At 55.7% G+C, this 56,774-nt stretch carries 53 protein-coding genes (2 of these 53 cut by a window edge); 39 read left to right on the top strand and 14 right to left on the bottom strand.

Annotation, left to right across the window (positions count from 1 at the left end):
• The 15 genes from rpsA to CLU80_RS04655 form a co-directional block, all read left to right on the top strand.
• Positions 1–1,677, top strand: the 3' portion of a protein-coding gene (gene rpsA, locus CLU80_RS04725; protein ID WP_093435292.1) for a 30S ribosomal protein S1. Its footprint begins 9 nt before the window's first position; the window shows 1,677 of its 1,686 coding nt (coding positions 10–1,686); the start codon falls outside the window, past its left edge; the stop codon is at positions 1,675–1,677.
• Positions 1,678–1,880: 203 nt separating this feature from the next.
• Complete coding sequence (locus CLU80_RS04720; RefSeq protein WP_007908433.1) at positions 1,881–2,159, top strand: hypothetical protein; 279 nt, start codon at positions 1,881–1,883, stop codon at positions 2,157–2,159.
• 152 nt (positions 2,160–2,311) lie between these two features.
• Positions 2,312–2,608 (top strand): integration host factor subunit beta, encoded by a 297-nt coding sequence (gene ihfB, locus CLU80_RS04715; RefSeq protein WP_003189779.1) that lies wholly within the window; start codon positions 2,312–2,314, stop codon positions 2,606–2,608.
• A 27-nt stretch (positions 2,609–2,635) separates the two neighbouring features.
• Positions 2,636–2,875 (top strand): LapA family protein, encoded by a 240-nt coding sequence (locus CLU80_RS04710; RefSeq protein ID WP_099756879.1) that lies wholly within the window; start codon positions 2,636–2,638, stop codon positions 2,873–2,875.
• Positions 2,876–3,102: 227 nt separating this feature from the next.
• Positions 3,103–4,179: a dTDP-glucose 4,6-dehydratase gene (gene rfbB / locus CLU80_RS04705; protein WP_286079700.1), complete on the top strand. Its 1,077-nt coding sequence runs from the start codon at positions 3,103–3,105 to the stop codon at positions 4,177–4,179.
• Positions 4,176–5,072, top strand: a complete 897-nt coding sequence (rfbD, locus tag CLU80_RS04700; RefSeq protein ID WP_099756877.1) for a dTDP-4-dehydrorhamnose reductase — start codon at positions 4,176–4,178, stop codon at positions 5,070–5,072. The genes rfbB and rfbD overlap by 4 nt, the downstream gene beginning before the upstream one ends.
• Entirely contained in the window at positions 5,069–5,959 is an 891-nt protein-coding gene (rfbA, locus tag CLU80_RS04695; RefSeq protein ID WP_099756876.1) for a glucose-1-phosphate thymidylyltransferase RfbA, read from the top strand. Before rfbD ends, rfbA begins: the two co-directional genes overlap by 4 nt.
• A 54-nt stretch (positions 5,960–6,013) precedes the next feature.
• Complete coding sequence (locus tag CLU80_RS04690; RefSeq protein WP_099756875.1) at positions 6,014–6,937, top strand: glycosyltransferase; 924 nt, start codon at positions 6,014–6,016, stop codon at positions 6,935–6,937.
• On the top strand, positions 6,934–7,896 hold the full coding sequence (locus CLU80_RS04685) for an NAD-dependent epimerase/dehydratase family protein (RefSeq protein ID WP_099756874.1): 963 nt from the start codon (positions 6,934–6,936) through the stop codon (positions 7,894–7,896). Before CLU80_RS04690 ends, CLU80_RS04685 begins: the two co-directional genes overlap by 4 nt.
• Positions 7,893–8,912, top strand: a complete 1,020-nt coding sequence (locus tag CLU80_RS04680) for an MraY family glycosyltransferase (protein WP_099756873.1) — start codon at positions 7,893–7,895, stop codon at positions 8,910–8,912. The genes CLU80_RS04685 and CLU80_RS04680 overlap by 4 nt, the downstream gene beginning before the upstream one ends.
• Before the next feature lie 920 nt (positions 8,913–9,832).
• Entirely contained in the window at positions 9,833–10,660 is an 828-nt protein-coding gene (locus CLU80_RS04675; RefSeq protein ID WP_286079699.1) for an ABC transporter permease, read from the top strand.
• Positions 10,650–12,023: an ABC transporter ATP-binding protein gene (locus CLU80_RS04670; protein WP_099756872.1), complete on the top strand. Its 1,374-nt coding sequence runs from the start codon at positions 10,650–10,652 to the stop codon at positions 12,021–12,023. The genes CLU80_RS04675 and CLU80_RS04670 overlap by 11 nt, the downstream gene beginning before the upstream one ends.
• Complete coding sequence (locus CLU80_RS04665; RefSeq protein ID WP_099756871.1) at positions 12,017–15,499, top strand: methyltransferase domain-containing protein; 3,483 nt, start codon at positions 12,017–12,019, stop codon at positions 15,497–15,499. The genes CLU80_RS04670 and CLU80_RS04665 overlap by 7 nt, the downstream gene beginning before the upstream one ends.
• 40 nt (positions 15,500–15,539) lie before the next feature.
• On the top strand, positions 15,540–16,763 hold the full coding sequence (locus CLU80_RS04660) for a glycosyltransferase (RefSeq protein ID WP_099756870.1): 1,224 nt from the start codon (positions 15,540–15,542) through the stop codon (positions 16,761–16,763).
• The gene (locus CLU80_RS04655; protein ID WP_099756869.1) at positions 16,760–18,793 is read left to right on the top strand and encodes an HAD family hydrolase; all 2,034 of its coding nucleotides are present in this window, start codon (positions 16,760–16,762) and stop codon (positions 18,791–18,793) included. The genes CLU80_RS04660 and CLU80_RS04655 overlap by 4 nt, the downstream gene beginning before the upstream one ends.
• Positions 18,794–18,897: 104 nt before the next feature.
• Here CLU80_RS04655 and CLU80_RS04650 read toward each other — a convergent pair whose 3' ends face one another.
• Positions 18,898–19,836: an NAD-dependent epimerase/dehydratase family protein gene (locus CLU80_RS04650; protein ID WP_099756868.1), complete on the bottom strand. Its 939-nt coding sequence runs from the start codon at positions 19,834–19,836 to the stop codon at positions 18,898–18,900.
• Between the two features lie 357 nt (positions 19,837–20,193).
• Here CLU80_RS04650 and CLU80_RS04645 point away from each other — a divergent pair, with 357 nt between their 5' ends.
• The 4 genes from CLU80_RS04645 (at position 20,194) to fabF (ending at position 24,950) form a co-directional block, all read left to right on the top strand.
• Positions 20,194–22,188, top strand: a complete 1,995-nt coding sequence (locus CLU80_RS04645; RefSeq protein WP_099756867.1) for a polysaccharide biosynthesis protein — start codon at positions 20,194–20,196, stop codon at positions 22,186–22,188.
• A gap of 110 nt (positions 22,189–22,298) precedes the next feature.
• A complete protein-coding gene (locus CLU80_RS04640) occupies positions 22,299–22,634 on the top strand; it encodes a ComEA family DNA-binding protein (RefSeq protein WP_093435238.1) in 336 nt (111 codons plus the stop codon).
• A gap of 215 nt (positions 22,635–22,849) precedes the next feature.
• A complete protein-coding gene (locus tag CLU80_RS04635) occupies positions 22,850–23,653 on the top strand; it encodes an SDR family NAD(P)-dependent oxidoreductase (protein ID WP_099756866.1) in 804 nt (267 codons plus the stop codon).
• 22 nt (positions 23,654–23,675) lie between these two features.
• A complete protein-coding gene (fabF, locus tag CLU80_RS04630) occupies positions 23,676–24,950 on the top strand; it encodes a beta-ketoacyl-ACP synthase II (RefSeq protein WP_099756865.1) in 1,275 nt (424 codons plus the stop codon).
• On the opposite strand, the gene CLU80_RS04625 is transcribed toward fabF, so the two are convergent.
• From CLU80_RS04625 to eat, 3 genes are all read right to left on the bottom strand, one after another.
• Entirely contained in the window at positions 24,947–25,501 is a 555-nt protein-coding gene (locus CLU80_RS04625; protein ID WP_093435230.1) for a TetR/AcrR family transcriptional regulator, read from the bottom strand. The two genes, fabF and CLU80_RS04625, sit on opposite strands and share 4 nt — an antisense overlap.
• Positions 25,502–25,638: 137 nt before the next feature.
• Positions 25,639–25,806 carry a DUF2897 family protein gene (locus CLU80_RS04620; RefSeq protein WP_007908505.1) on the bottom strand — a complete coding sequence of 56 codons (168 nt, stop codon included), beginning with the start codon at positions 25,804–25,806 and terminating at the stop codon, positions 25,639–25,641.
• A gap of 129 nt (positions 25,807–25,935) precedes the next feature.
• The gene (gene eat / locus CLU80_RS04615; protein ID WP_099756864.1) at positions 25,936–27,300 is read right to left on the bottom strand and encodes an ethanolamine permease; all 1,365 of its coding nucleotides are present in this window, start codon (positions 27,298–27,300) and stop codon (positions 25,936–25,938) included.
• A 399-nt stretch (positions 27,301–27,699) separates the two neighbouring features.
• Here eat and kdpF point away from each other — a divergent pair, with 399 nt between their 5' ends.
• The 6 genes from kdpF to CLU80_RS04585 all read left to right on the top strand — a co-directional run bounded on the left by kdpF (position 27,700) and on the right by CLU80_RS04585 (position 35,984).
• Positions 27,700–27,789, top strand: coding sequence for a K(+)-transporting ATPase subunit F (gene kdpF, locus CLU80_RS04610; protein WP_007899818.1), 90 nt, complete (start codon positions 27,700–27,702; stop codon positions 27,787–27,789).
• 8 nt (positions 27,790–27,797) lie between these two features.
• Entirely contained in the window at positions 27,798–29,492 is a 1,695-nt protein-coding gene (kdpA, locus tag CLU80_RS04605) for a potassium-transporting ATPase subunit KdpA (RefSeq protein WP_099756863.1), read from the top strand.
• A 10-nt stretch (positions 29,493–29,502) separates the two neighbouring features.
• On the top strand, positions 29,503–31,566 hold the full coding sequence (gene kdpB / locus CLU80_RS04600; RefSeq protein WP_038364325.1) for a potassium-transporting ATPase subunit KdpB: 2,064 nt from the start codon (positions 29,503–29,505) through the stop codon (positions 31,564–31,566).
• A gap of 343 nt (positions 31,567–31,909) precedes the next feature.
• The gene (gene kdpC, locus CLU80_RS04595; RefSeq protein WP_093435218.1) at positions 31,910–32,455 is read left to right on the top strand and encodes a potassium-transporting ATPase subunit KdpC; all 546 of its coding nucleotides are present in this window, start codon (positions 31,910–31,912) and stop codon (positions 32,453–32,455) included.
• Positions 32,456–32,585: 130 nt separating this feature from the next.
• Positions 32,586–35,237 carry a DUF4118 domain-containing protein gene (locus CLU80_RS04590; RefSeq protein ID WP_099756862.1) on the top strand — a complete coding sequence of 884 codons (2,652 nt, stop codon included), beginning with the start codon at positions 32,586–32,588 and terminating at the stop codon, positions 35,235–35,237.
• 48 nt (positions 35,238–35,285) lie between these two features.
• Positions 35,286–35,984 carry a response regulator gene (locus CLU80_RS04585; protein WP_093435212.1) on the top strand — a complete coding sequence of 233 codons (699 nt, stop codon included), beginning with the start codon at positions 35,286–35,288 and terminating at the stop codon, positions 35,982–35,984.
• Positions 35,985–36,107: 123 nt separating this feature from the next.
• On the opposite strand, the gene CLU80_RS04580 is transcribed toward CLU80_RS04585, so the two are convergent.
• On the bottom strand, positions 36,108–37,148 hold the full coding sequence (locus CLU80_RS04580; RefSeq protein ID WP_093435209.1) for a patatin-like phospholipase family protein: 1,041 nt from the start codon (positions 37,146–37,148) through the stop codon (positions 36,108–36,110).
• Positions 37,149–37,363: 215 nt separating this feature from the next.
• Between CLU80_RS04580 and CLU80_RS04575 the strand changes: the two genes are divergently transcribed.
• The 3 genes from CLU80_RS04575 to CLU80_RS04565 all read left to right on the top strand — a co-directional run bounded on the left by CLU80_RS04575 (position 37,364) and on the right by CLU80_RS04565 (position 39,519).
• Positions 37,364–37,642: a hypothetical protein gene (locus CLU80_RS04575; RefSeq protein ID WP_064120270.1), complete on the top strand. Its 279-nt coding sequence runs from the start codon at positions 37,364–37,366 to the stop codon at positions 37,640–37,642.
• 79 nt (positions 37,643–37,721) lie between these two features.
• Positions 37,722–38,486 (top strand): CHAD domain-containing protein, encoded by a 765-nt coding sequence (locus CLU80_RS04570; RefSeq protein ID WP_099756861.1) that lies wholly within the window; start codon positions 37,722–37,724, stop codon positions 38,484–38,486.
• 238 nt (positions 38,487–38,724) lie between these two features.
• Positions 38,725–39,519: an acyl-CoA thioesterase gene (locus CLU80_RS04565; protein WP_099756860.1), complete on the top strand. Its 795-nt coding sequence runs from the start codon at positions 38,725–38,727 to the stop codon at positions 39,517–39,519.
• Position 39,520: 1 nt separating this feature from the next.
• On the opposite strand, the gene CLU80_RS04560 is transcribed toward CLU80_RS04565, so the two are convergent.
• The 3 genes from CLU80_RS04560 to CLU80_RS04550 form a co-directional block, all read right to left on the bottom strand.
• Positions 39,521–39,886 carry a DUF962 domain-containing protein gene (locus CLU80_RS04560; RefSeq protein ID WP_093435199.1) on the bottom strand — a complete coding sequence of 122 codons (366 nt, stop codon included), beginning with the start codon at positions 39,884–39,886 and terminating at the stop codon, positions 39,521–39,523.
• Positions 39,887–40,099: 213 nt separating this feature from the next.
• Positions 40,100–41,581, bottom strand: a complete 1,482-nt coding sequence (locus tag CLU80_RS04555; protein WP_093435197.1) for a methyl-accepting chemotaxis protein — start codon at positions 41,579–41,581, stop codon at positions 40,100–40,102.
• A 214-nt stretch (positions 41,582–41,795) separates the two neighbouring features.
• Positions 41,796–42,602, bottom strand: coding sequence for a TatD family hydrolase (locus CLU80_RS04550; protein ID WP_099756859.1), 807 nt, complete (start codon positions 42,600–42,602; stop codon positions 41,796–41,798).
• A 236-nt stretch (positions 42,603–42,838) separates the two neighbouring features.
• Here CLU80_RS04550 and CLU80_RS04545 point away from each other — a divergent pair, with 236 nt between their 5' ends.
• The 3 genes from CLU80_RS04545 (at position 42,839) to CLU80_RS04535 (ending at position 45,364) form a co-directional block, all read left to right on the top strand.
• Complete coding sequence (locus tag CLU80_RS04545) at positions 42,839–44,260, top strand: MltF family protein (protein ID WP_099756858.1); 1,422 nt, start codon at positions 42,839–42,841, stop codon at positions 44,258–44,260.
• Between the two features lie 112 nt (positions 44,261–44,372).
• On the top strand, positions 44,373–44,807 hold the full coding sequence (locus tag CLU80_RS04540; RefSeq protein WP_007908568.1) for a DoxX family protein: 435 nt from the start codon (positions 44,373–44,375) through the stop codon (positions 44,805–44,807).
• A gap of 248 nt (positions 44,808–45,055) precedes the next feature.
• Positions 45,056–45,364 (top strand): hypothetical protein, encoded by a 309-nt coding sequence (locus CLU80_RS04535; protein ID WP_099756857.1) that lies wholly within the window; start codon positions 45,056–45,058, stop codon positions 45,362–45,364.
• Between the two features lie 6 nt (positions 45,365–45,370).
• On the opposite strand, the gene greB is transcribed toward CLU80_RS04535, so the two are convergent.
• The 3 genes from greB to CLU80_RS04520 are packed head-to-tail and all read right to left on the bottom strand — an operon-like array spanning position 45,371 to position 49,090.
• On the bottom strand, positions 45,371–45,868 hold the full coding sequence (greB, locus tag CLU80_RS04530) for a transcription elongation factor GreB (protein ID WP_003226818.1): 498 nt from the start codon (positions 45,866–45,868) through the stop codon (positions 45,371–45,373).
• 34 nt (positions 45,869–45,902) lie between these two features.
• Positions 45,903–48,407, bottom strand: coding sequence for an ABC transporter permease (locus tag CLU80_RS04525; protein WP_099756856.1), 2,505 nt, complete (start codon positions 48,405–48,407; stop codon positions 45,903–45,905).
• Complete coding sequence (locus tag CLU80_RS04520) at positions 48,407–49,090, bottom strand: ABC transporter ATP-binding protein (RefSeq protein WP_007908572.1); 684 nt, start codon at positions 49,088–49,090, stop codon at positions 48,407–48,409. The genes CLU80_RS04525 and CLU80_RS04520 overlap by 1 nt, the downstream gene beginning before the upstream one ends.
• Positions 49,091–49,100: 10 nt before the next feature.
• On the opposite strand from CLU80_RS04520, the gene CLU80_RS04515 reads away from it, so the two are divergent.
• The 3 genes from CLU80_RS04515 (at position 49,101) to CLU80_RS04500 (ending at position 51,227) form a co-directional block, all read left to right on the top strand.
• Positions 49,101–49,706, top strand: coding sequence for an arylesterase (locus tag CLU80_RS04515; RefSeq protein ID WP_286079698.1), 606 nt, complete (start codon positions 49,101–49,103; stop codon positions 49,704–49,706).
• A 57-nt stretch (positions 49,707–49,763) separates the two neighbouring features.
• A complete protein-coding gene (locus CLU80_RS04510; protein ID WP_007908575.1) occupies positions 49,764–50,057 on the top strand; it encodes a hypothetical protein in 294 nt (97 codons plus the stop codon).
• A gap of 198 nt (positions 50,058–50,255) precedes the next feature.
• Positions 50,256–51,227, top strand: a complete 972-nt coding sequence (locus CLU80_RS04500) for a L,D-transpeptidase family protein (protein WP_093435185.1) — start codon at positions 50,256–50,258, stop codon at positions 51,225–51,227.
• Positions 51,228–51,353: 126 nt separating this feature from the next.
• Here CLU80_RS04500 and oprI read toward each other — a convergent pair whose 3' ends face one another.
• Positions 51,354–51,605 (bottom strand): outer membrane lipoprotei OprI, encoded by a 252-nt coding sequence (gene oprI, locus CLU80_RS04495; protein WP_003199355.1) that lies wholly within the window; start codon positions 51,603–51,605, stop codon positions 51,354–51,356.
• Between the two features lie 639 nt (positions 51,606–52,244).
• Here oprI and CLU80_RS04490 point away from each other — a divergent pair.
• Positions 52,245–52,526, top strand: coding sequence for a GNAT family N-acetyltransferase (locus CLU80_RS04490; RefSeq protein WP_003226804.1), 282 nt, complete (start codon positions 52,245–52,247; stop codon positions 52,524–52,526).
• Between the two features lie 60 nt (positions 52,527–52,586).
• Here the strand turns inward: CLU80_RS04490 and CLU80_RS04485 are convergent, their stop codons facing one another.
• The gene (locus CLU80_RS04485) at positions 52,587–53,663 is read right to left on the bottom strand and encodes a 3-deoxy-7-phosphoheptulonate synthase (protein WP_007908583.1); all 1,077 of its coding nucleotides are present in this window, start codon (positions 53,661–53,663) and stop codon (positions 52,587–52,589) included.
• Between the two features lie 143 nt (positions 53,664–53,806).
• Positions 53,807–54,250 (bottom strand): PilZ domain-containing protein, encoded by a 444-nt coding sequence (locus CLU80_RS04480; RefSeq protein ID WP_099756854.1) that lies wholly within the window; start codon positions 54,248–54,250, stop codon positions 53,807–53,809.
• Between CLU80_RS04480 and CLU80_RS04475 the strand changes: the two genes are divergently transcribed.
• The 4 genes from CLU80_RS04475 to CLU80_RS04460 all read left to right on the top strand — a co-directional run.
• A complete protein-coding gene (locus CLU80_RS04475) occupies positions 54,249–54,635 on the top strand; it encodes a thioredoxin family protein (RefSeq protein WP_099756853.1) in 387 nt (128 codons plus the stop codon). The two genes, CLU80_RS04480 and CLU80_RS04475, sit on opposite strands and share 2 nt — an antisense overlap.
• Complete coding sequence (locus tag CLU80_RS04470; RefSeq protein ID WP_099756852.1) at positions 54,632–55,588, top strand: putative 2-dehydropantoate 2-reductase; 957 nt, start codon at positions 54,632–54,634, stop codon at positions 55,586–55,588. The genes CLU80_RS04475 and CLU80_RS04470 overlap by 4 nt, the downstream gene beginning before the upstream one ends.
• Before the next feature lie 31 nt (positions 55,589–55,619).
• On the top strand, positions 55,620–56,525 hold the full coding sequence (locus tag CLU80_RS04465; protein WP_093435175.1) for a 5'-nucleotidase: 906 nt from the start codon (positions 55,620–55,622) through the stop codon (positions 56,523–56,525).
• Positions 56,526–56,622: 97 nt separating this feature from the next.
• Positions 56,623–56,774, top strand: partial view of a universal stress protein gene (locus CLU80_RS04460; protein WP_099756851.1) — the start only. Its footprint extends 352 nt past the window's final position; the window shows 152 of its 504 coding nt (coding positions 1–152); it begins with the start codon at positions 56,623–56,625; the stop codon falls past the right edge of the window.

The raw sequence follows: 56,774 nt of genomic DNA, 5'->3' as shown, positions 1-56,774 counted from the left end.
AGCTTTGCGGAACTCTTTGAAGAAAGCCTAAAAACCCTGAACCTTCAGGCAGGCTCCATCATCACCGGTGTTATCGTTGATATCGATTACCAAGCTCGCTGGGTAACCGTTCACGCTGGCCTGAAGTCTGAAGCACTCATCCCGCTTGAGCAGTTCTACAACGACGCTGGCGATCTGACTATCAATGTCGGTGACGAAGTTCACGTTGCGCTGGACTCGGTTGAAGACGGTTTCGGTGAAACCAAGCTGTCCCGTGAAAAAGCCAAGCGCGCTGAATGCTGGATCGTTCTGGAAGCAGCCTTCGCAGCCGAGGAAGTGGTCAAGGGCGTTATCAACGGTAAGGTTAAAGGCGGCTTCACTGTCGACGTTAACGGCATCCGTGCGTTCCTGCCAGGTTCCCTGGTTGACGTCCGTCCAGTGCGCGACACCACGCACCTGGAAGGCAAAGAGCTGGAATTCAAGGTCATCAAGCTGGACCAGAAGCGCAACAACGTTGTCGTTTCCCGTCGCAGCGTCCTGGAAGCCGAGAACTCCGCCGAGCGTGAAGCTCTGCTGGAATCCCTGCAGGAAGGCCAGCAAGTCAAAGGTATCGTCAAAAACCTCACCGATTACGGCGCATTCGTCGATCTGGGTGGCGTGGACGGCCTGCTGCACATCACCGACATGGCCTGGAAGCGCATCAAGCATCCTTCCGAGATCGTCAACGTTGGTGACGAAATCGACGTTAAGGTTCTGAAATACGATCGCGAACGCAACCGTGTTTCCCTGGGCCTGAAGCAACTGGGCGAAGATCCATGGGTTGCTATCAAAGCCCGTTACCCAGAAAGCACTCGCGTTACCGCTCGTGTAACCAACCTGACCGACTACGGCTGCTTCGCTGAGCTGGAAGAAGGCGTTGAAGGTCTGGTACACGTTTCGGAAATGGACTGGACCAACAAGAACATCCACCCTTCGAAAGTCGTACAAGTCGGCGACGAAGTGGAAGTTATGGTTCTGGACATCGACGAAGAGCGTCGTCGTATCTCCCTGGGCATCAAGCAGTGCAAATCTAACCCATGGGAAGATTTCTCTGGCCAGTTCAACAAGGGCGATAAAATCTCCGGCACCATCAAGTCGATCACCGATTTCGGTATCTTCATTGGTCTGGACGGCGGCATCGACGGTCTGGTTCACCTGTCCGACATCTCCTGGAACGAAGTGGGCGAAGAAGCCGTACGTCGTTTCAAGAAGGGCGACGAGCTGGACACCGTTATCCTGTCGGTTGACCCAGAGCGCGAGCGTATCTCCCTGGGTATCAAGCAACTGGAAAGCGATCCGTTCTCCGAGTACGTCTCGGTTAACGACAAAGGCGCAATCGTTACTGGCACCGTGAAAGAAGTTGACGCCAAAGGCGCCATCATCGTTCTGGCCGACGATATCGAAGCGACTCTGAAAGCCTCCGAAATCAGCCGTGACCGCGTTGAAGACGCGCGCAACGTTCTGAAAGAAGGCCAGGAAGTAGAAGCCAAGATCATCAGCGTTGATCGTAAGAGCCGTGTAATTCAGCTGTCGATCAAATCGAAAGACGATGCTGAAGAGAAAGAAGCAATCCAGAGCCTGAAAGAAGGTGAGGCTGCTGCTCCTGCCGATACCACTATGGCTGCACTGCTGCGTCAAGCAATGGCCAAACAGAACTAAGTTCTGCTTGATCATGAAAAGGGCGACTTCGGTCGCCCTTTTTTGTGCCTGCGATTTAGTGTTCGCGGCTTGCATGAGGGTTTTGGTGAAACCAATCTGGCTTCCAGGCGGTCTGTTTCTTTAATCGGATCAATCGCCTATTCACGACTAAGCTTGGTCTTAAGTGTGTAGTCGTCGGGCAGTTGCCTGGCATAAGGAAGTGGATGAACAAGTTTATTGTCCTCATGGCTGTGCTGGTTCTGGCTGGCTGTACGACCAGTGCCAAAACCCATGCGGTGCGTGGCGTCAGTGGTATAGAGGTCGACTGCTCTGGGTTGGGCTCTGGCTGGGAGAAATGCCAGAAGCGCGCGGCTAAGGAGTGTAAGGGCGCGGGCTACAAAGTGATCACGCGATCGGATGATGCCAAGGATGAAGATGAGTTTCCTTTTGGCTTCAATCCGGCGGGCTACGTGACGCGAACCATGCTGGTGATCTGTCGATAGGCATGCATTGCTCAGTTTGTTGCTTTGATGCCCTGAAAATGGGCGTTTTGACGCGGAGGAAGATATGTCAATCCCTGGGCTGTTCAAAATCTTCCGGGCGTGCTAAAACCTTTCAAGCGCTGATCTAGCTGCTTGAAAAAGAAGGGAAAAATATGACGAAGTCGGAGTTGATCGAACGAATTGTCACCCATCAAGGGCTGCTCTCATCCAAGGATGTGGAGCTGGCCATCAAGACCATGCTTGAACAAATGTCCCAGTGTCTGGCCACCGGGGATCGTATCGAGATCCGTGGGTTTGGCAGCTTCTCTCTGCACTACCGTGCGCCGCGCGTTGGTCGTAATCCCAAGACCGGCCAGTCGGTCAGTCTGGACGGTAAGTTCGTACCGCATTTCAAACCGGGTAAAGAGCTGCGCGATCGCGTGAATGAGGAAGAGGAGGAGGGGGTTTGACAGTCGCTATCTTTCAAGGGGTTACTCATGCGTAACCTTAAGCGCATATTAATCGGCGTTTTTATACTTTTATTGGTTTTGGTGATTCTGGCGTTTGTTCTCGAGAATCAGCAGTCAGTATCTTTATTGTTTCTCGGTTTGTCCGGGCCTCAATTGCCGGTCTCGCTGTTAATGGTTTTGGCATTGCTCATCGGCATGTTGATTGGGCCGATACTCGGCTGGTTTCTGGGGCGCTCGTGCAGAGCAGGGCGCAAACGTCCTGTCTGAAAACGACAGCTGCAGGGCATCTGTCGAAATTGCGTCTTTGCCTGTCTTTATCCATTAGTAAAACGCTCGTTAAGCTGTAAAATATGGCCCTTGTTCGACAGTGCCTTGATTGCGCGTTCGATTCAGACTGACTCTGACGGAAGCCATCGGATTTGATGGCTTCTGCATTCATGGATTAGACGGTGTTCGTTGAGGGCGCCGTCCGCAGCTCAAGGGTATGGTTTCGCGTGAAAATCCTAGTTACCGGCGGCGCCGGGTTTATCGGCTCGGCAGTCATCCGTCACATCATCTCCAATACCACCGAATCTGTCGTCAACGTCGATAAGCTGACTTATGCCGGTAATCTGGAATCGTTGGCGCAAGTCAGTCAGGATTCGCGTTATGTGTTTGAGCGCGTTGACATTTGCGATCGTGATCAGGTCGATCGTGTTCTGCGTGAACACCAACCGGATGCGATCATGCATCTGGCCGCAGAGTCCCACGTTGATCGATCGATCTCGGGTCCGTCCGAGTTCATCCAAACCAATATCATCGGAACGTACACATTGTTGGAAGCCGCGCGCCACTATTGGTCGGCGCTGGATGATGCGCGTAAAGCAAACTTCCGTTTCCATCATATTTCGACCGACGAAGTTTATGGTGATCTGGAAGGTCCTGAAGATCTGTTCACCGAAAACACGCCTTATCAGCCAAGCTCGCCATACTCGGCTAGCAAGGCCAGCTCCGATCACCTGGTTCGTGCCTGGGCCCGCACTTATGGCCTCCCGACACTGGTTACTAACTGCTCGAATAACTATGGGCCTTGCCATTTTCCTGAGAAATTGATCCCGCTGATCATTCTCAATGCGCTGGAAGGCAAGGCATTGCCGGTCTACGGCAAGGGCAATCAGGTTCGCGATTGGCTCTATGTTGAAGATCATGCCCGCGCATTGTACAAAGTTGTGACCGACGGCGTGATTGGCGAGACTTACAACATTGGTGGACATAACGAAAAACAAAACATCGAAGTCATCCACACCCTGTGTGCACTGCTTGATGAATTGCGACCGGACTCCGGTCACTGCCCTCACGCAAGTTTGATCACCTATGTGCAGGATCGTCCGGGGCACGATCAGCGCTACGCCATTGATGCGAGCAAGATTCAACGTGAATTGGGCTGGATACCGGAAGAGACATTTGAAACCGGCATCCGCAAGACGGTCGAATGGTATCTCGCCAATACTGAATGGGTGGCTCATGTGAAGAGCGGCAGTTATCAGCAGTGGATTGACCAGAATTATAGCGGTCGTTCGGATAACACATGAAGATTCTCCTGCTGGGAAAAAATGGCCAGGTCGGCTGGGAGCTGCAGCGCTCCCTCGCACCGCTTGGAGAGTTGGTCGCGCTTGACCGGCATTCGGTCGATGGTTTGAGTGGTGATCTATCCGACCTTGATGCATTGCGCGCGACGATCCGCCGGGTATGTCCCGACGTCATCGTCAACGCCGCAGCCTATACTGCTGTCGATAAAGCGGAGTCAGATAAAGAGCTGGCCGACCGTGTGAACGGTGAGGCCAGTCGGGTCATGGCAGAGGAAGCGGCATCTCTGGATGCCTGGCTGATCCACTATTCGACAGACTACGTGTTCAGTGGCGAAGGCTCGACACCTTGGATAGAAACCGACGCAGTTGCTCCCGTGAACTACTACGGAGCCAGCAAACTGGCTGGAGAGCAGGCAATTGCTGCGTCGGGTTGCAAGCATCTGATCTTCCGAACCAGTTGGGTCTACGGTGCTCGCGGCAACAACTTTGCCAAGACCATGTTGCGGCTGGCGAAGGATCGCGAATCGCTAGGGGTGATTGCCGACCAGATCGGCGTCCCGACCGGTGCGGACCTGATTGCGGACGTGACCGCTCAGGCGATCCAGCAGGCAATGCATCGCCCCTCCACGCTGTCGGGGCTCTATCATCTGGCGGCTGCCGGTGAAGTGTCCTGGTATGGCTACGCCAGTTTGGTGATCGGTTTTGCCAAAGCCCACGGTGAAGAGCTCGCTGTCACCGCCATCAATCCGATTGATACCAAAGCCTATCCAACACCGGCGCGCCGCCCATTGAACTCACGTTTGAATACGCAGAAGCTACGCGATAATTTTTCTCTACACTTGCCGGATTGGCAAAGTGGTGTAACTCGAATGCTTATGGAAGTTCTCAATAAATGACCACGACAAACCGTAAAGGCATCATCCTCGCTGGTGGTTCGGGCACTCGGTTACATCCTTTGACGCTTGGTGTTTCCAAGCAGATGCTGCCGATCTACGACAAGCCGATGATCTTTTATCCGCTGTCGGTGCTTATGTTGGCGGGTATGCGTGAAATTCTGATTATTTCTACTCCTGAAGATTTGCCCTGCTTTCGCAAGCTTCTGGGTGATGGAAGTCAGTATGGCATCAATCTGACCTATGCCGAACAGCCTAGCCCTGATGGATTGGCACAGGCATTCATTATTGGCGAAGATTTTATTGGTCGAGATCCTTGCTGCCTGATTCTGGGTGACAACATCTTTTATGGACAGCACTTTTCCGACAACTTGCGGACAGCCAGCAATCAAGAAAAGGGCGCAACTGTTTTTGGTTATCACGTTTCCGATCCCGAGCGCTTTGGTGTTGTTGAATTTGACGGTAGTGGCCGTGCATTGAGCATCGAGGAAAAACCTGCAAAGCCAAAATCTAACTTCGTGGTGACAGGTCTGTATTTTTACGACAATGATGTTGTTGAAATTGCTAAAAGTATCAAACCATCGGCACGCGGTGAGTTGGAAATAACAGATGTAAATTGTGTCTATCTCGACAAGGGGGCGCTCAAAGTTGAAACGCTTGGGCGGGGTTTTGCTTGGCTAGATACAGGAACTCATGACTCCTTGCTGGAAGCCAGCCATTTCGTACACACCATTGAAAAACGGCAAGGCTTGAAAGTAGCTTGTCTGGAAGAGATTGCGTTCAACAATAGCTGGATAAACGCGGAGAAGCTAGCGGTTCAGGCGGCAAGCCTCAAGAAGACAGGCTATGGTCAATACCTGCAAAGGCTCTTGGACTTGAGTCGCTGCTAAAGCACTTTTGTAGGGCCTTTATTTTTTTGTGTTAGAGCCTGCAAGCAGGATGGCATGCTATTAAAGTTACCTAAAATTGCAGTATTAATGGCCGCCTACAACGGTATGCGTTGGATCGAAGAGCAATTATCTTCTATTCTCGCGCAGACGGGGGTTGAACTTACTATTTTTATTAGTATTGACCCCTCAAGTGATGGGACTGAGTCTTGGTGTGCAGCATATGCAGCCAATCATCCGGAGGTGATTATTCTGCCTTTTGCTGGCACCTACGGTGGGGCTTCCCGTAATTTCTTTCGATTGATCAGGGATGTTGAGTTGAATGACTTCGACTTTGTTGCGTTTGCTGATCAAGATGATATTTGGGATTGCGACAAGCTGGAGCGGGCGGTAACCCAGCTCACTCGTCGCGATATTGATGCGTATTCCAGTAATGTCATTGCTTTCTGGCCGGACAATCGAGCAGTACTATTGGACAAAGCACAGCCACAGGTGGAGTGGGATTACCTGTTTGAAGCAGCAGGTCCCGGCTGCACATATGTATTGAGTAAGTCTCTAGCGCTGGTGTTAAAGATGAAATTGCTCTCCAGCTGGCTGTCTTTGCAAGAGGTTACTCTTCATGACTGGTTCTGCTACGCATTTGCTCGAAGTCGAGGCTACCGCTGGTATATTGATCCGGTCCCATCAATGAGATATCGGCAACATGAAGCTAATCAAGTTGGTGCTAACTCCGGGCTAGCGCCACTAATTTCACGCTATAAAACAATACACGATGGCTGGTGGTTCGATCAGGTGCAGCTGATTGCTCGGCTAGTGGGGCAAGAAGCTAATCCTTTTGTGAAGCCGTGGTTGACAATGGGCCCTGTTCAGTTGATGCGGCTGTCTTTATCTTCTAGGCACTGTCGGCGTCGGTTACGCGATAAGGTCTTTTTCTTTTTCATTTGCTGGGCGACTGCATTAGTCGGAAAGCGAGAGCGATGAACAAAAAAAAGGTTTTAATTACTGGGGCAAGCGGATTTGTTGGGGAAGCGCTTGTTTTCAGGCTGTTGCGAGACAGGACATTTATTCCGGTTGCAGCCCTGCGTAGATCCTCTCGATTGCACGGTTTGTGTCCGGTAGTCAATTTTGATTTGAACCAGAAAAGTGAGTTGCCCGCACTAAGCGACGTATATGCAGTTTTGCATGCAGCTGCACGTGTACACATCATGAACGAAACGGCAGGCAATTCTCTGCAAGAGTTTCGAAAGCTAAATGTGCAGGGTACGCTGAAGCTTGCGCGGCACGCGGCAGCTTCGGGGGTTAAGCGCTTTATATTTATCAGTTCCATCAAGGTAAACGGTGAGAGCACTCCGCCTGGTAAGCCCTTTTCAGCTGAAGATATACCAGTACCTGTCGATCCATACGCTATATCGAAGTTTGAAGCTGAGGAAGAGTTAAAGTTGTTGGGGCGCCAGACGGGGATGGAAATCGTTATAGTTCGGCCGCCGCTTGTTTATGGTCCGGGCGTGAAAGCCAATTTTCTCAGTATGCTTCAATTTCTACATCGCGGCCTGCCTTTACCTCTTGGTGCTATCGATAATCGGCGAAGCCTGGTGTCGATTGGCAATCTTGTAGATCTGCTTGTTACGTGTATTGATCATCCTGCAGCACCGGGTAATGTTTTTCTTGTGAGTGATGGGGAGGATCTATCCGTCACCCAGCTACTGAAAAGGCTTGCTAGCACGCTTGATAAAAGAGCGAAATTATTGCCGATACCCTTTTGGATTTTGCATTTGATGGCGACTGCAATAGGTATGCGGGAAGTGTCTCGGCGCCTTGGCGAGTCTCTACAGGTTGATATAATAAAAAATCAGAGGGTATTGGGGTGGACTCCGAAAGTTTCTGTCGAAGTCTCTATGAGGCAGACTGTCCAGTCTTACAAGGAAAATAACACAAAATGATTGTTGCGTTCATATTGATGGCTGTATTGGCGGGGTCTTGGCTGTTAACTATGCTGGTGCGGCAATATGCATTGTCTAAAAAGCTTTTTGATATTCCTAATGCGCGTAGTTCACATGTTGTGCCTACCCCTCGTGGGGGGGGGGTGGCGATTGTAATTAGTTTTAGCTGCGTTCTTTTAGCGGTTTTCTTTACGGGAATGGTGAGCACGGTTCAGTTGTGCGCATTATTAGGCTCAGGGCTTTTGGTCGCCGTTATTGGTTTTGTCGACGATCACAGCCATCTCGACGCGCGTTGGCGCTTGGCTGCTCATTTTATAGCCGGCGCTTGGGCGCTATTTTGGTTGGGGGGGCTTGCTCCGTTTTCGTTTTTCGGGGTTGTGCTAAATTTAGGCTGGGTGGGAAATTTTTTTGCAATTATCTATATAGTATGGATGCTCAATCTTTACAATTTTATGGATGGTATTGATGGGCTGGCAAGTGCAGAGGCGATTTGCGCATGTATTGGTTCCGCGTTAATTTTTTGGTTGGCGGGCAATGACTCTTTGGTTTTTGCACCGCTACTGCTCGCAAGTGCTGTGTCGGGTTTCATTTATTGGAATTTTCCGCCCGCAAAAATATTTATGGGCGACGCGGGTAGTGGTTTTTTGGGGGTCACACTTGCAGTTCTGTCTATTTGTGCAGCTTGGGTATCTTCCGAGCTGATGTTCGTATGGCTGATAATGTTAGGGGTGTTTATCGTCGACTCTACTTGGACTCTTATTAGGCGATTGCTTCGTGGTGAAGCAATTTATCAAGCCCACAGAAGTCATGCTTACCAGTATGCTTCGCGTCGATTCAAAAGTCATAAAAAAATTACTGTTTCTATTGTTTTTATTAATGTGGTGTGGTTGTGGCCTCTCGGTCTGCTGGTGGGGTTGCATTGTATTGAGCCTGTACTTGGCCTATTGATTGCTTATCTTCCACTGATTGGAGGTGCTTGCTATTTCAACGCTGGTAGCTCGGAGGTCGGGGCTTGAGCGAATGCAGAGTGATCACTCAAATACTACGAGCTGACTCAATATTTATTGATTTAAATGATCTTGGTGAGAGAGAAGTGGCGTTGGACTAAGGGCGATCTGGAGAGCTATATTAAAATATTGGCTAAGTGCTGATCGAAATTTCGTATTTTATTTGAGTTTCTTCATTGTTCATTCTCCCTTTCTGTTGAAGATGCTTGATAAGTTTTAGAGTGTGGCTGCTAAGTTAGGCAACGAGGGTTGCTTGGTTCTCTAGCATTTTTTTGTGAATCTTGCAAGTCTTTCGTGATTTTTTCTTGGGGCAACCTTGCGCTGGGTGTTCCTCGATGGGGTGCTGCAAGTGTGTCGCATGTCCGAAGGCATCTACGTCTTCGATGTGTTTCTGTGGGTTTCTAATTTCAATGTCTCGTGCGTGCGAGTGGCGTTAGCATCTGAATCATAGTGATCCGATTATCTATTAAGGGTTATACGCCTTTATGGGACAGTGGTAGAATTGCACCACATTTTTGTTTGGGGGCGCTTGGCATCTCCAACGGGATTTTACGCCGTACAGGAGGGGGCTTTGAGTGTCGGAGTGTGTGAATAATTCAGTCTACCGGCGCTGTCGCTATGTTCAAGATGGGTGCGGATCTAGCTCGGCGGGTGAGGATTGTTTTCGAGGTCAATGCGACTTATCGGTGAAGTTCATTGAATCAGTTTCATTCGATGCTCGACCGAGGTTGATACATAGTTTTTTTCGTTCAAAAGATCGCTGTGCGAACGAAAAATTCAACCTCCTGTGCTGATAAAGCTCTAAATCGCAAATCCGCTTGACGTGAAAAGTTGAGTCGTCGCATTCGTTGATTTCGGATTTGGTCTAAGGGGCTGAAGCGAGGTTTGAAGAATGGGCGATACCAAGCTTATAAATTGAAGGTATAGGAATGAATCCACACGCAACCCCCCCCGTCTCGCTTGCATTTCTCATGCGGAGTCTCTGGAACAACCAGGCACTCGTTGCTCAGATGATTCGCCGTGAGGTGGCTGGGCGGTATAAAGGCTCGATGATGGGGCTGGCTTGGTCGTTCCTGAATCCTGTTCTGATGTTAGTGGTTTATACATTTGTGTTTAGCGTGGTTTTTAAAGCTCGCTGGGCCGGTGGTTCTGAGTCTAAAACCGAATTTGCATTGGTTTTGTTTTCGGGTTTGATATTGTTTAATCTTTTTTCCGAGTGTGTGAATAGAGCACCCGCCCTGATTCTCGGAAATGTCAATTACGTGAAGAAAGTAATATTTCCATTGGAGATATTGCCGGTTATAAGTTTGGGTGCTGCTCTGTTTCACTGGGTTATCAGTCTTTTGGTCTGGTTAGTGTTTTATGGGATTTTTTATGGTGTCCCACATGTCACGGTTCTCCTCTTACCACTGATTATGCTGCCGTTGATGTTGCTGTCTCTCGGGATGGGTTGGCTACTTGCCTCGTTAGGGGTCTATCTAAGGGATGTCGCCCAGATCGTTGGCGTACTGATGTCCGTGTTGATGTTCCTGTCTCCTATTTTTTACCCGGTGAGCTCTCTTCCTGCAGATTATCAAGTGATCATGCTTGTTAATCCTCTGACATTGGTGATCGAGCAGACTCGAGACGTAATGATGTGGGGTAAAGCACCGGATTGGATTGTATGGGGAAAATATCTATTATGTTCTGGGGCGTTTTCCTGGATTTGTTTCGTTTGGTTTCAAAAAACACGTAAGGGGTTCGCAGATGTCCTCTGAATTTGCCATAAAGGCCACTAACCTGAGTAAGTGTTATGAGATCTACGAAAATCCACGTGATCGTTTGAAACAATTCGTACTGCCAAGACTCCCTGGTGCCGCGGATCGCAAGTTTTACAAGGAATTCTGGGCGTTGCGCGACCTTTCTTTCGAAGTAAAGAGGGGGGAAAGTGTAGGTATCCTCGGACGTAATGGGTCGGGTAAATCCACGCTCTTGCAAATGATCACGGGAACACTAAGTCCTTCTTCGGGGAGCGTAGAGACCCATGGAAGGATTGCCGCGTTGCTCGAGTTAGGGTCGGGATTCAATCCTGAGTTTTCTGGTCGCGATAATGTCTACATGAATGGTGCCCTATTAGGCTTGAGTCGCGATCAGATAGACAATCGATTTGACTCTATTGCGGCGTTTGCGGACATTGGAGACTTTATCGATCATCCGGTAAAAACATATTCAAGTGGTATGCTTGTTCGTTTGGCGTTTGCCGTCCAAGTCCAGGTTGAGCCAGATATTCTTATTGTAGACGAAGCTCTGGCAGTAGGTGATGCTCTTTTTCAAAAGCGTTGTTTTCAGCGTATCGAGACACTGCTTAATGATGGCGTGACCTTGCTGTTTGTTTCTCATGATATCGAAAGTGTAAGGACTCTTACGCATAATGCTATTTTTTTGAAGAATGGTGTTGTTGTAAAGCAAGGTTCGAGCCCGGAAGTTATTCGAGAGTACCGGCGCCACCTTCATGATGAAGAGGTTGATTACTTCTCGACTCTTATTAAAAAGGTTTCAGATGGTTCTGTGAGTTCTCCCGCTCAAGTCTCGACGTTAAATGATGCAGATAATCAGGAAGCTGATTTGCCACAGGTAACTGAGCGCTCAGAATCGTTGTCATTTGGGGATGCGGAAGTCAAGGTTTTGTCGGTTAAAACGTTTGATGGAGAAGGTAATCAAAAGTCTATCTTCATTCCCGGCGAGAAAGTTTTTGTTAGGGTGAATTGCCAAAGTGGAATTGCCATTAATCATTTGAATGTCGCATTAAGGATTCGCAACAAGGAGGGTGTGAAAATATATTCATGGGGAACCCTGAATCAAGACATGAGAGGAATCGCAGCGGAAGAAAGAACCGGGCTTTTTTGGAATAGAGAGTTCTCTGCGGGTGAACAGTTTTCTGTTGATTTTGACTTCGATTGTGCTCTTGGTACAAATTTGTATGAGGTACAAGCTGCCGTTTCTTATGAAGAGACCCCCGACTATCATGGGCAGAGAATTCTCCATTGGGTCGATGAAGCAGCTTTTTTTCAGTGTGTAGTTAATAGAGATATTAATTTTTTTGGTGGCGTTGTTAACCTGGATATGAGGGCGAAATGGTGAGTAATAGCACTGGATCTGGATACGACTATGCCGGGCAATACAATGATTTTTGGTCTCGTTCCGATCGTATGGGAACAGATTCCTACCTGGATCGTGACGACCTTGTAGATAGCATCATCGAGAGTGTTGGTTACGGCAAAGTATTGGATTTAGGTTGTGGTGAGGGGCGTCTTGTAAGAGCTCTTGCCGAGAAAGGGCTCGACGCTTATGGCCTTGATATTTCTCAGGTCGCCATTGATCGCGCGAACTCATATATGCCCGGAAGATTTTTCTGTGGTTCTGCTCTTGAGTTACCCTTTGCAGATCAAGAATTTGATACGGTCGTCTCCACTGATTGTCTTGAACATATTCATCCGGATGACGTCCCACGCGCTATCGCTGAAATTAGACGTGTCTGCAGGAAACACGCATACCTCCAAATTGCCACTACTCAGGATCGTGATGGGCACTGGCATCTAACGGTTGAAGGAAGAGATTGGTGGGAGTCAAGTTTTTTTAAAAATGGATTTCTTAGAAATCCTACATACTACAAAATTAACAGTCTGGCTGACTTGTCTAGTTCCCATTGGCAGATAACGATCCTTATGGATGTCAATCCGGCATGGCCGAAGGGGAACTTGGTAGCCGGTGCATTTACCTCGGTAACTACGGAGTCTCACGCTTATTTATCCGTCTATAAAGAACTGACGGAATTTGTCAGACCAGGTGATGTTGTATTTAACTGGTCCGAGGCGGCGGGTGAGGGTGGATCTGTAATAAGGGCGCTTTCAAACGCAGGTTCGGTATCGTTGTTTGTTGCCGAAGAAAAAGATTGTCAGGTTAGGGAATCCAGCCCAGACATAGGTTCAAGCCTTAAGTGGTTCAGCCATGCAGATTTTCAGGCTGAATGTTTGAATGCTGAAGGACGGGTGAATCTAGTCATAATTGATTGTAACAATCCGTCAATATTTCAATGTGAAGACATTTATCGAGTTTTAGTTCCTGGTGGTCGACTAATACTCCTCTCCGCGGTGTCCGATCTTCCTAGTGGTTTTGAGTTTGCGCCGCTACCATCCGATTATGCCTTTGAGAAAAGTGGTGAGTTGTCGCTGCTTGGAGTTTCTTATACATATTCGGTTTATATTACTTCGATTGATCAACCACATAAGTCTTTTGTTTCCAGCGTTCATGGTTACAACGCGCCCCCCCTCAATCTGATAAATTTTGAGCGGGATTACGTAAACCCTTGGCTTCCTCTGGGCGTGGTAGTCAATGGCGTTCGCACAAGTAATTTTAAGCTTGTCGGCTCTATATGCTCGAATGTCCTGGCTGACGAATCGAAGGCAAATTCCGCCGATTTTGGTGCGTCGCTTTGTGTCATGGGTTATCGCTTGCTTGAGAAGCAAGAAGTTTCTCACGAAGAGCTGAAACGCTATGTATCTATTATCGACGTGTTTTCCGCTGCTCAGGTTGATACTCGTAATGCTCATCTATTCCGCTGGTTAGTATCTTTAAGCTATTTAAAAGCCAAGCTACTTTTGAAAGCCGGTGCACTGGATGAGGCTGCAGCTGAGTTATTGCGTTTAGTTAAGTATGATGTGACAAGATTTAGCCCGACACTCGGAACAAAAATAGTGTCTGCCTATATTGATCTGGGCAATATTCGTTGTGCTTTACACGATTACGAGTCAGCGGCAGATTCCTGGACCCAAGGTATGCATGCGGGAATCAAGCTCTTTCAAGCTGACGAGGTCGAGTGGATAGGTGATCCTGAACTCCCTATCAAAGGCGCGCTCTACGAAGCGACACAGATTGCCGATCTCGTAAATACTTGCACTCTATCGCTGAGAGCGCTAAAGCTCTATCTCGCTGGAGTACTTCCTTTTAATAGAATTTGGGAAGACGCTTCGGACTCTGTATTCAAGATAAATAAAAAGCGTTTTGCCCTATTAGAGAAACAGGGGGCTCGGCTTACGGCAGTTGAAGATGCATACTTCGCACAGGCAGACCTGCTGGAAAAGCGCTGGGACGTAATGCAGTCTATGGAAGGCATGATTCAACAGCGTGATGAGGCTATTGCTCATCAAGGTAAAATGTTGGAAGAACGTTGGGCTATTATGCAGTCGATGGAGGCCATGATTCAGGAGCGTGATGAGATTATTACGCAACACCAGGCTATGGATTCCGTTTCCTGCGAGAGCGTTGTTGTTGATAGTAGCAATCAACGCTTTCTTGATGAGGTGCTCGCCTCTGTAGTTAATCCAGTACCATTCGGTGATCTGGCATTAACGCATTACTTGTTTACTGCGAAGCTTTATTCGGCGGTGCAAGAGGCGGGTGTTCGTGATTTGTTTTTCTTTGCTCGAGAAGGTAAACCACTGAAGCAAATGTTTGATTTTTATCAAGCATCGAAAAAGCATAGAAAGCCGATAAGAACCCATTATCTCCAAGTTTCTCGCCGCTCGACACTCCTGCTTTCTCTCGGGAAGTTGGAGGAAGAGTCTTTCGAGATTCTTTTCAGGCAGTATCGGCAGCTTTCCATCTCTGACTTTCTGAAAAGTTTGGTTTTAGAGTCGCACGCACAGCGTCTTGAAATTGCGCTAGGGGTCGCTCCTGGAGCTTTTGATACTGTTGAGCATGATCTTCCCAGTGCTTCAATGTTTTCTGAGTTGCTGCAGTTGCAGGAGTTCAAAGATCTTTATGAGGCAGAACGTGCAAGCCGGAGTGATGCGTTCTTGGCTTATATCGATAGTATGGTTGTTGGTGGGCTCCCTAGTGAGCTACATGTAGTCGATGTCGGCTGGAAAGGATCCATTCAGGATAATATTTTCAATTGGCTGAAGCATTTGCGCGGTGATGCGGCGGTCGTGAAGGGCTATTACTTGGGTCTTGTCGCCCATGGCATTCTCAATTCAAATAATCATAAAAACGGGCTAGTGTTCTCGAATATTAATAATCTAAGTGACGGCTTCCATGTATTTAATGAAAACCGTTCTTTGTTCGAGGTTGCGTTACATGCAGATCATGGGTCTGCTCAGAAATATGTTAAAACATCCGATAAAGAAGTTATGGTTGTTCAAGATGAGTTTTTGGAAAAACAGATGATTGAGGATAAGGTCCTGCCTGTGTCCAGAGAAATAATGCGTCTGTTCGAGAAAGTGGTCAATGTCTTGGCTGTGACGCCGATTTCTGACGATCAGTTTTTGCGTTTAGCGATCAAACGACATGCCAGGATGGTGTTTGAACCGACTGAATCTGAAATCCAATGGCTACTTGGATTGTCTCATCGAGAAAATTTTGGCGTTTTTGCAGAGTCTAGGTTCGTTGTTTCTACAAATAAACTGACTTTGAAAGATCAAGTTAAGTTTACTGTTAATTTGTTCTTGTCTCGTAGGCCTTCAGAGCTTGGTTTCTGGCCTTGGCTCACGATTAGAACTAAGGGTGTTAGAGGTTTAAGTGCTGTATATAAGCTATTTCGCCTTTGGAAAAGTCGTTAATTAGTTAATGCTGAAATGATCAGGATTGAGGTGGGATAAGATGGAAGTGTGTTTTGTTGTAGGATCAATGGCAATAAGTGGAGGCACCTATGTCATTATTCAGCATGCGAGTTATTTGCGCGAGCGCGGGCATAGTGTAACACTTGCTGTTCAAGAGCCTTTTACGAAAGATACACTTGCTTGGCATGATGAAGCGCTAAAATTGCGTTGCCTTCCGATTGAGGAGGCAAAAAAAGAGCGATTTGACCTCGTGATTGCTACATGGTGGAAGACTGCATTTGAGCTTTGTAATTTCGATGCTCGACGCTATGGCTACTTTGTCCAGTCCATCGAATCTCGCTTCTATCCTGAATCAGAGCGCCCTTTACGTTCACTCGTTGATGCGACATACAACTTTCCGATTGAATATGTCACTGAGGCAAGCTGGATTCAGGAACATCTTAATCATTGCTTTCACCAGCGCGCGGATCTTGTACGTAACGGCGTTCGCAAAGATGTTTACTCACCTAGCGGACCAACGATAGAAGCTCGTCCAATTGGTAAGCAACCTAGAGTATTGGTCGAGGGGCATTTCGGAGTTTCGTTCAAAAACACCGCCCTTGGGGTCAAGTTGGCCCGTGAGGCTGGTGCGAAAGATATCTGGCTGTTAACAGGGTCTCCAATTAATTGGATTCCTGGAGTTTCACGCGTTTTTTCTCGTGTGCCGATGGTCAAAACTGCTGAGATCTATCGCTCTTGCGATATCTTAATAAAGTTGAGTACGGTCGAGGGAATGTTTGGGCCACCTCTCGAGCTATTCCACTGCGGTGGCACATCGATTGTCTTTGATGTATCGGGGCACGATGAGTACATCATCGATGGAAAAAATGCTGTGGTAGCAAAAACAGGCGATGTTGATGCTGTTGTGAAAGCGCTCAAGCGCCTCCTGACTGATAGGACTGAGCTTCTTCACTTACAGGGTGAAGCGCTTAAAACTGCCGAGAAGTGGCCATCTTGGCCTGAGGCCTCGGAGCGTTTTGAGCGTTGGATCGAAAAGTGCCTGGAGGGGCCTGCGGTTGATAGAGATCGATTGCTCGAGCTTACAAATAAAGCTTTTGAAGAATATTCGATTTCCGAAAAGAATCGCTTGAATACTAATCCATCGATAATCCGTAGGCATAAATTAAGTGCTTTGGCGCAAAAGCTTCCTGCCTCATTAAAATTAAGGGTCAAGCAGCTTGAAGCTATCGGTGAAGTTGTCTTTGGCGGACGAGTGGTTAAATGATTTATAAGCTTAAAACCGTCGATGTTTGGGATACTCTGCTCAGGAGGGATTGCCATCCAGAGTGCATTAAGCTTTCGACAGCGGCTCACGTGAGTTTGTTGCTGGACGGAAAGTTTAAACCTGGGTATCAAACAGCCTGGGAAATCTATCTGGCTCGGGTTGATGCAGAAATGCGGCTTGCGCATAGTGCTCGTGATCTTGGAAAGGATGAAGAATACGAGATCGTTGATGTTCTTGGGCACTGGCTATCCACTATTCTCTCTGAACGGTATGACTCTGCTTTGCCTAAGCTTCTTTCAGAGTATGAATTGGCCGTCGAGATTGCCCGAACCTCTGCTGATCCGGATATTGAGGCTTTTCTTGCAGATTATCCCTCAGAAAAAACGATTTTTCTTTCCGATTTCTACATGTCAGCCTCCATGCTTGAACGGTTGCTTGAGAGTAATCGACTCAAGCATCTGATATCGAGCGGTATTAGTTCGTGTGATGTCGGGCTGAATAAAAGATCTGGTGCGTTGTTTAAGCATTTACATCAGACATTGAACATTCAACCTCATGAACATGTACATATTGGGGATAATGCCTGGTCCGATGTTGAGTCTCCGGCTCGTCACGGCGTACTCGGAATTTCATTCGTTCCAGAGCATTCGCATAATGCCCGCCTGCAAAGCGAGAGTCTTTTTTCTTCTCGCTCAGTTTTGTTTCAATATCTGAGAGTTCTTCAAGATGAGGCTCTGCAATCCCGACTTGGTGCTATAACAGATAAGAGTACTACTGCCTTTCGGATGGGGGTCGAAGCAGCTCCATTATTTATGGGGCAGGGTTTGTGGATTGCAGAGCAGGCAATTGCAAAAAAGCTCGAAAAGCTTTATTTCTTCACTCGTGAGGGTGAGTTTTTTCGACAAGTATACGAACATCTCTTTCCTAAACTGGAAATCCATGGGCATGTTTTGCCTCCTCACTGCGACTTAGAGGTGAGCAGGCTGTCTACTTTTGTTGCATCAATGAATGATGTGGCTCCTCAAGAGTTTGAGCGAATCTGGCGTCTTAATCGTTCCCAGAAAGTGTCGGGTCTTTTTTCAACACTCGGACTTCAGCATAGCGATTTTTCTGATATTTTGGAGACGGTTGGCTTACTTTCTGACGAAGTAATCGAGAACCCAGAGACGGATGAGAGACTTGCATTACTTATAGGCTCTCCTGCGTTCCGCGCAGCCGTCATGGAAAAAATTCAAAGTCAGAAAGAGTTGCTTAAAGAGTACTTGGCCCAAAAGGGTATTGCCGGCAATGAAAAGATCGGAGTCGTCGATATAGGCTGGAGAGGCACTATTCAGGATAACTTGGCGCGGATAATTCCTGAGTCTCATATTCATGGAATGTATCTTGGGTTGCGTAGATTTATCAATTCGCAACCCGATAATGTAACAAAAAGCGCTTATGCGGCTGACGAGCTTTTGGATATTGATACGGGTCACTTGTTTGAAGTGTTCGGTGTGTTGGAGATGCTTTGTAATTCTGATAAAGGCAGCGTAGAGTGCTATGTTAAAGACACTGTCGGTGTGGTTGCAAGGCGGAGTGTTTCTGTCGAAGAAAATACGTCCTACGAGCAATTTTCTAAGCATTTTCAGGACGGTGTAATATTCGCAACTCAAATATGGGGTCCCTATCTGGAGCGCTATGTTGTGTCTGCGGGAGAAATGCGAGAGTTGGCGCGGACCATTTGGGGAAAGTTAAGTACCGACCCTGATGCGGATCTGGCAAAAATTTTTATCGAAACTCCTCAGCACGATTTTTTTGGTTTTGGCGAGATTTTTGAAAAAAACCGAGTGCCTTCGTTACCAGTTATATTCTTGTCGCCCTTTGTTAAAGGTGCGCGTCGAGAAGTAATTGACTATATCCGAAGGGTCCAATGGACTTCAGCGGTAAAACAATTAAAGGGTATCGGCTTTATTCATCGTGCTGTACTTGTTTTCCTGTTCACGGCGGCGAATGCTTACCGGAGATACCGGATGAAGTCTCGAAATCGCTAATTTCAGTACAGTAGTGCCGGCCCAGTTGGGCTGGCACTTTAATATGTTTCCACGGAGCTCCGCCACGTCAGCATCATTCATGCGTAAATAGTGAAATGCTTTCGTTACTTGGAGAGGTTTTTCAGTAAGCGCTCCAAGCCTTCTTTCATTGTTGTCTGCTTGGGTAGTGTAAATCGTTTCACTAGCCGTTGGTTGTTGGCTCGCGAGTGGCGAATGTCTCCAGATCTTGCTTGGCTGTAGCTAACGGTGGGTAACCCTCCAACGACTTCGCTCAGTGCCTCCAGCATTTGATTAAGGGTAGTAGTCTGATTCATACCAACGTTGATTGCGCCCTCTTCAACGTGCGGGAGTTCTATTGCCTGGACCAACACCTTCACAAGGTCTTCAACGTAAACGAAGTCCCGCGTTTGTTCTCCGTCGCCGAAAACCGTGATAGGCAGGCCTTTTTGTGCTTGTTCGCTAAAGATGCTGATAACACCTGAATAAGGTGAGGATGGGTCTTGGCGAGGACCAAAGATGTTGAAAAATCGAAACACTACTGGTTCCTGGGCATGCTGACGACGGTAGAAGTCGAGATAGTATTCGCTCGCCAGTTTGTCTGATGCGTATGGCGTCAACGGCGCCTTGGGCGTTTCCTCCCCAATCGGTTGTCCTTCCCCATTGTTGCCATAAACAGCGGCGCTTGAGGCGAAAACGATGCGTTTGACGTTTGCTACACGCATAGCTTCGCAGACGTTCAAAGTTCCGATGAAGTTGCTCTGGTGTGTGCGAACGGGATCGTCCACGGAGGCTTGCACTGAGGCGACCGCTGCTAGATGCACAACGGCCTGGCACCCAGTTACTGCCTGAGTGACCACGTCTGCATTTGCGACATCACCTTCTATAAACTGGACGTTGGGATTTGCGTTTGGCAGGTTGCTAAGCTTACCTGTCGACAGATCATCGAGAATTCTGACTGCATAACCTTTTGCAAGAAGGGAGTCGGTCAAATGGGAGCCGATAAACCCGGCTCCTCCGGTGATCAGAATAGGGGAGGATGGCATGGTGTTAACCTTTCATGTGATTTCTGGGCATCTTGCGCATGCTTACCCTGATGCCAGCGCTTTTCTGCGAGAACTAATAGACTTTTCGCTGCTCAAACGGCAGGGCCTGTGCTCGTGCATGCTCCGATGCTCGGGCGTTGAGTGTCCCATAATGCGGCTTCGCAATCGAGTTGTAGATGTCGGTGAGCAATCATCTCAGAGATAGGCGGGCGTCGAGTTCCGCTAGACTGGCTGTATTATTAGGCTCGATAAATGACAAAACTCTGGGGCGGACCCAAAAATCCAGGTTCGGTCTTCGCTTCATAAGTACAATGGAATCGGGTTAGTAGAAGGATGAGACCATTGCGGTTGAGGTTTATGGATAAAACACGTGTCTTCCTGCTGAGTCTGCCTCGCAGGCAAAAACGGCTGATTCAGGTGCTTACCGATATAATGTTGGTATGGTTTGCGCTTTGGCTGGCATTTATTGTGCGTCTGGGGGTCGACGAGATGGTCAATCCCTTGAAGGTGCACCTTTGGCTGTTTGTTTGCGCACCTCTCGTGGCCATCCCCCTTTTCATCCGATTTGGCATGTATCGGGCGGTGATGCGCTACTTCGGTAATGATGCGCTGGTCGTAATTATCAAAGCTGTCAGCCTTTCTTCACTGATCCTCGCTCTGGTCGTTTATTGGTACAGCAATCACGAAGCGGTTGTGCCTCGCTCGATCATTTTCAATTACTGGTGGTTGAGCCTGGTCATCATCGGGGGGTTGCGGCTATGTATGCGGCAATACTTCATGGGCGACTGGTTTACAGCCGCGCAGCATGTTCCTTTCGCCAACCGCGATGATGGTCTGACCAAAGTGGCGATATACGGCGCTGGTGTTGCAGGTAATCAACTCGTCGCCGCACTGCGCATGGGGCGCGTCATGCGCCCTGTTGCCTTTATCGATGATGACCCGGGTATTTCCGATCGCTCGATCTCAGGTCTGCAGGTTTACAAACCCAAGCATATTCAGCAGATGATCGACGTCACAGGAGCGCAGGAAATCCTTCTCGCGTTGCCATCGTCGACTCGTGCTCGGCGCCGGGAAATTCTTAACTTGCTGGAAGGCTTTCCACTGCATGTTCGCAGTGTGCCGAATTTTTCCGATCTGGCGAGTGGCCGGGTCAAGGTCGAAGATATTCAGGAAGTCGATATTGCGGACCTGCTGGGGCGCGATGCCGTTCCAGCTCAGCCTGATCTTCTGGAGCGTTGTATCAAAGGCAAGACTGTCATGGTCACAGGTGCCGGCGGTTCGATCGGTTCGGAGTTGTGTCGGCAGATTTTTGCGTTGGAGCCAACCGCGCTTCTGTTGTTCGAACACAGTGAATTCAATCTCTACAACATTCTTTCAGAGCTGGAGCAACGCAGCTCTCGAGAGTCGGCGCCGGTTCGATTGCTTCCCATACTCGGGTCCATACGCCACCAGGACAAATTGCTCGATGTGATGAAAACCTGGAAGGTTGACACGGTTTATCATGCGGCCGCCTACAAGCATGTGCCCATGGTCGAACACAACATCGCCGAAGGTGTGTTGAACAATGCAATCGGGACGCTCAATACTGCTCAGGCTGCCTTGCAATCCGGCGTAGCAAATTTTGTGCTGATCTCGACCGATAAGGCGGTGCGGCCCACTAATGTCATGGGCAGTACCAAGCGCTTGGCGGAGTTGACGCTTCAGGCGCTCAGTCGTGAAGTCGCGCCGGTATTGTTCGGAGACAATGCAAAAGTTTCCCGGGTTAACAAAACCCGTTTCACGATGGTTCGCTTCGGCAATGTGCTGGGCTCCTCCGGGTCCGTGATTCCGCTGTTCCACAGCCAGATCAAATCCGGCGGGCCGCTGACCGTCACTCATCCGAAGATTACCCGTTATTTCATGACCATCCCCGAAGCCGCGCAACTGGTTATTCAGGCCGGTTCAATGGGGCAGGGTGGCGATGTGTTTGTGCTGGACATGGGTGAGCCGGTGAAAATCGTCGAACTGGCAGAGAAGATGATCCACTTGTCCGGTTTGAGTATTCGTTCCGATCGCAATCCGCAGGGCGACATCTCCATCGAGTTCACGGGGTTGCGTCCAGGTGAAAAGCTCTATGAAGAGCTGTTGATCGGCGACAACGTCGCTGCAACACCGCATCCGATGATCATGACGGCCAATGAGGATCATCTACCTTGGGAAGTGTTAAAGGTTAGATTGGCCAGTTTGTTGGCGGCGGTTGATGAGGATGATTACTCGCGCGTTCGCCAGTTATTGCGCGAAACCGTCAGCGGCTATACCCCCGATGGCGAGATCGTCGACTGGATCTACCAGCAGCGTCGTCTCGAACCCTGATTGTTTCACATCCTGTAACGTACGCATTTTTGACATCCCTCCACCATGACCTAAGTTTGGAGAGCAGCTTCGGAAAAGCTGCTTTCTCAAACGATGATGGAGCGTCACTAATGCGTACCGGTTACTTCTATTCTCTGATCTTTGCTTTCCTCACCAGCGCCTCGATCGCCGCTATTGCCGCGCCTGTTGCGCCAGCGGAGTCACCCAAGGCGCCGTTGGTGATGGAGACAACTGCACCTTCCCAAAGCGCAAAAGTCGACCTCAACGATGCCGATGCGGCAACGCTGCAAAAGGAACTGGCGGGAGTCGGAGAGGCCAAGGCCAAAGCGATTGTTGCATATCGTGAAACAAACGGGCCGTTTGCGTCGGTGGATGAGTTGCTGGAAGTGAAGGGTATCGGTAAGGCGATTCTGGATCGCAATCGCGACAAGCTGGAAGTCAACTAAGCTGAGTGTTCAAAGCCAAGAGGCCGGTCATTGACCGGCCTTTTTTACTTGCGCAGCGCATGGCTGCGGGTAGTGGAAGAGAGGGCAGTCGTCCGACGATTTAAAATTACGGCTATCATATTGCGTTTGGATTATGCCTATAATAATTCGCCGATGCGTCGAGCCAGCAGGTTTCATCGGCAACTCCCGTCATCAAGCATTCCAGGAGCATTCTCATGAATTCCGCACAATCTCAAGGTACTGCTCTGGTTACCGGCGCATCGTCCGGTATCGGTGCGATTTACGCTCAGCGCCTGGCGGCGCGTGGTTTTGATCTGCTGCTGGTTGCCCGTGACAAGGATCGTCTGGAAAGTGCTGCGAGCCAGTTGCGTGATGCCCATGGCGTCCAGGTTGAAGTGCTCAAGGCCGATCTGACGCAGAAGGATGACGTGCTCAAACTCGAACAACGTCTGCGCAGCGATTCCCGCATCAGTCTGCTGGTCAATAACGCCGGTGTGGCGGCGGACGGTTTGCTGGCCAACGCTGATATGGACCAGTTGGAGAGACTGATCCAGTTGAACATCACCGCTGTCACGCGTCTGGCCTCGGCGGCAGCCGCCAGTTTCGCCAAGGCCGGTCGTGGCACGATCATCAATATCGCCTCGGTGGTGGCATTGTTTCCGGAACGCTTCAACGCCACCTACAGCGCCAGCAAAGCTTATGTACTGAGCCTGACCCAGTCGCTGAACACTGAACTCGAAGGCACCGGCGTACAGATCCAGGCCGTGCTGCCGGGTGTGACCCGCACCGAAATCTGGGAGCGTTCCGGTATCGATGCCAGTGGCATTCCGGCAGAAATGGTCATGGAGGCGGGCGAGATGGTGGATGCGGCGCTGGCCGGTCTGGATCAGGGCGAGTTGATCACCATTCCTTCGCTGCCTGACGCAGGCGAATGGCACGCCTTTGTTGCGGCTCGCCATGTCATGGCGCCGAACCTTTCCCGCAGTGCTGCAGCGCAACGCTATAAGTCCGGCAATTGAATTGATCAGAGGTCACCACAGTATGGATTCGCGTCGAATAGTCGTCACGGGCATGGGCCTAGTTTCACCCTTGGGCAGCGATCTCGAAGTCGTATGGCAGCGTTTGCTGGCCGGTCGCTCTGGTTTGCGTAACTTGCCTGAGGCAACGGTCGCTGATTTACCCACGCGAGTCGGCGGTGCGGTGCCGACGCTGGAAGAGGACGCTGAAGCAGGTTTCGATCCGGATCGCGCCACGCCGCCCAAAGAGCAGAAGAAGATGGATCGCTTCATTCTGTTCGCCATGGAGGCTGCCCGACAGGCGCTGGAGCAGGCCGACTGGCATCCTTCAGAAAACAAAAGCCAGGAGCGTAGCGCAACGATCATCGGTTCCGGTGTCGGCGGTTTTGGCGCGATTGCCGACGCCGTGCGCACCACCGACAGTCGCGGTCCTCGGCGTTTGTCACCGTTTACCATTCCGTCGTTTCTGGTCAATCTCGCGGCAGGTCACGTATCCATTCAACACGGCCTCAAGGGGCCTTTGGGTGCGCCGGTGACGGCGTGCGCCGCGGGTGTTCAAGCGATTGGCGATGCGGCGCGGTTGATCCGCGCCGGCGAAGCGGATATTGCCGTGTGTGGCGGCGCGGAAGCCTGCATCGACCGCGTCAGTCTGGCCGGTTTCGCGGCAGCGCGGGCACTGTCGAGCGGTTACAACGACACCCCGCAGCGCGCGTCTCGGCCGTTCGACAGCGGGCGCGACGGTTTCGTCATGGGCGAGGGCGCCGGGCTTTTGGTGATCGAATCCCTCGAGCATGCGTTGGCGCGTGGTGCGACGCCGCTGGCGGAGCTGGTCGGCTATGGCACCAGCGCCGACGCCTACCACCTCACGGCCGGGCCTGAAGACGGTAGTGGTGCGCGGCGGGCGATGACGCTGGCACTGGCGCAGGCGGGTATCGAGCCGGATCAGGTGCAGCATCTCAATGCCCACGCCACGTCGACCCCGGTCGGAGATCTGGGTGAATTGGCGGCGATCAAAAGTGTTTTCGGCGAAGAGAATAAAATCGCGGTGACGTCGACAAAATCGGCCACAGGTCATCTGCTCGGCGCTGCCGGTGGGCTTGAAGCGATTTTCACACTGTTGGCGATTCGTGATCAGGTGGTGCCGCCGACGCTTAATTTCGACAACCCCGATCCGGCGAGCGCAGGCGTGGACATTGTTCATGGCCAGGCGCGGCCAATGTCTATCGAGTATGCACTGTCCAATGGTTTCGGGTTTGGCGGGGTCAATGCCAGCGTATTGTTCAAGCGCTGGCAGGCTTAGTCCCGGTTCTTGAGGTGATCGCGGGTGATATCGAGGATGCGTTGCGCAAACCCGGCATCCGCGACACTGCGCGACAGCAGCAGTGCACCGACCAGGGTCGACATGATGACGATGGCGCGGTCAGCGCTGTTCTCGCCTTCGAGGCTGTTCTCGATCTGCTCCAGCCGTGCGTTGAGGACCACGTCACTGGTAGGACTCGGCTGGCCGCGTAGGCCCAGCTCCGAAGAAATGGTCAGCAGCGGGCAGCCTTCATCTGGCGATGTCTGGTGCCATTCGGACAGATACGTCTCGATGAACACATCAAGCGCGTTGTCCTGGGCAAAAATCTCGGCACATAACCCATCGACCTGGTTGCCGGCCTCTTGCAAGGCCTTCTCGACCAACTCGTCCTTGGACTTGAAATGTGAGTAGAAACCGCCATGGGTCAGACCCAGCGCTTTCATCAGGGGTTGCAGGCCGGTAGCGCCGATTCCGTCCTTGCGAAAACGTGCCGAAGCCTCCTTGATGATGCGCTGATGGGTCTGGGCTTTATGATCCTGCGAGTAACGCATCTGGAACTCTCCGCAACAATGTCCGCATCTTAACCAAGGAAAATTAGATGGTGACTGTACTTCTACTTCCTAAAAGCGTGCGGATAGCTCCAATGGCTACAAAAAGCACAAACCCCGCCGATCAGGCGGGGTTGTGTTCAACGGTCTTGGGCGTCTTTGGCGTCCGCTTCGGCATTGCGTTGGGCAACGCGTCGGCGTTCTTCATCGGTCAGATCGACCTTGTTGGCGGTGTCGCGCAACATCATTAATCCACCCACGATCGAGCCGATTGCAACGACCAGAATCAACCAGGCATACCAAGGCATAACGGCTCTCCTTAAGGGCAGGTCGACGGACGAGGATTTCGCCGTGCAACGCTGCATACCACTTTTGAGCGAAGTGAACTCGCAGTGGTTCCATTCTAGGCCGCTTGCACCCGGTACACCCGAAATCCCTCAATGACCTGTCAGCATCGCATCGGCTGGTGCGTCGGCACGCAGTTGTCCGGTCAGCAGGAAGTAGCAGAAACCGACCGCCATGAAGCCAAGGAAGATCAAGCCGATCAACGTGTTAAACCACGCCATCGCCACCAGACACACCACCGCCAGCACCAATGCAATCAGCGGAATCAGCGGATAGCACGGCGCGCGAAAGGTGCGTTCCAGATTCGGCTCCGATTTACGCAGTTTGAAGAGGCTGAGCATGCTCATGATGTACATCACGATGGCGCCGAATACGGCCATGGTGATCATCGCGGCGGTGAGGGTCATGCCACCGAGGTTGATCAGGCCGTCGCTGTAAATCGCCGCGATGCCGATGATGCCGCCGACAAGGATTGCCCGGTGCGGCGTCTGGAAGCGCGAGAGTTTCGCCAGCGAGGCCGGTAGATAGCCGGCGCGGGCGAGGGCGAAGAACTGGCGTGAATAGCCGAGGATGATCCCGTGGAAACTCGCCACCAACCCGAACAGGCCAATCCATACCAGCATATGCAGCCAGCCGGAGTTATCGCCGACCACGGTTTTCATCGCCTGCGGTAACGGGTCGTTGATGTTTGCCAAGGTGCGCCAGTCACCCACGCCGCCAGCAAAGAACATCACACCCATGGCCAAAAACACCAGCGTCAGGATGCCGCTGATGTAGGCCTTTGGAATCGTGCGTTTCGGATCCTTGGCTTCTTCGGCAGCCATCGCTGCGCCTTCAATCGCCAGGAAAAACCAGATCGCAAACGGAATCGCGGCGAACATCCCGGCAATCGCTGGCGCACCGAACACATCCGAACCGGCCCAGCCATTCAGTGCGAAGTTGCTGAAGCTGAAGGCCGGCGCGACCACGCCCATGAACACCAGCAACTCGGCCACCGCCAGTACGCAGACCACCAGCTCGAAGGTTGCCGCCAGTTTCACCCCGAGAATGTTCAGCCCCATGAACACGATGTAAGCGCCGACCGCCGCATGCTTCGGATCGAGTGCCGGAAACTGCACATTCAGGTAGGCGCCAATCGCCAGCGCGATGGCCGGTGGCGCGAAGACGAATTCGATCAGCGTCGCCAGGCCTGCAATCAATCCGCCTTTTTCACCAAACGCTCGACGACTATAGGCAAACGGCCCGCCCGCATGAGGAATCGCGGTCGTCAGTTCGGTGAAACTGAAAATGAAGCAGGTGTACATGGTCGCGACCATGAACGAGGTCACCAGGAAACCCAGTGTCCCGGCCACGCCCCAGCCGTAACTCCAGCCGAAATATTCCCCGGAAATCACCAGCCCTACGGCAATGCCCCACAGGTGCAAGGTGCCCAGTGTGGGTTTGAGTTGTGTGTTCATGCGTTTGCTCCCTGAACGGTTTGGAAAGCTCGGGGGAGGGCGTGTGCAGTGGGCGTGCCATTGCTGTGAAACAAGTCGTAATGAGTTGAAAGCTGTCGTATCGGGGATGTTCGCGGTGGGATAGCTGCTTTTTGTGCGCCAGTTGAGTGCGATGTTGCTCGTTATGCCGTCTTCGCGAGCAAGCTCGCTCCCACAGGGGAATGCATTTCAAATTGTGGGAGCGAGCCTGCTCGCGAAGAGGCCTGCCCATACGGCGCAAAACCCACCTGTAACGCCGGCATAAACCCACTCTTTACGCTTTCTTTATGCCCAGCCAGACCCCTCGCTCTCGTTCCTTTACAGCCTCCTTTCCGACAATGCCTCCACACGCGGCAATACGCCGTAACACGGAGATCTTCCATGAGCGTTCTGGACGGGGTGTCACTGCTGTTGGCAGTGGGGCTGTTCATTTATCTGTTGGTTGCGCTGTTGCGCGCGGATCGGAACTAGGAGCGGCTATGCACAGTTATGACTATTGGCTGATCCTCGCGTTTTTTGCGGTGGTCTTGCTGCCGGCGCCGTTCCTCGGGCGCTTCTACTACAAGGTAATGGAAGGTCAGCGGACTTGGCTGACGCCGGTTCTCGGTCCGGTCGAGCGCGGCTGTTATCGCGTCGCCGGGGTTGATCCTAACGCCGAGCAGAGCTGGCAGAAGTACACGCTGGCGCTGCTGGCGTTCAACCTCGCCGGTTTCCTCCTGCTGTTCGCGATTCTGTTGTTCCAGGATCACTTGCCGCTGAATCCACAAAATCTGCCGGGCATGGAATGGACGCAAGCGTTCAACACGGCCGTCAGTTTCATGACCAACACCAACTGGCAGTCCTACAGCGGTGAAGCGTCTCTGAGCTACCTGAGCCAGATGATCGGCCTCACCGTGCAGAACTTTGTCAGCGCCGCTACCGGCCTCGCCGTTCTGGTCGCACTGTGCCGTGGCATCGGCCGCAAATCGACGAAAACCCTCGGCAACTTCTGGGTCGACATGACTCGCGCCACCCTCTACGGTCTGCTGCCGCTGTGCCTGTTGCTGGCACTGTATCTGGTCTGGCAGGGCGTGCCGCAAACCTTCGCGCAGTATGTGAATGCGGTGACGATGCAGGGCGTTGATCAAGTGATCCCGCTCGGCCCGGCGGCCAGTCAGATTGCGATCAAGCAACTGGGCACCAACGGTGGTGGCTTCTTCGGCGTCAACTCGGCGCACCCGTTCGAGAACCCGAGCGCGTGGAGCAACCTGTTTGAAGTGTCGTCAATTATTCTGATCCCGGTGGCGCTGGTGTTCACTTTCGGCCACTACGTCAAAGACCTGCGTCAGAGCCGCGCGATCATTGCCTGCATGCTGGCGCTGTTCCTGATCGGCGGCGCGACCTCGCTGTGGGCTGAATATCAACCGAACCCGACCCTGAACAACGCTGCCGTCGAACAGACCGCGCCGCTGGAAGGTAAAGAAGCGCGCTTCGGCACCACCGCTACCGTGCTGTGGTCGGTGACCACCACGGCCGCCTCGAACGGTTCGGTCAACGGCATGCACGACAGCCTCAACCCGCTCAGCGGCATGGTCGCGCTGGTCAACATGATGGTCGGCGAAGTGATCTTCGGCGGTGTCGGTGCCGGGCTCTACGGCATGTTGCTCAACGTGCTGATCGCGGTGTTCCTCGCCGGCCTGATGATCGGTCGCACGCCGGAATACCTTGGCAAGAAACTTCAGGCGCGCGAAGTGCAATTGCTGGTGGTGACCCTGCTGGTCATGCCGGTTGGCGTGCTGGTGCTCGGTGCGATTGCCGCAGCGGTTCCCAGTGCTGCGGCGACCATCAGCAACCCCGGCCCGCACGGTTTCAGCCAGTTGCTGTATGCCTACACCTCGGCGAGCGCTAACAACGGCTCGGCGTTCGGTGGTCTGAGCGCGAACACGCCTTTCCACAACCTGATGCTGGGCCTGGGCATGTTGATCGGTCGCTTCGGTTACATCCTTCCGGTACTGGCCTTGGCCGGCAGTCTGGCGATGAAGAAAACCGCACCGATCGGCCAGAACAGTTTCCCGACTCATGGCCCGCTGTTCGTGACCCTGTTGACCGTGACCATTTTGCTGGTGGGCGGCCTGACCTTCCTGCCGACTCTGGCGCTCGGCCCGATTGCCGAACATTTAAGTATGGGCTTCTAAGGAATCCATCATGAATATGCACGTTCCTGCAAAACCTGCAGAGCCGACCAAGTCGGCAGAAGCACCGAAAACCGCGATCTCGGCCCTGTGGCGGCCGGCGCTGGTGCAAGCTTTCGTCAAGCTCGACCCACGGCAACTGAAACGTTCGCCGGTGATGCTGGTGGTTGAGCTGACGGCGATTTTCACCACCGTGCTGTGCTTCATTCCTGACGCCGATGTACCGACTTTCGTGGCGGCGCAAATTGCCCTGTGGCTATGGTTCACCGTGCTGTTCGCCAACTTCGCTGAAGCTTTGGCCGAAGGTCGCGGCAAGGCCCGCGCCGACAGCCTCAAGGCGGGCAGCGAAGGCCTCAGCGCACGGCGCAAACTGGCCAACGGCAGCTTTCAGGTAGTGCCGGCGGCGAGTCTGCGCAAGGGTGATGTGGTGCGCGTCGAAGCAGGGGAAATGATCCCCGGTGATGGCGAAGTCATTGAAGGTATCGCGGCGGTCAACGAAGCGGCGATCACCGGTGAATCGGCGCCGGTGATTCGCGAATCCGGCGGTGACCGCTCGGCCGTCACCGGCAACACGCGTCTGGTCTCCGACTGGTTGCTGGTGCAGATCACCGCCAATCCGGGCGAGTCGACCCTCGATCGCATGATCGCGCTGGTCGAAGGCGCCAAACGCCAGAAAACCCCGAACGAAGTGGCGCTGGATATCCTGCTGATCGGCCTGACCCTGATCTTTCTGCTGGTGGTCGTGACCCTGCAACCGTTCGCCCATTTCGCCAACGGCAGCCTGCCGCTGGTGTTTCTGGTGGCGCTGCTGGTTACGCTGATCCCGACCACCATCGGTGGTTTGCTCTCGGCGATCGGTATCGCCGGGATGGATCGTCTGGTGCGCCTCAATGTGATCGCCAAATCCGGTCGCGCCGTGGAAGCGGCGGGTGACGTGCATGTGTTGCTACTCGACAAGACTGGCACCATCACCTTCGGTAACCGTCGTTGCAGTGCGGTGTATGCCGCGCCGGGTGTGAGTGGTCGCGAGCTGGCTGAAGGTGCGCTGTTCGCCTCTTTGGCTGACGAGACCGCTGAAGGTAAATCCATCGTTGAATACCTGCGTGGTCTGCATCCGCAACCTGAGCCGGCGCTGGAAACCTTGACCGCTGTGCCGTTCAGCGCTGAGACCCGTTTGTCCGGCGTCGATTATCAGGGTCGTGTCTACCGCAAAGGTGCGGTGGATTCGCTGCTGAGTTTCCTCGGCCAAAAACGCTCGGATCTGGCTCCGGCCCTGTCGCGGGAAATCGACAAGATCGCCCAGAGCGGCGGCACGCCGTTGCTGGTCTGCGCTGACGGCAAACTGCTTGGCGCGATCCATCTCAAGGACGTGGTCAAACCGGGCATTCGCGAGCGTTTTGCCGAGCTGCGCAAACTGGGCATTCGCACCGTGATGGTCACCGGCGACAACCCGCTGACCGCTGCCGCCATCGCCGCTGAAGCAGGTGTTGATGACGTCCTCGCCGAAGCCACCCCGGAGAAGAAACTCGCGCGCATTCGTCACGAGCAGAACGATGGTCGTCTGGTTGCGATGTGCGGTGACGGTGCCAACGACGCGCCGGCGCTGGCTCAGGCGGACGTTGGTATGGCGATGAACGACGGCACCCAGGCTGCCCGCGAAGCGGCGAACATGGTTGACCTCGACAGCGACCCGACCAAGCTGCTCGACGTGGTGCAGATCGGCAAGGAATTGCTGGTGACGCGCGGTGCGCTGACGACGTTTTCCATCGCCAACGACGTGGCTAAATACTTCGCGATTCTGCCGGCGCTGTTCGCTTCGATCTATCCGCAACTGGGCGTGCTGAACATCATGCAACTGACCAGTCCGCAGAGCGCGATTCTCTCGGCGATCGTCTTTAACGCCTTGATCATCGTCGTGCTGATTCCGCTGGCGCTGCGCGGTGTGCGCGTGCAGGCGGCGAGTGCTGCAGCGTTGCTGCGACGCAATCTGCTGATCTATGGACTGGGCGGGATTCTGGTGCCGTTCGTGGGGATCAAGGCGATCGACATGTTGCTCACGGCGCTGCATCTGGTGTGAGGCCGGAAAAAGCCCCTCACCCTAACCCTCTCCCAGAGGGAGAGGGGACTGACCGAGTGGCTCAACAGAGGTACATCGACCTGAAATACCGAGCCGAACTCAGGTTTTGAACTGCACAAAGATCGGCTCCCTTTCCCTTCGTGAACTTAAGGGGGAGGGGACTGACCGAGGTGTTTAGGAGAGCTGCACCGACTTGAAATACCGAGCCGAACGCAAGTTTTGAAAAGCATGGAAATCGGCTCCCTTTCCCCCTCGCCCCCTTGGGGGAGAGGGCTGGGGTGAGGGGGAAAAGATCTCCCTGACCCCCCGCAAAAGTTTGCTCAACGAATTCGAGGATCTTGAAATGTCCACAATGATACGTCCGGCCCTGAGCCTGCTGGTGCTGATGACCCTGGTCACCGGTGTCGCCTATCCACTGGTGGTGACCGGTGTTGCGCAAGTCGCATTCCCCGCCCAAGCCAATGGCAGCCTGGTGCGAGACGCCGACGGCAAGGTCCGCGGCTCGTCGCTGATCGCGCAGGATTTTGTCGGCGATGCGTGGTTTCATCCACGTCCCTCCGCCGGTGCGTTTGCCACCGTTTCCAGCAGCGCGAGCAACCTGGCCCCGAGCAATCCGGCACTGGCAACCCGCGTGATCGACGACGCCAACAAACTCCAGGTTCCCGGCCAAGGCCCAGTGCCATTGGCCCTGCTGACCACCTCCGGCAGTGGTCTCGATCCGCACTTGCCACCGGCGGCAATTGCCTATCAACTGGCGCGAGTTGCGGCAGCGCGAAACTTGCCGGTATCGACTCTTCAGCAACTGCTCGATGCGCATACCGAACAGCCGCTGGTGGGACCGCCAGTGGTGAATGTGCTGGCGCTGAACATGGCACTGGAAAAACTGTAGTTCTGTGATGTTGCCATTCGCGAGCAAGCTCGCTCCCACAGGAGGACGCGTTCCAAATGTGGGAGCGAGCTTGCTCGCGAAGGGGCCATAACGAACACCGAATCAACATCAGCAAGAGAGAACTCCCAGCATGAGCGACTCCGGCCGCGCCGACGCGCTGTTAGCAGACCTGCCCCGTGACGGCCGTGGCCGGCTCAAGGTTTTCCTCGGCGCCGCTCCCGGTGTCGGCAAGACCTACGCCATGCTCCAGGCCGCCCACACGCAATTGCGCCAAGGCGTGAAAGTCATCGCTGGCGTCGTCGAAACCCATGGTCGCGCCGAAACCGAAGCGCTGCTCGGCGGCTTGCCGCAGCAAGCGTTGGTGCGCTCGGAATACCGTGGCGTGATGCTCGAAGAAATGGACCTCGACGGCATTCTCGCGGCCAAACCGAAACTGGTGCTGGTCGATGAGCTGGCCCACAGCAACGCCCCCGGCAGTCGCCACACGAAACGCTGGCAAGACATTCAGGAACTGCTCGCCGCCGGCATCGACGTGTTCACCACGGTCAACGTCCAGCACCTGGAAAGTCTCAACGATCAGGTGCGTGGCATCACCGGTGTGCAAGTGCGCGAAACCCTGCCGGACTGGGTGCTGCAAGAAGCTTACGAACTGCTGCTGATCGACCTGCCGCCGCGCGAATTGCTCGAGCGCTTGCGTGAAGGCAAGGTCTACGTGCCGGAGCAGGCGCGTGCGGCGATCGATGCGTTTTTCACCCAGACCAACCTCACCGCATTGCGCGAACTGGCGATGCAAACCGCTGCCGCACAGGTCGATAACGATCTCGCCCAAGGCTATCGCCAACTCGGTCAGGCGGCCCCGGCAGTGCGCGGGCGCTTGCTGGTCGGCGTCGATGGTGATGCGCAGGCCGAACGCCTGGTGCGCCACGCCAGTCGCGTTGCCCAGCGCCGGCATTTACCGTGGAGTCTGGTGCATGTCGATAACGGCAGCGTACGCGACGAGCAATCGCGCCTGCGCCTGCAAAGCGCTCAGCAACTGGCCGAGCGCCTGGGCGGTGAAGTGGTGTTGCTGCGCGCCGGTGAGGTGGCGAAAACCCTGATCCAGCATGCTGCCGAACGCCGTGCGAGCCTGGTGTTGGTCGGCCAGTCCCGGCCACATTTACGCCGGCGTCTGTTCGGCGGCGGACTCGCGGCGCGCCTGCTGCGTCAGGCTCACGGGCTGGAGATCAACGTCCTCGACAGCGATCAGCAACAGCATCAACCGCGCCCGCGCAACGCGCTGACCCTGGTGTGGTTCGACTATGCCTTGGCGCTGGTCGCCACCGTATTGGCCACCGCCCTGGCATGGGCAGTGTCGAGCGTGCTGCCGCTGCCGAACATCTCGCTGGTGTTCCTTGCGGCGGTGCTGCTGGTGGCGGTGCGCAGCAGTCTCGGTCCGGCGCTGGCCTGTGCCGCGCTGTCGTTTCTGACCTATGACTTCCTGTTTATCCCGCCGAATTTTTCCTTCAGCATTCAGCGCGAAGAAGACGTGCTGACCTTGCTGTTCTTCCTGTTGATGGCAGCGCTCACCGGCAACCTCGCGGCGCGTCAGCGTCGGCAATTGCAAGCCCTGCGCGACACCCAGGAAGAGACCACTGAACTGCTCGATCTGTCGCGCAAACTCACCGCTGCGACCGATCGCCAAGCGGTGGTCAGCGCTGCCGCGCAACACCTCAATGGCTGGAGCGATCTGCAGTTATGCCTGCTCAACCGGGACGGGCAGGGCGGCTGGAAGGTCGAGACCGGCGGGCCGTTGGAGTTTACCGAGTCCGAACGCGCCGCCGCTGACTGGGCCTGGCAACACGATCAACCGGCAGGCATGGGCACTGGCACGCTGCCGTTCGGACGCTGGTGGTGGTGGCCGCTGTCGGTCGAGGACGGGCCGCTGGCGCTGCTCGGTGTCTGCGCCAAAGAAGGCCAGACCTTGAGTGGCCAGCGTCGGCGCTTGCTCACCGCATTGAGTCAGCCGCTCGCCCAAGCGCTGGCGCGCGCGCAGTTGGCTGATGACCTGGAAGCCGCGCGCCTGCACGGTGAAACCGAACAACTGCGCAGTGCCTTGTTGGCCTCCGTATCCCACGATTTGCGCACGCCGCTGACGGCCATGCGCGGCAGCATCGACAGCCTGTTGGCCCTCGGCGAAGCGATCCCGCTGGAAGATCGTCGTGAACTGCTCGAAGGCACCCGCGATGAAGCCGAGCGCCTCGATCGCTACATCCAGAATCTGCTCGACATGACCCGCCTCGGCCACGGCGCGCTGAAGCTGGCGCGGGACTGGGTGTCGCCGGCCGATATCGTCGGCAGTTCGCTCAATCGCCTGCGTGCGGTGCTCGCGCCGTTGCAGGTCAGCACTGATGTGCCTAGTGAATTGCCGCTGTTGTTCGTGCATGCCGCGCTGATCGAGCAGGCGCTGGTCAATGTGCTGGAAAACGCCGCACGTTTCTCACCCGCTCACGGTCGCTTGCAACTGAGTGCGGGCGCGAATGACCAAGAGATTTTCTTCTCGGTCAGCGATGAAGGGCCGGGGATTCCGGAGGATGAGCGGGCGAAGATTTTCGACATGTTCTACACCGCTGCCCGGGGTGATCGTGGCGGCCAGGGCACGGGCCTCGGCCTGGCGATCTGTCAGGGCATGGTTGGCGCGCACGGCGGGCGCATCAGCGTCGCCGACGGCATCGAGGGACACGGCACCTGCATCACTTTGCACTTGCCGTTGCAGACGCAACCGGGGATGGACGATGAAGGCTGAAGCCGACTGCGCTACTCTCTTGCCAATCATTTGTGTTGATGTGAATTCATGAGCCAGACCACGACCATTTTGGTCATCGACGACGAACCGCAGATCCGTAAGTTCCTGCGCATCAGCCTTACCTCACAGGGCTATAAAGTGCTTGAGGCCGGCAACGGTGCCGAGGGTTTGGCGCAAGCGGCGCTGAACAAGCCGGACCTGCTGGTGCTCGATTTAGGCCTGCCGGACATGGATGGCCAGCAAGTGCTGCGCGAGTTTCGCGAGTGGGCGACGGCGCCGGTGCTGGTGCTGTCGGTGCGCGCCAGCGAAGGGCAGAAAGTCCAGGCGCTGGATGGCGGCGCCAATGACTACGTGACCAAGCCGTTTGGCATTCAGGAGTTTCTCGCGCGGGTTCGCGCCTTGTTGCGTCAGGCGCCGGCGGGGGAGGCGCAGCAGGCGGCGCTGAGCTTCGGCCCGCTGACCGTGGATCTGGCTTATCGGCGGGTGTTGCTCGACGGTGTCGAAGTGGCGCTGACCCGCAAGGAATACGCGGTGCTGGCGCAACTGGCACGGCATCCGGGGCGGGTGATTACCCAGCAACAATTGCTCAAGGATATCTGGGGGCCGACGCACACCGAGGACAGCCATTATCTGCGGATTGTGGTGGGGCATTTGCGCCAGAAACTGGCGGATGACCCGACGCGGCCGCGGTTTATCGTGACCGAGGCCGGGGTTGGCTATCGGCTGTTGAGTGAGAACAGCCTGTAGTTTTGTATTGGCCGATCTGGCGCTTTCGCGAGCAAGCTCGCTCCCACAGGGGCATGCATTCCAAATGTGGGAGCGAGCTTGCTCGCGAAGAGGTCCTCAAATTCAATGAAGAATTTTAGCCAGTCATCCCTGCTCACTGTCATACCGATCCAGCGTATCCCGCGCAATCTCGCGCCCCAATGCGATCAACTCCGGCGCCTTGTAAAACTCGAAAAACCGGCACACCCGCTTCGGCACATTGATCAGGATATCCGGCGGATACCCGGCAATCTTGTACTGCGCCAGCGAGGTCTGCATCACCTCGAAACTCTGGTTGATCAGATCCAGCAACGAGGCCGGCCCGACGTTATCGATGATGAATGAACCAGTCGCCGATTTCGGTGCGCCTTCACGCTCGGGCGCGGCTGCCGGTTGCTGGCTCTCCGGCTCGGCGCCGTCCAGCCAGGGATTGATGTCCGCCGCTTCGGCGCGCAGCGCTTCCTGTTCGAGCCGCAACAATTGCTCGGCCTGTGTACGGCGGAATGGCATCTTCGATCCCAGCGAACTGATCAGGCTGTCGAAGCGTGAGCGAAAAGCGGCAGGGCGCTGGATCACCGGCAGTTTGTAGTGACGCTGATTGGTCGAATTGAGATTGACCGCAATGATCAAATCGCAGTGGCTCGACACCACGGGCACGATCGGCAAGGGGTTGAGAATGCCACCGTCGACCAGCATGCGATTGCCTTGCATCACCGGGGTGAACAGGCTGGGAATCGCCGCCGAGGCGCGCATGGCTTGATGCAGGCAGCCTTCCTGAAACCAGATTTCCTGCTGGTTGGTGAGGTCGGCGGCGACGGCGGTGTAGGGGATGCGCAAATCTTCGATGTTGACCTCGCCGACGATCTTGCGGATCTGCCCGAAGACCTTTTCGCCGCGAATCGCGCCGAGGCGAAAACTCACGTCGACCAGGCGCAGCACATCCAGATAGTCGAGACTTTCGATCCAGTTCTTGTACACGTCGAGTTTGCCGGCGGCATAGATCCCACCGACCACGGCGCCCATCGAACACCCCGCAATGCAGGCGATTTCGTAACCGCGTTTCTCGATCTCTTCAATGACCCCGATATGGGCATAGCCCCGGGCGCCACCGGAGCCCAGTACCAGCGCGACACGTTTTTTTTTCATCCAGCGTCCTCCCGACAAGGTTCCACAATGCACCCATCGCCGGGCAGGCTCAATCGCCGAAGTCGTTGAGTGCGCCGGTGACGTCGTTTTTTCGCTACTGCATGGCCCTTCAGCGCTATCCTTCTCAGTTGCGCGGTTTCACCCGCCGGCAAGGCACTTTTTCGTAGCCCGGCCGTCTTACCTGCACGACTGTTGACCTATTTGAGGTGTGAGTGATGAAAGCCTGGATCTGTGTGCCGTTGATGGCTCTGGCATTGGCCGGTTGCGCCGGTAAAACCGCTTACCGCGACAGCTGCGGCAGCCAGCTCGACGCGGCCTGGCATGAGCTGGATCTGGCCAAGGCCGAAGGCTTTGCCGGCACTGTCAGCTACTCCAAAGCGTTGTCGCTGCTGACCGCCGCGAAGACCCAGCAGCAATTCGAAGGGTTCGAAGGCTGCAGCAACAAAGCCGAGAAAGCGCGTTTCTACATTCGCGAATCCCGCGCTGGCCGCTAAGCTGCTGACGTGAAGCAAGGACGCTGCTTTGACTGAGCGGCAAAATGAACCTTGAAGCCATTTGAATCAGGAGCAAGTGATGTCTGCGTTGGTTGACCGGTTGGTGGCTCATGTCCTGAGTCTGGAAGTGCGCCTGCTGGCCTGTCAGGCACGGCTCACTGCACGGACCGACCCCGAGGCGCTACATGATCTGCGCACCACGGTGCGGCGCTTGCGCAGTCTGTTGCGGCCATTGCGCGGTCTGCCCGGTGTCGAACAACTGGAAGATGCCGCTTCGGCGGTCGGCCAATTGACCACGCCGTGGCGTGATCGCGAGGTGCTGGCGGCTTATCTGCTTGCGCATGATCAACCGGCAGCGGCGCAACGGCGCATGGCGCAAATGGCCGAGGCTTATCCGGCGCTGGCGGCGAGCGCCGAGGTGGCTTCGCTGCTGATGATTCTCGACGCTTTCCCGCGATTTCTGCGTGCGTCTCAGCGTCAGGGCTTGCTCAAGGGCTTGGACAAACGCATCGAAAAACGCTTGGGCAAGCAATGGCAGAAACTCGACGAGGCGCTGCACGATCCCGCTCACGACCGTCATCGCCTGCGTTTGCTGATCAAACGCGTGCGCTACGGCATCGAAGCCTATCCCGAACTCGACCGCTTGCCCGAGGCGGCGCTGGCTCGCCTCAAGTCTGCCCAAGGCGCGCTGGGCGACTGGCACGATTGCTGGCAGTGGCTGGCGAAGGCTGAGCTTGAGGCGGATCTGCAGCCCTGTGTCGCCACTTGGCAGGCGACCATGATCAAAGCCGAAATCAAGGCAGATCGCGTGCTGGAAAAGCTCAGTTCAGCCTGTTTCAAATAATCCTGAAATCACCACATCCCCTTGTGGGAGCGAGCTTGCTCGCGAATGCATTCTGTCAGGCGGTACATTCTTACCTGACACACCGCTTTCGCGAGCAAGCTCGCTCCCACAGGGTGTTGTGTGTGTCGGTTAGCCCGGTAAGGCCTTTCTGTCAGCCCATTTGACCGGAATAGACGCTGCGGCGCTGTGCAGGTCTGGTTAAGATCCCTGCATTCCTTTCTTGTTTTCTGAGGTTGCCATGCGCTTTAGCGATCTGCTCGAGGCGGTCCGCCGCCAACCGGAACTGACGATCCCTGCCGAATGGGGCCAAGGCCGTGCCAGTTTCGGTGGTCTGGTGGCCGCGCTGCAATACGAAGCCATGCGCGCGAAAGTCCCGGCGGATCGCCCGGTGCGTTCGCTGGCGATCACCTTTGTCGGCCCTGTCGAACCTGAAGTCCCGGTGAGTTTCGAAGTCGATGTACTGCGCGAAGGCAAGGCCGTCAGCCAGGTCATGGGCCGGGCGATGCAGAATGGTCAGGTGGTAACGATCGTTCAAGGCAGCTTCGGTGCTTCGCGGCCGTCGGAGGTGGCAGTCGAAGCCTATCCGGCGCCATCAATGAAGCACTGGGGCGAATGCCAGGAGTTGCCTTACATCAAAGGCGTGACCCCAGAATTCATGCGTCATTTGGCGATGCGCTGGAGCGTCGGCGGCATGCCGTTCACCGGCACGCAATCGCGGCTGATGGGCGGCTGGGTGCGGTTACGCGGAGATGTCAAAGAAGAACCGGTCAACGAGGCGCATCTGCTGGCCCTGGTGGACGCGTGGCCGCCCGCGCTGTTGCCATATCTGAAGAAGCCGGCACCGGGTAGCACGCTGACCTGGACCATCGAATTCGTGCAGCCGCTACACGATTTGAGCACGCTGGACTGGTGCCAATATCTGGCCGATATCGAATACGCCGCCGACGGCTACGGCCATGTCGCCGCCAAGCTGTGGAGCGCGGAAGGAGAGTTGATTGCGATGAGTCGCCAGACCGTTACGATTTTCGCCTGACTCAATGCCGACGGTGGCGTTCACGCCAGGCGCGCCACCAGCCGCCACTGAGAAAGTAGCGCGGAAAGGTCAGAAACTGCTCGACCAGTAAACGCGAGACGGCATCTTTACGATCACTGAACGGCTCGGAGGCTTGCGCCTCCAGGCTGTGGCCGTGGCGCTGCAAACCCAGCGCCGCGATGATGCCGATCACGCCGATGGCCACGCTGGCCAGACTCAGGCTGAACACCCCGGAGACGATCAGCAGAAACGCGACGATAAACAACGGCACGGCAATCAGGTGCAGCACCAGATTGGTCGGGTGCTGATGATTGCCCGGGTACGCGCGCCATTGCCATGCGGGAAGGTTGGGGTGACGTTTGCCCATGTTTTCTACTCCTCGATCCTTGTTGAACACATGGTTGAAGAATAGGCCTGGGCACGGAGGGCGGCGAATCAAGGTTGGCTATTGAAGTGATAGGCGTCATCGCAAGATTCGATGTTGCCGGGGCTGACGCTTTCGCGAACAGGCTCGCTCCCACATTGGATCGGTGCGCACACAAATCCCCTTGTGGGAGCGAGCTTGCTCGCGAAGGGGCCGTCAGAGTTTCAGTTGACCGATCGCCTTGCTCAACTCCCCAGCCAACGTCGCCAACTCATTACTGGTCGTCGCCGAATCCACAGTCTGCTGCACCGTGTTCTCGGTCACATCACGAATGCTCACCACCGCCCGGTTCATCTCTTCCGCGACCTGGCTCTGCTGCTCCGCCGCCACGGCAATCTGCGTGTTGCTCTCACGCATCTGCGCCACCGCGCCGGTGATTTCCGCCAGCGCCGCACCGGCCTCTTGCGCTTGCTGCACGCAGTCATCGGCCTTGTACGAACTTTCCTGCATGAAATCCACCGCATCGCGAGTGCCAGCCTGCAAGGCCGAGACCATCGTGGTGATCTCGTCGGTCGAGGTCTGCACACGTTTGGCCAGGTTGCGCACCTCATCGGCCACCACCGCAAAGCCGCGGCCCATCTCCCCAGCGCGGGCCGCCTCGATGGCGGCGTTCAGTGCCAACAGGTTGGTTTGCTCGGCAATGCTGTGAATCACGCTGACCACGCCGTTGATCTTCTGGCTGTCCTCGGCCAGTCGTTGAATCATCTCGGCGGTCTGCTGCACTCCGCTGGAGAGTCCGGCAATCGACTGCTGCACCCGCGCGACCACTTGCTGACCGCTGCCGGCGAGGCCATCGGCGGCCTGCGACAGGTCGCGTGTGGCGCCGGCGTGCTGGGCGATGTGGTAAACGGTGGCGGTCATTTCGTTGATCGCGGTGGCGGCCTGATCGGTTTCGCTCTGCTGGCCGAGCATGCCGTGGCGCACTTCGTTCATGCTCGACGCCAGCCGTGCCGCGCCGACATCCAGTTGCCGCGCGGTGTTGGCGACGGTCGTCACAACGCGCTGGTAACCGGCCTGCATCGCGTTAAACGCATTGGCCATCTGCCCGACTTCGTCTTTGCCGGCCAGCGGCACACGGGCCGAGAGATCGCCGCTTTTCTCGACGTGGAGCATCACGTCTTTCAAGGTGTTGAGCTGGCTGAGCAGGAAGCGGATTAAAAGTTGCGAGGCGCACAGCATGGCGAACATCAGGATGAACACTGCCACCGCATAGTTGGCGAAACGTTCGCTGAACACTTGGCTCAGGCTCGGACCATAGGCAATCACCGCGACCTGCTGACCATCGGCGCGGCTGAACACTTCGGCGCCCATTAACGGATTGTCGCCGAACAGCGGCATATGATTGATGTCGTTCCAGCCGTTGCTTTCCGTGATTTCCAGCAAGGGTTGATCGTTCAGGCGCGGTGCTTCGCCGCGTTTAAAGGTCAGCACTTGATCAGCTTTCGGCAATGGCTGCCCGGCCGGCCAGGCCTTGAGCAATTGCGCCTGAGCTTGCGCCGATGCCTGTGATGCGTGACTGCGCGCCTGTTGTTCGAGCTGCACGGCATACAGCACCAGCAGCAGGGTGGTGACGAAGGCGACCGCATTGACCGCCCAGAATTTGTATTTCAGCGAGATATTGCTAAGCCAGGCACCCATGGAGGTCTTCTCTGATAGCGGAAACAGTTTTGGCAAGGTGCCATTATTGTGCCGCTATGCAGATTTGCGGATCTTGATATGAGTCAACAGACCGCACGGTCCCGCCCTTGTAGGAGTGAGCCTGCTCGCGATGACGGTGTGTCAGTCACCTCAATGTTGAATGAGCTGCCGCCATCGCGAGCAGGCTCACTCCTACAGAGGAAATTGGGGTGTGTCAGGAAAGGGTGGGGAGGTTGTAGAACGCGCGGGCGCACGCGGTGGTGTGCGCCGCCAGATCTTCCTCGGTTTCGCCACGATGCAACGCTACTTCACGCAGCACTTCAGTCAGATACGCCGGCTCATTGCGACCGTTTTTCGGCTTCGGGCGCAGCGTGCGCGGCAGCAAATAAGGCGCGTCACTTTCCAGCATCAAGCGCCCGCGTTTGATCTCTTTCACCAGCGGATGCAAATGCGTGCCTCGGCGCTCATCACAGATCCAGCCGGTGATGCCGATATGCAGATCCAGGTCGAGATAGCTGAACAAGGCTTTTTGCTCGCCGGTGAAGCAATGCACTACCGCGGCGGGTAATTGATCGCGGAAGTCTCTGAGGATTTCCAGCAGCCGCTGGCTGGCATCACGCTCGTGCAGGAACACTGGCATTTGCAGTTCAACGGCTAGCGCCAAGTGTTCCTCAAGGACTTTTTCCTGCTGTGGGCGCGGCGAGAAATCACGGTTGAAATCCAGCCCGCATTCACCCACGGCTACCACGTTTTTCTCCTGCAGCAGACTGCGCAAACGGCTTGCGCTATCAACGTTCCAGTCACTGGCCGAATGCGGATGAATACCGGCGGTGGCGAACAGGCGCTGGCCGCTTTCATCGAGTTGCTGGCACAGCTCCAGGGCTTGCTCGCTGCCCTCGACGCTGGTGCCGGTCAGCACCAGTTGGCACACGCCCGCGGCATAGGCGCGCTCGAGTACGGCCTGATGTTTGTCGGCGAAACTGGGGTTGGTCAGGTTGACGCCGATATCGATGAGTTGCATGGTTGCTACCTCGGGCCGAAGGCCGGAAAGCATACCAGAGCTGTAGATTCATAAGAAAAGCCAAGAACTACAACGAGTTATAGCTGTCTGTTGATGCCGCGACGCAGACCGGTTTGGTAGAAGTGCCATTACTGTGCCAGTCTCTCGCACGTTGCCAGCGCTCATGGCGCTCTGTTTTCGTCGGTGATTTCGACGTTTTAACGATGAAATCGCCCCGTATTCTTTCCGGAGAGTGGATGGTTCGTCCCTCGGTTTTGCTCCTGTTGTGTGGCTCGCTGCTACTGCCGATGACGGCGGTTGCGCGCCTGCCCGGGCCGCTGCAAGCCGTGCCGGCGGCCAAGGTGCGCGACTTGTCCGAGATTCGTAGCAGCCGCGTGTTGCGGGTGCTGGTCAATCAGAGCCGCAACAGCTCCGGCGAAGTCCAGGGTCAGGCCATCGGCGTCGAATACCATCGCCTGCGCGCCTTCGAGCAATACCTCAACGGCCATGCCCGCGATGGTCAGGAAATCACCCTCAAGATCATTCCCAAAGCCAAGGACCAACTGCTCGGCGCCTTGCAGCGGGGCGAGGGTGATCTGGTCGCGCCGGGCGAATTGCTCGATTTGCAAGCGGGCTTCGCGGTCGCCAGTAGCGAACCGATTGCCAGCAATGTGCCGCTGGTGCTGGTCGGGATCAAGGGCGAGCGGCGCTACACCAAGGTCGAGCAGCTTTCCGGCAAAACCCTGGCGTTGCCGACCGGCAGTGCGGCGGGGGAGGCGGTCAGTCAGCTCAATCAGAAACTGGCGTTGCACAAATTGGCGCCGATCAAGATCGAATGGGTTGATCCGTCCCTGGCGGTCGAAGACGTGCTGGAGATGGTTCAGGGTGGCATTTTCCACCTGACCATCGTCGAGCAACCCATCGCCGAGCGCTGGGGCAAGATCTTGCCGAAGCTGCGTTTTGACCGGCAACTGATAATCAGCGAACCGGGCGAGGAGTACTGGTTCGTACGCCGCGACGCCTCGATGTTACGCGCGAGCATCGATCGCTTTCTCGGCGGTTACAAGAAGCCATCCAATGAAGATGCGGCGTTTTTGCGCATCTATCGTCGTCTCTATCAAGTCCACTATCCCTTGGCCAAGGCTGATCGCCAGCGCCTGGAAAAACTGCGCCCGACCCTGCAAAAGCATGCCGACGCGCAGAACATGGACTGGCTGAATCTGGCCGCACTGGCGTTTAAGGAGTCACGCCTGCAACCCAATGCCCGCAGCGGCAGTGGTCCGACCGGGCTGATGCAGATCACGCCTTCTGCCGCTCAGCGAGTCGGCGTGAACAACATTCAGAATCTCGATGCGAATGTGCAGGCCGGGGCCAAGTACCTGGCGATGATCCGCCGCAAGTTCTTCAACAGTCCCAAGCTCAATGAACGTGAACGCATGGCTTTCACGTTGGCGGCCTACAACATCGGCCCCGAGCGCGTGCAGGGCATGCGCGCTGAAGCCCGGCGGCGTGGACTGAACCCCAATCAGTGGTTCTTCCAGGTCGAACGCATTGCCATGGAGCAGGTAGGAATGGGGCCGGTCAGCTATGTTAATAGCGTGAACAAGTATTACTTGGCGTTCGACCGGGAGCGGGAGTCGTTGGAGCCCGGGGCGCAAAAAGTCGTCTCACGGAAATGATCTAATAAGCTGATTGTTATGGCGGAATATTTGCGCTTTTAACATGAAATTTATTGATTAATATAGCGGCCAACCAACACACATAACTTCTCGCAAAAACAAGGAACGCCCCATGAGCTCTCTGATCAACAAAGTACTGTTCACCCGCGCTGGCTATGGTCTGACCATCCTGCGCATTGCTGTCGGCGTAATCTTTGCGGCTCACGGTTCGCAAAAACTTTTCGGTCTGTTTGGTGGTTACGGTTTGGCGGGCACCGCGCAGTACATGGACAGCATCGGTCTGCACCCGGGCTACCTGATGGCGACGCTGGCGGGCGGTACCGAATTCTTCGCTGGCCTGGCGTTGATCATTGGCCTGCTGGTGCGTCCGGCAGCATTGGGTCTGACCTTTCTGTCGCTGGTGGCGATCTTCACCGTTCACATCAGCAACGGTCTGTTTATGGCCAACAACGGTTACGAGTTCGCCCTGGCTCTGCTCGGTGGCAGCCTCGCCGTCCTGATCGAAGGCGCTGGCAAGCTCTCGGTGGACCGCGCCATCGCCGGTTAAGCACTCTGGCTCAAGGAACAGGCCCGCATTGTGCGGGCCTTTTTTGTTGCGGCTGATTCTTGACACTGATCGGTCACGTTCTCTAGGATGTTGCCCATGCGCCGATTTAAACAGCTACTTGCGGGGCGCCAGGTGACTTCAACAGTTGCCGTCAGAAGCCGGAACAGGGCTTCGAAATACCGCTAAAGCGCTGGTTCGGTGTTGCCTCTCACCTGCCATGCAGACTTTTGAGGCAGAGACACGACACGATGAATGCACTAAGCCCTCCAGCACGTCCCGCGCCGATCACTGCGCATATCACTCAGCGCAACCCGAAAATTCTCCTTGGCGGCAAACATCAGCCAACGCTGCTGCGTTATCTCGATGGCTGGCCACGGCGCAGTGGCGGTCCTGCCGCGTTCCTGATCCAGTTCGTTGAAGACGGCGAGTCGCTGTCACGTTTTGCCAGTGACAGTTTTGATCTGGCGGTGATTCAGACGCCGAGCGCTGAAGATGCGCCGGAGATGATCAAGCAACTGGTGCGCGTTGCGCGGCAGGGCCTGATCACCCGCCGCTGATTCGCTTTACGGATAGTCGATGGCGACGATGTAAACGAACTGCTCGCCGGTCGGCGTCTGCACCCGGACTTCAGCATCCAGCGCCTTGCCGATCAAGGCGCGGGCCAGTGGCGAGTCGATGCTGATCAGGCCCAGTTTCAGATCCAGTTCATCGGGGCCGACGATGCGGTAGCGCGATTGCTTGCCGTCTTCGTCCTCGATGGTCACCCAGGCGCCGAAGTAGACTTTGTTCGGATCGCTGGGTTTTTCACTGACGACTTTCAACGCTTCCAGACGTTTGGTGAGAAAGCGTACGCGACTGTCGATCTCGCGCAGCATCTTCTTGCCATAGGTGTACTCGGCGTTCTCCGAACGATCGCCCTGAGCCGCGGCCTCGCTGACCGATTGCGTCACTTGCGGGCGGCGCACATGCCACAACTCATGGAATTCGGCGCGCATCCGCGCTTCACCTTCAGGGGTGATCAGCGCGGTGCCGGCGGTGCGGGGAGGGCGATAACGGCTCATGGCAACTTCTTTTGATTAAGACCGCTTGAGTCTATCAACCCTCACGCAACACTGTCAGTGGACTTGCGTTGAGTGCCCGACGCGTACCGAATACACCGGCACCACCAATCAACGCCGCGCCAATCAACGGCAGCACCAGCAACCACGGATGCGGATGCCACGGCAGATCGAACGCGTAGCGATACAACACCAGACTCACCACTTCCGAGCCGATCGCGGCGAGTAATCCGCTGACTGCACCGAGCAGGCCGAATTCGATGCGCCGCGCCTTGATCAGCAACTGCCGCTCCGCGCCCAATGCACGCAACAGTGCACCTTGGCGGATACGTTCATCCAGCGTTGCCTGCAAACCGGAAAACAGCACGGCCATACCCGCCGCCAACACAAACAACAACACATATTCGACCGCCAAAGTGACTTGGGCGAGGATGCTGCGCAGCTGTTCGAGTAGCGCCTCGACCTGAAGAATGGTCACCGCCGGGAATGCGCGCGACAGTTCGACGATCTGCTGATCATGGCCGGGGGCCAGATAGAAGCTGGTCAGGTAAGTCGCCGGTAGATCCTTCAAGGTGCCGGGCTGGAAGATCATGAAGAAGTTCGGCTGGAAGTTGTCCCAGTTGATCTCGCGCAGGCTGGTGACCTTCGCTTCACGATTGACCCCGCCGACACTGAACACCATGTGATCGCCGAGTTTGAGCTTGAGGCTTTCGGCGACTTTGCCTTCCACCGATACGCCGGGAACACCGTCGGTTGGCTGATCTTTCCACCACTCACCGGCAGTGAGCTTGTTGCCCGCCGGCAAATCCGCCGCCCAGGTCAGGCTCAAGTCGCGCTGCACAGCGCGATCGCCTGCCGAATCCTTGCTGACGATTTGCTGCACAGCTTCGCCGTTGATGCTGATCAATCGGCCGGGTACGACCGGATAAAGAGGTGCGGCTTGCGCGGAGACCTTGATCAGGTGATCGGTGAAAGCCTGTTTATCTGCCGGCAGAATATTCAGGGCGAAGTAGTTCGGCGCGTTTTTCGGCAACTGGTTTTGCCAGGTGTCGAGCAATTCGCCGCGCAGCAGGGCGATCAAGGCCATCGACAGCAGAATCAGGCCGAAGGCCAGCGACTGACCGGCCGCTGCCAACGGATGCCGCAGCAACTGGCCCAGGCCCAAGCGCCATGGCAGCGAAGCACGGGCGAGCATCCGCCGCAGGCTTTGCAGCAGCAACAACAGCAAACCGCCCAATACCAACGCGGCGACCACACCACCGCCGAGCAGAGCGAATGTCAGCAGCAGATCGAGGCTCAGGCGCCACATGATCAGGCCGAGGGCGCCTAATGCTGCGCCGTAAACCATCCAGGTGCTCGACGGAATCGGCAGCATGTCGCGGCGCAATACACGCAGCGGCGGCACACGACCCAATGCGGCCAGTGGCGGCAAGGCGAAACCGGCCAAGGCGACCAGCCCGGTGCCGATCCCGGCAATGGCAGGAAACACACCGCCCGGTGGAACATCGCTTGGCAGCAAATCATGCAGCAGTGCGAACAGACCCAGTTGCGCCAGCCAGCCGAGCAGCGCACCGCTGAGTGCGGCGAACAGCCCGAGTACAGTCAACTGCAGACTGAACAGCACCATGGTTTCCCGCCGCGACAGACCGAGGCAGCGCAGCAAGGCACTGGCGTCGAAACGGCGACTGGCGAAACGGTTGGCCGACAATGCCACCGCCACTCCGGCCAACAAGACGGCGACCAGACTGGCCATATTCAAATAGCGCTCGGCCTTACCGAGTGCACCGCCAATCTGCCGGTTGCCATCGCGGGCGTCCTGAATCCGCTGGTTCGCGGCGAGCCCGGGTTTGATCAGTTGCCGATAAGTCTCCAGTGCCTGCGGTTCACCGCGCCACAGCTCGCGGTAACTCACGCGGCTGCCGGGCTGCACCACGCCGGTGGCCGCGAGGTCGTCGAGGTTGATCATGACCCGCGGCGTGAGGCTATAGAAGTTGCCGGCGCGATCCGGTTCATACGTCAGTACGCGGGCCAGTTTCAACGTCTTCATACCGACATCGATGCTGTCGCCGATTTTCAGATCCAGTGCGGTCAGCAGGCGTGCTTCGACCCAGGCTTCGCCGGGTTGCGGCTCACCGCCGGTTTCTTCGGTGGCGAACGGCGCGGGTGCGCTCTTCAGTTCGCCGCGCAACGGATAGGCACGGTCGACGGCTTTGATGCTCGACAACTGAATGCCATTGTCGGTGGCGATGACGCTAGAGAATTCCACCACTTGCGCATGCTTCAGACGCAGCTCGGTGCCACTCCTGATCTGTTCTTCACGGGCTGGCGAGCTGCCCTCCAGCACCAGATCGGCACCGAGAAATTCGGTCGCGCGCAGCATCATCGCGCCGTTGAGGCGGGCGCCGAAATAACCGATGGCGGTACTCGCCGCCACCGCCACCACCAGCGCGAAGAACAACACGCGCAATTCCCCGGCGCGGGCATCGCGCATGAGTTGGCGTATGGCGAGACTGAACAGACGCAACAGCGGCAAACGTGCCATCAAGGCTCCAGAGGGGCGACCAACAGCCCGGCTTCAAGACGGATCAGGCGCCGGCAGCGATGGGCCAGGCGTTCGTCGTGTGTCACCAGCACCAGGGTGGTGCCGCGTTCCTTGTTCAATTCGAAGAGCAAATCGCTGATGCGCTCACCGGTGTGGCTGTCGAGGTTGCCGGTCGGTTCATCGGCGAACAGCACGTCAGGCTCGGCTGCGAAGGCGCGGGCAATGGCCACACGTTGCTGCTCGCCACCGGAGAGCTGGCGCGGCGAGTGCGTCAGGCGCTGGCCGAGACCGACGCGCTGGAGCAATTCGGTGGCCCGTTCACGCGCATCTTTGCGGCCGTCGAGTTCCAGCGGCAGCATGACGTTTTCCAGTGCGTTGAGGCTATCGAGCAACTGAAAGGACTGGAAGACGAAGCCGACATGCTCGGCACGAATGCGTGCACGCTGGTCTTCGTCGAGATTGCTCAGGCCCTGGCCGGCGAGGATGACTTCGCCGCTGCTCGGCAAGTCGAGGCCGGCGAGCAGGCCGAGGAGGGTGGATTTGCCCGAACCGGACGCGCCGACGATGGCGAGGCTGTCGCCCTTGTTCAGTTCCAGGCTGAGTTCGTGCAGGATAGTCAGTTCACCTTCCGCGCTGGGAACCACTTTGCTGAGGTTCTTCGCGGTGAGAATGCTTGCGCCCATGGAGAATCCGATGCGTGTGTGGTTTTTGAGTGCTGGCCTGGCCTTGATGTGCATGGCCCAGAACGCAGCGGCGGGTACTGTTCTGATCGTTGGCGATAGTATCAGCGCCGGTTTCGGACTGGATACCCGCTTGGGGTGGGTGTCGTTGCTCGAACAACGGCTCAAACAGGAGGGTTTCGACGACAAAGTGGTCAATGCCTCCATCAGCGGCGACACCAGCGCCGGAGGCCAGGCACGGCTGCCGGCGCTGCTTGCAGAGCATAAGCCTGAGCTGGTGATCCTCGAACTCGGCGGCAACGATGGCTTGCGTGGAATGCCGCCAACTCAATTGCAACAAAATCTTGCCTCGATGATCGACAGCTCTCGTCAGAGCGGGGCCAAGGTGCTGCTGCTCGGCATGCAACTGCCGCCCAATTACGGCAAGCGTTACACCGATGCCTTCGCCGAGGTCTACGGCAAACTCGCCGACGATAAAAAGATCCCCCTGGTGCCGTTTTTCCTCGACGGTGTGGGCGGTCATCCGGAACTGATGCAGGCCGATGGTCTGCACCCGGCAGCCGGGGCTCAGGGCAAGTTGCTGGAAAATGTCTGGCCGACGCTAAAACCGCTGTTATGAGGCTTTTCTAAGGACAGGCTTTCGGCTAATGTGGCGCCCCCTTATCTGGAGCCCCCGATGTCGCGTTCTGCCTGGTCCCTGTTTGCCTACCAACTGATCGAGCCTGACGAACAGCTGGATCTGTTCGCCTGCCAGGAAGTGCGGGTGCATCTGGTGACCCGTCAACTCGAACTCGGTGGCTCGGCTGATCGCACCCTGTGCGGCAGCTTGCTGCCGGCACAACCGCGCTGGTCGAGCGTTGATCGCCGGGTGTTTCAGGATCAGCGCCTGTGTTCGCTGTGCCGGGCGATTCTTGAATCGCAGAAGCGCGGCACCTCGCCGATCTGGCCGGAGCTGCGTTTCGAGCTCTGATTCTGTGGGAGCCGAGCTTGCTCGCGAAGAGGCCAAGTCAGTTAACATTTTTGGCGACTGACCCACCGCTTTCGCGAGCAAGCTCGCTCCCACCTGGAACACCTTGTCGCCTGCAATGGGGTGATCTCCCCGAATATTCAAAGTGCGGTGTACAATCGCGCTCTTATACCCTTGTTGATCATGCGAAGGATTTTCCGGATGTTGCCGCGCTTTCCTGCCGTCACCCGCTGCCTGTCACTTGCCGCCCTGTGTGTGGCCGGTCCCGTTGCTGCATTGGAGTTTCCCCTGCCACCACCCGGTGAAGACATCATCGGTCAGGTGCAGGTGATCAAAGCCAAGTACGAAGATACCTTCGCCGATCTGGGCACGAAGTACGATCTGGGCTACTCGGAGATGGTCGCGGCCAACCCGGGCGTCGATGCCTGGTTGCCGGGTGCCGGCACTGAAATCGTCTTGCCGACCCGCTTCATTCTGCCGCCGGGCCCGCGCGAAGGCATCGTTATCAACCTTGCCGAATACCGCCTCTACTACTTCCCGAAAGGCCGCAACGTGGTGTACACGTTCCCGCTGGGTATCGGTCGTGAGGGTTGGGGCTCGCCAATCGCGCACACCTCGATCATCGCCAAAACGCCAAACCCGACCTGGACGCCTCCAGCATCGATCAAGGCTGAACACGCCGCAGACGGTGATCCGCTGCCAAACGTAGTGCCGGCCGGCCCAGACAATCCGTTAGGCCCGTTCAAGTTCACCCTGGGTACGCCGGGTTACCTGATCCACGGTTCGAACAAGAAATTCGGTATCGGTATGCGTACCAGCCACGGCTGCTTCCGCATGTTCAACAATAACGTGCTGGAAATGGCCGGCATGGTGCCGGTAGGCACGTCGGTGCGTATCCTCAACGATGCCTACAAGTTCGGCAGCAGTGGCGGCAAGGTTTATCTGGAAGCGCACACGCCGATCGACGACAAGGGCAACCCGTCTGTGGTCGACAAGCACACCGCAGTGATCAACGCGATGCTCAAGCGTGAAGACGTCACCAGCAACCTGCGCGTGAACTGGGATGTGGTGCGTGATGTGGTCGCGGCCGAAGATGGCCTGCCAACGGAAATCGGCACGCCGAGTGCCTCGGCCCCGATGGTTTCGAGTACACCGATCGACTTGCAGCAGTAAGTCGAGGTTAAAGGCCCGCCGATGCGTACAGCGCCGGCGGGTTTTTTAATGCCCGGGCAAAAGCATCGGGCACAAAAAAGCCGACCCGAAAAATCGGGTCGGCTCGATAACAACCCCGAAGGATTATTACTTGCGGCTAGCTTTGTCCAGCATGCGCAGAGCACGCTCGTTAGCTTCGTCAGCAGTCTGTTGTGCTTTTTGAGCAGCAGCCAGAGCTTCATCAGCTTTACGGTAAGCTTCGTCTGCACGAGCCTGGGAGCGAGCAGCTGCGTCTTCAGTAGCGGTCAGACGTGCTTCGGTTTCTTTCGATGCGCTGCTGCAACCGGTAGCCAGAACTGCGGCCAGAGCCAGAGCAGAGAATTTCAGAACGTTGTTCATCGTGTTCCCCTTCAAGGACTTTCAATTAAGTGGCTGTCTCCTCACGATTGAGGAAATAGCCGGCGTACATACTACCCATTACTTGTAGTAAGTAAACTGACGTAAGGCAAGAAGCAAAAAAAATTGTAGGCGTTGATTCTTTTTCGAGCAACTTTTAACTGCGCTGTTTAAAAAATATACAGCTACAAGCCCCGAGCTGAGCGAGTTAATGCGAAAAAGTTCCCGTTGCCACGTGCTGTTTTTGCAGTCTTGGCTAAAGTCTTTCTAGATGAATACGTCGACACTTTTGTTCCGAATTTGCGTGCTGCTTCGCTTATCTTTGTCCATGTTGAGGTGACTTTAAAAAAGGCTGCACGTCTTAAGTCTCAACATCCGGCAATGTTCAGGTGACCGGTTTGGCAAGATCTTCTTCCAGGCCCACCCTGCGTCCATCGGAGCAACCCCCCGTCAACCCGCTTGATGACGAGCGTACCTTGAGCATTTTTGCCAATGGTGCCTACTATTTATCAGGTGCCAGGTTGCGCGAGATCGGTGTGGCTCTTCTCGGTGTCCATCAGGCACGGGGTGGCGTAGATGTTCCTTCGCCGGAAAAACATCGGTAAGGTAGGGGTCAGAATTCAAGACCCGCGAGGAGTAGTGATGAGCGAGGCGTTGTCCATCCACCATGACCAGGCTGGTCATCAGTTCGAGACCAATGTGGACGGTCATCGTGCCTACCTGACCTATATGGATCTGGGGAAACAGACCCTGGATATCTATCGCACCTTCGTGCCCAATGCCCTGCGTGGCCGTGGCATTGCCGCAGCGCTGACCGAAAGCGCGCTGCAGTACGCCGAAGAAATGGGCTATACGGTGATCCCGTCGTGCTCCTACGTCGAGCGCTACATGGAGCGTCATCAGCGCCGCGCCGCCAAGATCTGAATCGCATACACAAAAACGCCGGGCATTGCCCGGCGTTTTTTTATGCCTGTAAAACGTGTATCAACTGCGCTGGCGTTTTGGCAGAACATCCTTGAGCTTTGCGTGCATGCTGCGCAGGGTGTTCTCGGTAGCGGACCAGTCGATGCAGGCATCGGTGATCGACACGCCGTATTGCAGGTCGGCGAGGTCTTTCGGAATCGCCTGGCAGCCCCAGTTCAGGTGACTTTCGACCATCAGGCCGATGATCGACTGGTTGCCTTCGAGGATCTGGTTGGCGACGTTCTCCATCACCAGCGGTTGCAGGGCCGGATCCTTGTTGGAGTTGGCGTGGCTGCAGTCGACCATGATGTTCGGCTTGATCTTCGCTTTGTTCAGCGCCTGCTCGCACAGGGCAACGCTGACCGAATCATAGTTCGGCTTGCCATTACCCCCGCGCAGCACCACGTGACCGTAGGCATTGCCTTTGGTGGTGACGATCGACACGCCACCTTCCTGGTTGATGCCGAGGAAGCGATGCGGGCTGGAGACCGACTGCAAGGCGTTGATCGCCACAGTCAGACCGCCGTCGGTGCCGTTCTTGAAGCCGACGGCCGAGGACAGGCCGGAAGCCATCTCACGGTGAGTCTGCGATTCAGTGGTACGTGCGCCGATGGCCGACCAACTGATCAGATCCTGCAGGTACTGCGGGGAAATCGGGTCAAGGGCTTCGGTCGCGGTCGGCAGGCCTTTTTCGGCCAGATCCAGCAGCAACTGACGACCGATGTGCAGACCGTCCTGAATCTTGAACGAGTCGTCCAGGTATGGATCGTTGATCAGGCCTTTCCAGCCCACGGTGGTGCGTGGCTTCTCGAAATACACGCGCATGACCAGATACAGGGTGTCGGAAACTTCCGCAGCCAGCACCTTGAGGCGATCGGCGTATTCGTGGGCAGCCTTGATATCGTGGATCGAGCACGGGCCGATCACTACGAACAGACGGTGGTCGGTGCCATCAAGAATGTTGCGAATGACTTCGCGGCCCTTGGTGACAGTGCGCAGGGCAGCATCGCTCAGAGGGATATCACGCTTGAGCTGATCGGGAGTGATCAGGGTCTCGTTAGAGGCGACGTTTAGGTCGTTGATCGGTAAATCAGCCATCGTTTACTCGTCAGGTCACGGGTGCCGGCCGCCAGCGATCCCCGCGCGGCGGAGCACAGCAGATTTAAGCGCGTCGGGGAGCGGAACCTTAGCGCGTAAAGCGCCTGCTCGACAATGGGCATGTAACGGTTTAGAGAAGAGCGTCAGTCCAGTACTGGCTGGGCGAAAGCCTTGCGCACGCTGTCGTGGGAGAACTCGTCGGCGTGTTGCTCGACCCATTGCAGGGCCACCGCCTGAATTTCTTGCAGGTCATCGTGGGTGTCGTGCATGCGGCAGTAGCGCTCGATCTGACACACTTGCTCACCCATTCGCGCACTGAACAGCGTCTGCTCATCGGTAAACGCGATGCCCACCAGATAGCCTTTTTTGCGCCGCAGGCACCACGCCACGTAGCCCGGGTAACAAATGTCGGCATGCAGTGACGGCATGCGCACTTGCAGCGCCGTGCCATGGCGCCAGGCACGGTGGTAATTGCAAGCGATGCCGCCGAGGCTGATAGTGTGCAGCTGTTGCCTGGAAATACACTCAGGCTTGAGCAAGGTTAATTCAACCGGCACCTCGTCCGGATGAGGAATGAAACGTCCCATGAGCACAGACTCCCTGTGTCAGCCATTTGACATTGCTTCCCCCAGTATAGTGGTCGAATCCGAACTGACCGATTTCGACGCCGACCAACGGCTATTGGCGATGAGCGGCGTTTCGCTGGTGATTTTCACCAGCGTCGGCTGCGCCAGTTGCCGATATGCCCGCGAAGTGTTGCCGGCTATGGCGCTGGGGATTGATCGTCTGTGCTGGATCGATGCCGGCGACAACGGCGGGTTGGTCGAGCGCTATCAGGTCTTTCATTTGCCGGCGTTGTTCGTGGTGCGCGACGGCGAGTTCTTTGGGGCATTGCACACGCGCTTGACGACCGATGCGTTGAACGCGGCGCTGGCGCAGGCACTGGGGCGAATTGCAGAGGAGTTGCCATGATGGGGGCAGTGAATAAACCGGTCGTAGGGATCATCGGCACCGGCGCAATTGGTGGTTTTTACGGTGTGATGCTGGCGCGCGCCGGTTTCGATGTGCACTTTTTGTTGCGCAGCGAGTTTTCGGCGGTGGCTGAGCGCGGTTTGCAAATCAACAGCGCGGTGCATGGCCCGCTGACGTTGCATCCGGCGCAGGCCTATTCGTCCGCCGAAGACATGCCCAAGTGCGACTGGCTGTTAGTGGGGGCGAAGACTACCAGCAACGCCGGCCTGGCTCCGTCGATCATTCAAGCGGCCAAACCGGATGCGAAAGTGCTGGTGCTGCAAAACGGTCTCGACGTCGAAGACAGTTTGCGTGAGCTGCTTCCCGATTCCCTGCACCTATTGGGTGGCTTGTGCCTGATCTGCGTGCATCGCGAGGGGCCTGGACAAGTTACCCACCAAGCCTTGGGCGCGGTGAACGTCGGTTACCACAGTGGTCCGTTCAGCGCTGACGCTGCACGCATGGCGATCGTCGAGGAGGGGGCCGGGTTGTTCCGCGCCGCCGGAATCGATTCCCAGGCGATGCCCAATCTGCACCAGGCGCGCTGGCAGAAACTGGTGTGGAACATCCCCTACAATGGACTCTCGGTACTGCTCGGCGCCAGCACCACGCCGCTGATGGCGGACGCCGACAGCCGCATGCAGATCCAGGCGTTGATGGCCGAAGTGGTGCAGGGTGCCAAGGCCTGCGGCCAGGACATACCGCCGGGATACGCCGATTACCTGTTCATGATGACCGAGAAAATGCCCGACTACTGGCCGAGCATGTACCACGACTTTTTACATAAGCGACCGCTGGAGCTGGAGGCGATTTACGCTCGGCCACTGGCAGCGGCCAAAGCGGCGGGCTGTGAGCTGCCGCGCATCGAAGCGCTGTATCGTAATTTACGTTTTATCGACCGGCGCAACGTTTAGGTCGTTTTTTTTGTGAGGGGCGGGGGAAAGCATGGCCAAGAACATCGATGACAAACTGGTGCTGGCGATTTCGTCGCGTGCCCTGTTCGACCTGAGCGAGAGCCACAAGGTCTACCTGTCGAGCGGTGTCGAAGCCTATCGGCAATACCAGATTGAGCATGAAGACGAAATCCTCGCACCTGGCGATGCTTTTCCGCTGGTGGAAAAACTCCTGAAACTCAACAGTCGCCTCGGCCGCGCGCGGGTCGAGGTGATTCTGGTCTCGCGCAACAGTGCCGACACCGGCCTGCGCGTATTCAACTCGATTCATCATTATGGTCTGGCGATTTCCCGCGCGGCGTTTGTTGGCGGGCGCAGTCCGTATCCGTATCTGAAAGCCTTTGGTTGCGACCTGTTTCTTTCGACCCATGCCGAAGATGTGCGCGCGGCGCTGGATGCCGGATTTGCAGCGGCGACGATTCTGTCCGGTGGTGCCAGTCGTGCGGCCAGTGACGAATTGCGCATCGCCTTCGACGGCGACGCAGTGATTTTTTCCGACGAGTCGGAACGCGTCTATCAGTCCGGCGGGCTCGAAGCGTTCCAGGCCAAGGAGCGTGAGTCGGCTCGCGAGCCGTTGCGCGGTGGGCCGTTCAAGGGCTTTCTGGCGGCGCTCAATCTGTTGCAGCGCGAGTTTCCCGATGACGATTGCCCGATCCGCACGGCGCTGGTCACTGCACGTTCGGCGCCGGCCCATGAGCGGGTGATCCGCACCTTGCGCGAGTGGGACATTCGTCTCGACGAGTCACTGTTTCTCGGTGGCCTGACCAAATCGGCGTTCCTTGAAGCCTTCGCCGCCGACGTGTTTTTCGACGATCAGGCCGGTCACTGCGAACTCGCCCGCGAAGTGGTCGCCACCGGTCACGTGCCTCACGGCATCAGCAATGAGCCGTCCATCTAAAGCCCTGTGCTTCAAGACGTTGCGTCGCCCGTCGTAGTCGCCAAGGCACTGCTAAGCTGAATCAAATCTCCGCCATGTTGGCACGCGAGGAGGTCATATGATTCGTTCGATGCTGTATGCCACTGACCTCGGTCTGTACGCACCGTTAGTGATGCAGCATGCCCTGGCGTTGGCGCGAACGTTCAATGCCGATTTGTACGTGGTGCACGCGGTGGAGCCGATGGGGCTGTTTGCCGAATCGGTGTTGCA

Source organism: Pseudomonas sp. 29, from assembly GCF_002754355.1.
GTDB classification, from domain to species: Bacteria; Pseudomonadota; Gammaproteobacteria; order Pseudomonadales; family Pseudomonadaceae; genus Aquipseudomonas; species Aquipseudomonas neuropathica.
Note: the sequence above shows the minus strand (reverse complement) of the source record. Positions and strands in the feature narration are given on the sequence as shown.

Bases quoted from the DNA above. Each gene is read 5' to 3' on its own strand.
- CLU80_RS04720 (WP_007908433.1), top strand. From the start codon at position 1,881: ATGAACAAGTTTATTGTCCTCATGGCTGTGCTGGTTCTGGCTGGCTGT.
- ihfB (WP_003189779.1), top strand. From the start codon at position 2,312: ATGACGAAGTCGGAGTTGATCGAACGAATTGTCACCCATCAAGGGCTG.
- CLU80_RS04710 (WP_099756879.1), top strand. From the start codon at position 2,636: ATGCGTAACCTTAAGCGCATATTAATCGGCGTTTTTATACTTTTATTG.
- rfbD (WP_099756877.1), top strand. From the start codon at position 4,176: ATGAAGATTCTCCTGCTGGGAAAAAATGGCCAGGTCGGCTGGGAGCTG.
- rfbA (WP_099756876.1), top strand. From the start codon at position 5,069: ATGACCACGACAAACCGTAAAGGCATCATCCTCGCTGGTGGTTCGGGC.
- CLU80_RS04690 (WP_099756875.1), top strand. From the start codon at position 6,014: ATGCTATTAAAGTTACCTAAAATTGCAGTATTAATGGCCGCCTACAAC.
- CLU80_RS04685 (WP_099756874.1), top strand. From the start codon at position 6,934: ATGAACAAAAAAAAGGTTTTAATTACTGGGGCAAGCGGATTTGTTGGG.
- CLU80_RS04680 (WP_099756873.1), top strand. From the start codon at position 7,893: ATGATTGTTGCGTTCATATTGATGGCTGTATTGGCGGGGTCTTGGCTG.
- CLU80_RS04675 (WP_286079699.1), top strand. From the start codon at position 9,833: ATGAATCCACACGCAACCCCCCCCGTCTCGCTTGCATTTCTCATGCGG.
- CLU80_RS04670 (WP_099756872.1), top strand. From the start codon at position 10,650: ATGTCCTCTGAATTTGCCATAAAGGCCACTAACCTGAGTAAGTGTTAT.
- CLU80_RS04665 (WP_099756871.1), top strand. From the start codon at position 12,017: ATGGTGAGTAATAGCACTGGATCTGGATACGACTATGCCGGGCAATAC.
- CLU80_RS04660 (WP_099756870.1), top strand. From the start codon at position 15,540: ATGGAAGTGTGTTTTGTTGTAGGATCAATGGCAATAAGTGGAGGCACC.
- CLU80_RS04655 (WP_099756869.1), top strand. From the start codon at position 16,760: ATGATTTATAAGCTTAAAACCGTCGATGTTTGGGATACTCTGCTCAGG.
- CLU80_RS04650 (WP_099756868.1), bottom strand. From the start codon at position 19,836: ATGCCATCCTCCCCTATTCTGATCACCGGAGGAGCCGGGTTTATCGGC.
- CLU80_RS04645 (WP_099756867.1), top strand. From the start codon at position 20,194: ATGGATAAAACACGTGTCTTCCTGCTGAGTCTGCCTCGCAGGCAAAAA.
- CLU80_RS04640 (WP_093435238.1), top strand. From the start codon at position 22,299: ATGCGTACCGGTTACTTCTATTCTCTGATCTTTGCTTTCCTCACCAGC.
- CLU80_RS04635 (WP_099756866.1), top strand. From the start codon at position 22,850: ATGAATTCCGCACAATCTCAAGGTACTGCTCTGGTTACCGGCGCATCG.
- fabF (WP_099756865.1), top strand. From the start codon at position 23,676: ATGGATTCGCGTCGAATAGTCGTCACGGGCATGGGCCTAGTTTCACCC.
- CLU80_RS04625 (WP_093435230.1), bottom strand. From the start codon at position 25,501: ATGCGTTACTCGCAGGATCATAAAGCCCAGACCCATCAGCGCATCATC.
- CLU80_RS04620 (WP_007908505.1), bottom strand. From the start codon at position 25,806: ATGCCTTGGTATGCCTGGTTGATTCTGGTCGTTGCAATCGGCTCGATC.
- eat (WP_099756864.1), bottom strand. From the start codon at position 27,300: ATGAACACACAACTCAAACCCACACTGGGCACCTTGCACCTGTGGGGC.
- kdpF (WP_007899818.1), top strand. From the start codon at position 27,700: ATGAGCGTTCTGGACGGGGTGTCACTGCTGTTGGCAGTGGGGCTGTTC.
- kdpA (WP_099756863.1), top strand. From the start codon at position 27,798: ATGCACAGTTATGACTATTGGCTGATCCTCGCGTTTTTTGCGGTGGTC.
- kdpB (WP_038364325.1), top strand. From the start codon at position 29,503: ATGAATATGCACGTTCCTGCAAAACCTGCAGAGCCGACCAAGTCGGCA.
- kdpC (WP_093435218.1), top strand. From the start codon at position 31,910: ATGTCCACAATGATACGTCCGGCCCTGAGCCTGCTGGTGCTGATGACC.
- CLU80_RS04590 (WP_099756862.1), top strand. From the start codon at position 32,586: ATGAGCGACTCCGGCCGCGCCGACGCGCTGTTAGCAGACCTGCCCCGT.
- CLU80_RS04585 (WP_093435212.1), top strand. From the start codon at position 35,286: ATGAGCCAGACCACGACCATTTTGGTCATCGACGACGAACCGCAGATC.
- CLU80_RS04580 (WP_093435209.1), bottom strand. From the start codon at position 37,148: ATGAAAAAAAAACGTGTCGCGCTGGTACTGGGCTCCGGTGGCGCCCGG.
- CLU80_RS04575 (WP_064120270.1), top strand. From the start codon at position 37,364: ATGAAAGCCTGGATCTGTGTGCCGTTGATGGCTCTGGCATTGGCCGGT.
- CLU80_RS04570 (WP_099756861.1), top strand. From the start codon at position 37,722: ATGTCTGCGTTGGTTGACCGGTTGGTGGCTCATGTCCTGAGTCTGGAA.
- CLU80_RS04565 (WP_099756860.1), top strand. From the start codon at position 38,725: ATGCGCTTTAGCGATCTGCTCGAGGCGGTCCGCCGCCAACCGGAACTG.
- CLU80_RS04560 (WP_093435199.1), bottom strand. From the start codon at position 39,886: ATGGGCAAACGTCACCCCAACCTTCCCGCATGGCAATGGCGCGCGTAC.
- CLU80_RS04555 (WP_093435197.1), bottom strand. From the start codon at position 41,581: ATGGGTGCCTGGCTTAGCAATATCTCGCTGAAATACAAATTCTGGGCG.
- CLU80_RS04550 (WP_099756859.1), bottom strand. From the start codon at position 42,602: ATGCAACTCATCGATATCGGCGTCAACCTGACCAACCCCAGTTTCGCC.
- CLU80_RS04545 (WP_099756858.1), top strand. From the start codon at position 42,839: ATGGTTCGTCCCTCGGTTTTGCTCCTGTTGTGTGGCTCGCTGCTACTG.
- CLU80_RS04540 (WP_007908568.1), top strand. From the start codon at position 44,373: ATGAGCTCTCTGATCAACAAAGTACTGTTCACCCGCGCTGGCTATGGT.
- CLU80_RS04535 (WP_099756857.1), top strand. From the start codon at position 45,056: ATGAATGCACTAAGCCCTCCAGCACGTCCCGCGCCGATCACTGCGCAT.
- greB (WP_003226818.1), bottom strand. From the start codon at position 45,868: ATGAGCCGTTATCGCCCTCCCCGCACCGCCGGCACCGCGCTGATCACC.
- CLU80_RS04525 (WP_099756856.1), bottom strand. From the start codon at position 48,407: ATGGCACGTTTGCCGCTGTTGCGTCTGTTCAGTCTCGCCATACGCCAA.
- CLU80_RS04520 (WP_007908572.1), bottom strand. From the start codon at position 49,090: ATGGGCGCAAGCATTCTCACCGCGAAGAACCTCAGCAAAGTGGTTCCC.
- CLU80_RS04515 (WP_286079698.1), top strand. From the start codon at position 49,101: ATGCGTGTGTGGTTTTTGAGTGCTGGCCTGGCCTTGATGTGCATGGCC.
- CLU80_RS04510 (WP_007908575.1), top strand. From the start codon at position 49,764: ATGTCGCGTTCTGCCTGGTCCCTGTTTGCCTACCAACTGATCGAGCCT.
- CLU80_RS04500 (WP_093435185.1), top strand. From the start codon at position 50,256: ATGTTGCCGCGCTTTCCTGCCGTCACCCGCTGCCTGTCACTTGCCGCC.
- oprI (WP_003199355.1), bottom strand. From the start codon at position 51,605: ATGAACAACGTTCTGAAATTCTCTGCTCTGGCTCTGGCCGCAGTTCTG.
- CLU80_RS04490 (WP_003226804.1), top strand. From the start codon at position 52,245: ATGAGCGAGGCGTTGTCCATCCACCATGACCAGGCTGGTCATCAGTTC.
- CLU80_RS04485 (WP_007908583.1), bottom strand. From the start codon at position 53,663: ATGGCTGATTTACCGATCAACGACCTAAACGTCGCCTCTAACGAGACC.
- CLU80_RS04475 (WP_099756853.1), top strand. From the start codon at position 54,249: ATGAGCACAGACTCCCTGTGTCAGCCATTTGACATTGCTTCCCCCAGT.
- CLU80_RS04480 (WP_099756854.1), bottom strand. From the start codon at position 54,250: ATGGGACGTTTCATTCCTCATCCGGACGAGGTGCCGGTTGAATTAACC.
- CLU80_RS04470 (WP_099756852.1), top strand. From the start codon at position 54,632: ATGATGGGGGCAGTGAATAAACCGGTCGTAGGGATCATCGGCACCGGC.
- CLU80_RS04465 (WP_093435175.1), top strand. From the start codon at position 55,620: ATGGCCAAGAACATCGATGACAAACTGGTGCTGGCGATTTCGTCGCGT.